Here is a 55727-nt window from a genome sequence, read left to right as displayed (position 1 = left end):
GGTCGATCTGATCCTGTCGCCGACCACGCTCGCTCCCGCCCCGCTCATCGGGGAGTTCGCCGCCGGCGCGGCGGACGAGGACGGAGAGGCCTGGCTCCGGCGCTCGCTCGAGGCCGCCCCGCTCGCGGCCCCGGTCAATGCCACCGGCACACCGGCGGTCAGCGTGCCGGCCGGCCTCGACCCGGAGACCGGCATCCCCGTGGGCGTCCAGCTCTGGGGCCCGGCCGCCTCCGATCGGATGCTCCTCGACGTCGCCGCCGAGATCGAGGAGCGACTCCCCTGGGGCTCCCGCCGCCCTGCGATCTGGGCGGGGGACCGATGATGGGCGACCTCGTCGTCGACATCCACGCGCACCTGTGGAGCGTGGCGTATCTGGATCTCCTCGCCGCAGCCGGTGTGACCGACCTGGAGATGTACCGGCACCTCGCCGCCTCGGACAGCCAGGAGGACCTCGACACCCGCTTCGCGCTCATGGACATGGCGGGGATCGACGTCCAGGTGCTCTCCGCCACACCTCTCGTCCCCCATCTCGAGGACCGAGAGGCCGCGATCGCCACCGCCGCCCACGTCAACGACGAGTATGCGAGCCTCGTCGACCGGTTTCCCACCCGACTGCGCGCCTTCCTCTCCCTGCCGCTCCCCCATGTCGCCGACGCCGTCGCCGCGCTCGATCGGCTCGACGACGAACGCTTCGTCGGAGTGGCGCTCACCACCGACATCCTCGGAACGCCGCTCACCGACCCGCGGTTCGACGACCTCTTCGCGGCGCTGGACCGGCGCGGCGCGGTCGTTCTGGTCCATCCGGTCGGCGCCGACGCCCGGTCGCCGCTGATCGCAGCACGCCCGATGCGCTGGGCCGTCGGCGCGCCGATCGAGGACACGATCGCCATGGCCGACCTGCTCCTCGCCGGACACCTCTCGCGCTTCCCGGAGGTACGGATCGTCAGCACCCACCTCGGCGGTGCGCTTCCGATGCTGCTCCCGAGGATGCAGGCCCAGCAGCCCTGGGAGGCGCCGGACGCCCCGGAGTCCCCCCTGACCGCCGCCCGTCGAGCGTGGTTCGACACGGTCACCCACGTGAACCCGGCTGCGCTGCGCGCAGCGTCCGACGTCCTCGGCAGCGACCATCTGCTGCTGGGGACCGACTACCCGTTCCAGGCGCAGGACGAGCTCCCGGCGGACGTCGCGCTCCTCGACACGGTCCTCGCCCCTGCCGCCGCCGTGGCGGTACGCTCCCGGAACGCGACCTCACTGTTCTCAAGAACCCCATGGATCATCACTGGAGGTGCGGCATGAGCCTGCACATCGTCCTCGGCGGGAACGGCGCCATCGGGCGCGAGACCGTCCACGCATTGCACGAGGCCCAGCTGGACGTCGTGTCCGTCGGACGTCGTCCACCCGCCACGGACTCCGGTTCGTTCCGCCAGGCCGACCTTCTCGACGCCGACCAGACCCTCCGCGCGGTCTCGGGCGCGGAGACCGTCTACCTCACCGCGGGCCTGCCGTACTCCTCCCGCATCTGGGCGAGGGACTGGCCGGTCATCGTGCGGAACGCCGCGGACGCGGCCGCGCGCAGCGGGGCACGTCTGGTCTACTTCGACAACGTCTACGCCTACGGGCTCGTCAACGGCCCGATGACCGAGGAGACCCCGCTCCGACCGGTCAGCAGGAAGGGGCGCGTGCGCGCCGACGTCCGCGAGTCCCTGGCCTCGTTCCCGGACGTCGTCACTGCCGTCGCCGCCGACTTCTACGGGCCCCGCGCCTCGACGAGCGTCTTCAACCGCTTCGCCGTCGATGCGATCCGTCGTGGGCGACGAGGAGGCTGGCTCTTCAACGCCGATCTCCCCCACTCGATGACGTTCACCCCGGACATCGGCCGGGCCCTGGCCGTGCTCGGCACGACCGTCGATCTGCCGAGGCGGACCTGGCACCTTCCGACGGCCCCGCCGCTGCGCGGCTCCGACTACGTCGAGCTCGCCGGCGGTGCGCACGGGCGCACCCGAGTGATCACCCGTGGCCAGCTCCGGCTGGCAGGGCTCGTGAACACGGACGCACGGGACACCCTGGAGATGGGGTACCAGTACGAGAGCCCTTACCTGTTCGACTCCTCAGCGTTCGAGGACCGCTTCGCCATCGAGCCGACGTCCTACGCCGAGGGGATCGCGCAGACGGTCAGGGCCGCGAGCGGAGCCTAGATCCGGCCGGGGGCGGATGCACGCCGAAGGGTGCGCGAGACGAGCTCGACACGGTTGCGCACGCCGAGCTTCCGCAGGAGCCCGCTGATGTGGACCTCGACGGTGCGCGGAGAGATCCCGAGGAGTGCTCCGACCTCCCGGTTCTTGCGCCCGTCCAGCAGCAGCTCGAGGATCTGACGCTGCCGGGCGCTGAGACGCGGCTCGGGAGCGCCCTGCGGCGATGCCGGATCGGCGGCGTCCGTGGCACCCTCCCATCGCGCGGCGATCGACGACCACGGCGCGACGCGGGGCACCTCGAGATGCAGGAGAGGACGAGCGGAGAGGACAGCGCCCGGAAGCGTTCCGATGGAGTCGTCTCGTCCGATGTCCATCCGCCGGATCAGTCCGATGATCGCCTCCGCGGCGGCGCCACGGACCGCCTGTGCCAGCGGAAGCCGGCCGATGCCGGCGCGGAGCGTCGAGGCGGCTCCCTCGTCGTCGCCTCGGCGCGCCTGCGTCGCGATGTGCTGACCATGCACGAACGCCTCGATGAGCGGGGAGAGCGGACCAGGGCTCAGGCGCCACGGCCACTCCGGACGCGACCGGATCGACGCGAGGTAGACCCCGGCCTGGACGGCGTCGGCCTCGACGGGGTCGCGGTCCCAGAGCTCCGGCACACGGCTCGCCGCATCCATCGTCCAGGCGTCGCTCATCCCGACGGCCGCAGCCTTCACCGCCTGAACATAGGTCATCGAGCGCATCGAGGACTCCGCCGACCCCTCGGCGGCGTTCAGCCGCTGCACGCTCTTCCGCAGCGTCGCCGCCAGCGGCCCCTGAACCGCCCCTCCGTGCACCGAAGCCTGCTCCAGCAGCTCATCGGCCTCGTCGAGACAGCCTGAGGCGAACGCCGCACGCCCGGCGATCAGCAGCGCGGCAGCGTGGGCATCTCCCGTGGTCTGCTCGGCGATCCGCCCAGCGACCGTGTAGGCGCCGCGCAGGTCGCCGCAGACGAGCAGCCGATCCGCGAGGCCGAGAAGCGCGCCGGCCACAGGGGCGTTCTTCGCCTCCCCCACCAGGGCGTGCCAGGCCGCGGCCCTCGGGTCCGAGCACTCCGCGGCCGCCCGCGCGAGCGAGCGGTGCACCTCTCGCCCCTGCGCGGCGTCGAGGCCGTGCACGAGGATCGCCCGAAGACGCTCATCGGCGAACCGGAACCGCCCGTCCTCCAGGATCAGGACGTCGGCGACCTCGTCCCGCAAGACGGTGGAGATGTCCACCGCAGCGGCGGTGAGGAGGATGTCCACGCGATCGAGCACCGCGTGCGCCGCCGTGATCAGCAGCCGGCGCGATGCCGGCGCGAGCGCATCCACAACCGGCGCAAGGATCTCTCGGATCGAGGCCGGCACGGGGAGCGGGTCCGGCAGCATCGCCATGCCCGCGAGCTGTGCTCCGGAGAGCGACGCCGCCACGTCGTGGGCCGCTGCGGCATCGTGACGCGCGAACCGGGTCAGGCGCGCGGCGACGACCGGATCGGTACGGTGCTCCGTCGTCATCGCGAACGTGCGCAACGCCACCTCGAGCTCTTCCACGCCCCACCCCCTCTTCCGCATCGAATCCGCCAAACGATGCCCTTTCCGACACGTTAGGGCTACGGCTTTGACACGCCACTGCGCATTGTGAACGCTCGGTCCCAGCGACTTCACAGAAAAAGTGCACATCAGCAAGCTTGCACTCGCTGTAATGTTGCAGAGCTGCAAAAACATTGTCGCCAACGTCGGCGCTCGAGCCGATCAGATCGACGACGAGCGCATCGGCGCTGCCCGCCCGCTTCCGCCAGAAGGACTCGAATGTCCAGCGCTACCGCCGCTCCCGTGACCGCACCGGTCTCGGGCGGATCGTCGCCGATCATGACGCATCGGCAGATCCTCTTCGTCATCTACGGCCTCATGGCCGGCATGTTCCTCTCCTCGCTCGACCAGACGATCGTCGGCACCGCGATCCGCACGATCGGGGACGATCTGCACGGGCTCGACCAGCAGGCCTGGGTGACCACGGCGTACCTGATCACCTCCACGATCACCGTGCCGATCTACGGGAAGCTGTCCGACATCTTCGGCCGCCGACCGCTCTTCCTCTTCGGCATCACGGTGTTCATCCTCGGATCGCTCCTGTCGACCTTCTCGACCTCGATGCTGATGCTCGCCGGCTTCCGCGCCTTCCAGGGCATCGGTGCGGGCGCACTGATGTCGCTGCCCCTGGCGATCATGGGAGACATCCTGGCGCCGCGTGAGCGCGCGAAGTACCAGGGCTACTTCTTCGCCGTCTTCGGCGTCTCCACGGTCATCGGCCCGCTCGTGGGCGGTCTGTTCGCGGGCGCTGATCAGATCCTCTGGATCGAGGGCTGGCGCTGGGTCTTCCTGATCAACGTCCCCGTCGGCCTCATCGCCCTCGCGATGGTGATCGTCTTCCTGCACCTGCCGAAGGTCGCCAAGCATCAGAACCCCCGGATCGACTGGTGGGGCGCGACGGCCGTGATCGTCGCCCTCGTCCCCCTGCTGCTCGTGGCTGAGCAGGGACGCATCTGGGGCTGGACCTCCGTCGCCGCCATCTCCTGCTATGTGATCGGCGCGGTCGGCGCGGTGGCCTTCGTGCTGATCGAGATCGCCATGAAGGACGATGCGATCATCCCGATCAAGCTCTTCCGCTCCGGCACCTTCTCGATGGCGACGGTCATCGGCGTGCTCGTCGGCTTCGGCATGTTCGGCGCGATGATGACCATCCCGCTCTACCTGCAGATCGTCGTCGGCCTCAGTCCGACCGAGTCCGGCTTCGCATCGATCCCGATGGTGATCGGTCTCATGATCGCCGCCATGGGGTCGGGAACGATCACCGCACGGACCGGCCACTACCGGATCTTCCCCGTCACCGGAACCCTGCTCACCGCGGTCGGCTTCCTGATCCTTACCTTCATGACCCTCGACAAGCCGCTGTGGTTCATGATGATCGGGATGTTCGTCGTCGGCCTCGGCCTCGGCCAGCTCATGCAGACGCTGGTCCTGGCCAGCCAGAACTCGGTGGCTCCCACCGAGATGGGCGTTGCGTCGAGCGCTGCGACCTTCTTCCGTCAGATCGGTGGAACCCTGGGCACGGCGATCATGCTGTCCGTCCTCTTCACCGTGCTGCCGACGAACATCGTGCACAGCATGGCCGACAAGCCCACGCTGACCGCGGCGCTCGACGCAGCGCTCGACCCGGCCGTCGCCGAGGCGCCGGCGAACACCGCGATCATGAAGCAGCTCTGGAACCCGGTCGTGGAGCCCATCCAGTCGAACATCCAGAAGCAGCTCGACGACGGGACGGCGCAGGCCAAGACCGCCGCCGCCCAGGCTGTGACCGAGAAGGTCACCTCCGCCGTGCAGACTCAGGTCTCCGCGGGAACGATCCCTGCGGCGGCAGCACAGACCGTGATCGATCAGCAGGTGGCGGCGGCGACGCCCGCCGCCGAGGCCGCGGCGCTCCAGGCCGTCGCCGACAAGGCGCATGCGAGCGTCGTCGACGGCGCGGTGCGGGTCGACTGGTCCGATGAGGCGCAGCGCTCCTCCTGGGTCGATCAGCTCGCGCCGGAGCTGACCAAGCAGGTCCAGGACGGCGATTCGCAGAGCTCGGGCGTCTCCAGCGATGCGACGAGCGACACGTCCTTCCTCACCGGCGCCGACACCAGGCTGTCCAAGCCGTTCATGCTCGGATTCACCTCGTCGGCGACGACGATCTACTGGATCGGCTTCGGCGTGATCCTGATCGCCTTCGTCCTGAGCTGGTTCTTCAAGGTTCCGCCGCTGCGCCGCACCTCGGCGCTCCAGGAGCAGGCGGACAGCGCGGGCATCAGCGAGACCGGTACGATCCGTACCCAGCAGGCCTAAACCGGTGTCGGGGCGGGTGCGCCCGCCCCGACACCCCAGAGGAGACCGATGAGCAGCATCGAGCCGGACGATCCCCCTCGCCCTGGCCGCAATGAAGGACGCCGCGAGCGCAAGAAGACGCTCACCCGGCGGGCGATCCACGAGGCGGCCCTGCGCTTCGTCGAGCAGCAGGGCCTGGACGGCACCACCGTGGAGCAGATCTGCGAGGCGGTGGACATCTCACCGCGCACCTTCTTCAACTACTTCCCCTCGAAGTCGGCGGCGGCACTGAACCTGCCGGAGTCCGTGGTGTCGGAGGAGGGCTCCGCCGTATTCCACGCGGCTCAGGGGGACCTCGTCCCCGCGCTGTGCGAGCTGATCGGCTCCTCGATGGACTACGGCACCGAGCGGCGGCGCATGAAGGAGCTCCTAATGCGTCGCCCCGAGCTGCTGCCGGCCTTCGCGCAGTGGATGGGAGCCGTCCGCGGGCAGTACGTCACCCTCGCCGAGGAGCGGACCGACACCGCTGACGCCGAGGCCGCGGTCGCTCTCACGATGGCCGCGATGAGCATGGTCGTGCACGATCCGATCGAGGTCGAGCACCCGGGCGCGGAACGCCTGCTCGACGCCGTCGACCGGCTCGTCGCCGCTCGGCAGACGCCGATGCGCACCGTCGTCGAGAACCGACCGGCCACATGACGAGCAGCCCCCTTCGCCCCGCCCCGTCCGGACGGGCAGCGATGGGCGGACGGAGACGGCCGTGGCGGGATCACCTCCCCCTCGCATTCCTGAGCGTCGCCGCCGGAGCAGTCGCCAACTCGTACGTGCTCAACACGGTTCCCGCCTCCGTCTCCACGGAGGCGGGACTCCACGACGTCAGCTTCGGTTGGCCGCTCCCCTGGGTCGCACAGGATCACTCCGGCACCGGCTACATGGACTTTCCCGTCACGATCGGCTTCGTCTCGTACAAGTACGGGCCTGAGATCCCGACGAGCTACGACTGGCTCGCCTTCACCGCAGACGCCGCAGCCATCGCTCTGATCGCTTTCCCCGTGCTGACGGTCTTGCTCCGATTGATCGTCCGCAGGCGTGCCGCGCGTCTCAAGGAACGGTCGTGACCGCCGCGCGGTAGTAGACGCCACGGACGAACGCGAGCGGCTCCGCGAGCCGAAGCCCGCTGGTTCGCAGGGCGCCTTCGACAGCCCGCGCGACGTCGAGAGACCCCTGCGCGTCGTGGACCGTGAGCGCAGCGACACTGTCCGGGCGCTGCGCCCCCTGCCGATAGAGGTGCAGCTCGTAGGCGCCGGGTTTTCGCGAGGCGATCGCCGCCTGGGGCGGTCGTACGACGAACACCTCGTCGATCTCCTCCACGTCCTGCGATGTCGTCAGAAATTCCATCTCGTCACCTCCGCTGATCTCAGCCCGCCCTCCTATGTCGAAGAGCAGTGCATGTTCGCGAGCGTACGCCTCGCACTCGGCTCCCGACCGCCGATGGGCACAAGAGCCAGGTGATGCACACGGGCCGGAAACACGGACGACATGCGGGTGACCGCCTATGTAGAAAGTCATAGGCGCTGGTGACGCCGGGAACCGCGTGATTCCGCGGCTCAGCGCAGATCGGCGTCCACCCTCCGCCTCAGCCCCGCACCATCTGGAATCCGGTTCGATCGAGTACGAGGCGATGCTGGACGACGTCGTCCCCCTGGACGAGGAGCTGGCCGCGGCCTTGCGCGCCCCGGGTCCCCGCAGGTCCACGCTCAGGACCATCGTCGACGTCGCCGGTACAGGCGCGTCCGCACCGGCCTCGGCTCCTTGACCGCACACACCGTGTTCCCGTCCCCCAAACGACCTACAGACAGCAACGGTTCTAGGGCGCACAGTCGAAGAGCGGGCTGAATCCGAGTCGGCGCTCAGAGATTCTGTCTGGATCCGGTGGTGCGCATTGGGTCAGGTCGTCAATTCTGCTTCTCGTGTTACGGGTGTTGCAGATCATGGAGATATCCCTCACGGGACGAAAGGGCGGATCATGACGAAGGTGTCGAAGATCGTAGGTCTCAGCATTGCGGTCGCGTCGCTCGCGGCGCTGGCGTCCTGTTCAGCTTCGGAACCGTTTGGAGATGTTCCGCAAGCAGCCCTTCCCTCATCGGTGGGCAGCGACTGGGAAGCCCCTGTCAAGGATTCGCTGCGCCTCTTGGGAGAGGATTCGTCTGGAGTGTCCTACTACGTCGGGCGATGGGGGGAAAGTCAGGCGGAGAAGTTCTGCTTGGTGATCGTGAAGACAAATGACTTCAGTCGCTCATGCAGTGAGACTCTCCCCATCACCGGAGAACTCACGGGCACTCGGGCAACGCTGAGCAGTGGGGACGTCGCCTCTCCGACACCGGACGGGTCTGAACTGGTGGGGAAGTACCTCGTGGTGGCGCGCGTCTAGCGGTGAACTGTGATGGCAGTGCCGCTCGTTCCGATGTGGTGAGCGCTTGCAGTCCGTAGTCGTCAGCGGATGGGACGTCCTCCGCTGTTGCGACGCTAGACAGCCCGATCCCTGCAGTTCCAACAGCGGCCAGAACAGCGGCCACGCTGAGAGCTCGACGACCTGATTCGCCGCGCTTGGCGATACCGCGAGTATTCTTCTGCCACCCTTGGCGATACCGCGAGTATTCTTCTGCCACCAGAAGCAATCAAGGACGCTAACTTGCTTGTCCTCAACTCACCCTTGTGAAACGCATAACCTCGGTCGCGCCATCCTCTGCGCGCTCGCGGTCACGGTAATCGCGCAGGTCGATGTCAGGCACCTGTGCTGTCTGCAGGCGCCAGCACAAGATGTGAGCAAGATGCTCCACTTCGGCAACTCGCCCCCTTCAAGTGCATCCTGCGGGCCGCATTGGTCTGCCCGATCATGCGTACAAGCTCTCGGGGCAGAGGAGACAGGAACGGGGTCATTGGCGGCATGCGTACCCGCCCCGCCACAAGACCGCCCGCGATAAGCGCTGTCCCGAGAATGCCGGTGAGATAGCGCTCCGCGCCTATCCCTCATCGCCGCTCTACCGCATCACAGTGATAGCCACACGATGCCAGTCTGACCAGCTCCGCCCGACCTCTAAGTCGACACCTCTGGGAGCCCGGGCGGATTCCGGACCGCCCTCGCCGCACTCCGACTCGGGGGACGGTGCTGACGGTCTCGATGACACAGGAGCCGTTCCCGCTCCTTCTTCGCGATCTGATCACCCGGGAGCAGACGATCCGCGCCTCGGTCGCCCGACAGGATCTCACCATAGCCAGAGACTTTCTGGAGTCCGGATCGATCGAGCACGAGGCGATGCTGGATATCACCGCCCCGCAGACCGGAGCACTGACGTCTCCTCAGCGCATCACCGGGATTGAAGGACGACTTCACCGCCCTCGTCGAGACGCACCGGTATGCCGTCGATCAGCAGGATCCGAGCCTTGTCGCCAGCGCTGAGCGTGTCCGATGTGAACACCGTCAGCCCGTCCGCCGTGGCATGCACCTCCACGCTGTTGATCGTCTCGACCCCGAGGGCGACCCGCGCATCCGCGCCGGCCTCGGAGAGCTCCTGCGCAAGCGTGTTCAGCCTCTGCGGATCGACGTTCTCCGGGACAGCCTGGGCCCGATGCACAGCCTTCGACAAGACCTCAGGAGCAGGAGAGGCAGGTACGGGGTCATCGGCGGCATACGCGCCCGACGCCGCCACAAGACCACCCGCGATCAACGCCGCACTGAGAGCGCCGATCAGATAGCGCTCGTGCCTCTTCTTCATCGCCGCTCTCCCGCCCCACAGTGATAGCCACACGATACCAGTCGGACCACCGCGCTGCGGTTTCCTGACCCACGCTGCGGTTCCCTGACCCACGCTGCGTTTTCCTGATCCACCATCGCGCTCGCGCTGCTGATCCCCGCTCACGCTGTCGAAAACTGTGCAGCGCAGGCGAACTACAGCAGCGCGACAGGAAAGGACAGCGCCAGAAAGAGCAGCGCGAGCGGAGCGGAGCAGCGGCGCGCAACGCAAGCGCAACGCAAACGCAGCGCGAGCAGCGCGAGCGACGCCCGCTCTCCCAACCCCGAACGGGAATACCCCCCTGGGGTATCTGTTACCTTCTCTTCAGAGGGATGTCGACCGCGACGTCCCCGATCGAGAGGATGACCGTGTCCACCCAGATCCGCAGCGACCGCGCCGAAGGGCGCGAGCGCGCACCCCGTAAGGGGCTGGCACTCGCATTGATCGCCGCCGCCCAGTTCGTCGTCATCATGGACACGTCGATCATCGGCGTGGCCCTGCCGGACATCCGGCAGGACGTCGGCTTCAGCGCCGACGCTCTCTCCTGGGTGTTCAACGCCTACGTCATCGCCTTCGGCGGCCTCCTCCTGCTCGGCGGGCGGCTCGCCGACCTCTTCGGTGCACGACGGATGTTCGTGACCGGATGGATCATCCTGCTCGTGGGATCCGTCGCGGCCGGCCTCGCGACGACGCCGGGCGTGGAGATCGCCGCCCGCGCATTCCAGGGCGCCGGCGCCGCGCTCATCGCCCCGGCGGCGCTCACCCTCCTGATGTCGACCTTCGGCGGGACCGCCTCGCTCCCCCGCGCCTTCGCCGTCTACGGCGCCGCCGCACCGATCGGTGGCACCGCCGGCGTCTTCCTCGGCGGAGTCCTCACCGAGTACCTCGGCTGGCCCTGGGTGTTCTACGTCACGGTGCCGATCGCGATCGTGATCCTCGCGCTGGTGCCCCGCGCATTCTCCGAGACCCCGCGCGCGACCGGACGCATCGACGTCTTCGGCGCGGTCACGGGGACGGCCGGCCTGGCACTCGCCGTCTTCGGGATCGTGCGGGCACCGGAAGCGGGCTGGCTCGACCCGAGCACGCTCCTCCCCCTCGCGCTGGGCCTGGTTCTCGTGATCGCCTTCGTCGTTCGCCAGTTCCGTGCGGCCGAGCCGCTGCTGCGCCCCGGCCTCCTGCGCACCCCGCTCCTCGGCGGCGCGAACATCGCCCAGCTGCTCCTCGGGGCGGCCTGGATCCCGATGTGGTTCTTCCTGAACCTCTACCTGCAGAACGTGCTCGGCGCCTCGGCGTTCGCGGCGGGCGCGGCCCTGATCCCGATGACCGCGTTGATCGTCTTCGGCATGACCGCGATCGCCCCTCGCCTTGCCGCGCGATGGGGAACGCTCCCGATGGTCGCGATCGGATTCACGCTGCTGGCCGGCGGGATGCTGTGGCTCTCCTTCGCCCGCCCCGGCGGCACCTACGTGGTCGACGTCCTGCCCGCGACCCTCGTCGCCGCGACCGGCATGGCGTTCGCGTTCGTCCCGTCGCTGAGCACCGCGATCGCCAGCGCGCCGATCGCGGAATCGGGTGTCGCCTCGGGGCTGGTCAACACCAGCTACCAGGTCGGCTCGGCCCTCGGTCTCGCCGCCCTCACGGCCGTCTCCTCGACGATCGGCGCTGCAGGCGGGGACGCCGCCGGGTATGCGTCGGCGTTCCTCGGAGCGGCGGGAGTCGCCGTCGTGGGCGCGGTCGTCGCCGTGCTCACACTCCGCACCCGACGCGCCTGACCCGCACGCCGCATGCCGGGGCCGCTCGTTCGAGAGAGCGGCCCCGGCGTAGACCCGGCGTACACATCCGCACCGGTGTCACCCGCTCCGGGGCGATCGTCCATCCACGGCGTGCAAGGATCACCCAAGACCAAGACCGGACACCCGAGGAGGCCCGATGCCGGAGCGAAGCCGTCACCGTCGCGCGTTCGCCGTGACGCTGATCGTCGGCGCACCCGTTGCCGTGCTCCTCGTGTGGCCTCAGGCCTTCGGCGCTCAGACGATGCCGGGGATCGCCCAGGCGGTCGCGTTCCGCGCGGGCCTGGCCATCGCGCTCTTCGTCGTCGCGGTGCTCTGGGCGGCCATCGCCCTCATCGGGAGAAGGCGGCATGTCCTCTCCGGGATCGCCGCCGGACTCGCCGTCATGCTCGGCGCGGCGAGCATCGGCAACGGGGCGACCCTGTTCATTCGCGGCGCCGCGGGCTCGACGCCGGAGGGCGAACTCGTCGTGGCCGCCTGGAACACTCTTGGCGGGGCGGCATCACCCGAGTCGATCGCGCGTCTCGTCCTCGAGAGCGGCGCCGATGTGGTGAGCCTTCCCGAGACCGATGCGGCGGCTACCGCCGAGGTCGTGCGGCTGCTGTCCCTGGAAGGGCGTGAGATGGCACCGGGGACAGTCGGCTCCTCGATTCCGACCTCGGTCCTCATCTCCGAGCGGCTCGGCGAGTACCGGCTGGACCGGGATGCCGGCTCGACACCCGGACTGCCGAGCGCGGTCTGGCGACCGGTCGACGGCACGGGGCCGGCCATCGTCACCGCGCACCCGCTGCCCCCGCTCCCCGACTCGATGGCCGAATGGCGCACGGGACTGCGGTGGTCCGTCGCGCAGTGCGATGACCCTGAGACGATCGTCGCGGGCGACCTGAACGCGACCGTCGATCATCTGTCCGCGCTCCTCGGCGGTTGCCGAGACGCGGCGAGCGAGGTGGGGACCGCCGCGGTAGGAACCTGGCCGACGTCTGCCCCGACCTGGCTCTCCTCACCGATCGATCACGTCCTGGTCGGCTCCGCATGGACCGTGCGCGGCGTCGAGGTCCTCACATCCTTCGACGACGCGGGAAGCGATCACCGCCCTGTCGTCGCCGTCCTCGAGTCACGCTGACGAGAACGAAAGGTCGTCGATGGCCGGTATGCGCCGACCAGCACCAGCGACAGGATGGACGTGATCAGCGCGCATGCGGCGAGCACGAGATGCAGGCCGTAGGCGGTGATCGCCAGGATCGGCAGGACGAACAGGATCACGGCGAGCGCCGTCGTCCCCCGGGACGGCTGCCGCCCCATCCTCGGGGCCTTCTCGAACCGCACCAGCCACAGCGAGAGCACCCACACCGCGGCGAGGACGACGAGCAGGAACGGCACCCTTGTCCACCACCAGACCGCGCTTCCCGGAGCCGGCATCGGAATCGGCAGGAGGAGCTGCACACCGATCAGCACCATGATCATCGGCAGGTGCCACAGGTAGACGGTCATCAGCCGCGACCCGATCAGCAGCACCGCGCCCTGGGCCGCGCGGGTCCGCATGAGTGCGGTGAGCGGACGGTGCAGCAGCGTCAGCGCGGCGGCCTGCACCACGGCGAGGATCGCCAGCGGCGTCGTCGGCGGCCACTGGTTGCTCAGCATGTTCCAGGAGTATCCCCCGAGCGACACGAGCCCCCAGATGACCAGGTAACCGGCGACGATCAGACCGAGCAGCTGCCACGCGCGGCGACGGGAGAACCAACCATCGAACAGGAAGAAGCCGATCTGCTGCGCGAACAGCCAGACGAACGCCACATTCGGGATCCCGAACAGCTCGCTGCCGAATCCATAGGTCCCCGGCGGGACGTGCCCGATGCCCAGCAGCCCGTCGGCGACGAGGAAGCGCAGGGCATCCGTGGCGAGGGCGCCGGCCAGCAGCACCGCGGGAACCCAGGCTCCGTATCGGGCGTGCAGGCCGATCATCCAGGGCGCGAACGCCTGGACGAGCAGGTAGGCGGCGAGGAACCACAGCGGTGACCCGACGCCGATCGCGATGGTGTCGACCAGGGCGGGATCGATCCCGAGCAGCCGCGTGGCCCCCAGGGCGACGGTGAAGAACACGAACACCGGGATGGCCGGCCGGGCGAGCCGCGCGAGCCGGAGACGGACGAAGCCGACCGCGTTCTCCCCACGACGCTCCGCGGAGCGCCAGCCCGCCCTGGCCGCGAACCCGCCGACGACGAAGAACAGCGGCATGATGTTCAGGATCCAGCTCACCGCGTCGAACCAGCTCTGGCCTTCCACGGTGCGCTCGATGAGGAGACTGCCGTCGGGACGACGTCCGACACCGGTGAACAGGATGTGCACGAACACGACCAGGACCACGCAGGCGACCCTGGTCAGATCGAGCGTCAGGTCCCGCCCTTCGGGGACGACGCGGGCGGGTGCGGCAGCGCTGCTCATGACGTCGAGATTAGCGGTGATGGCGTCGACGGCGCGGGATGCCGGAGGCAGGGGGCCACGCCTCCCCATTGAATGCCGGCCCCTCATCGGTTAACCTACAACCTATTGGTTGCATAAACAGCGCTGAGAGGACGACGCACATGACCGAGGACACCACCGCACCCGCCGTCATCACCCGTACCGTGGGAGAGGGAGACGACGCGATCACCTACGACGTCCGCGGAGACCTCGCTGCGGCAACGCCGGATCGTCCGGCGCTGTTCCTCTTCGGCGCCCCGATGGATGCGAGCGGTTTCGAGATCCTCGCCGGGCACTTCACCGACCGCCCCGTGGTGACCTATGACCCGCGCGGCGCCGGCCGCAACCCGGTGGGGACGAGCCCCATCAGCGCCGAGCAGCACGCCGATGACCTGCACCGGGTCATCGCGGCCCTCGACGCCGGCCCCGTCGATGCGTTCGGCAGCAGCGGTGGCGGCGTGAGCCTCCTCGCCCTCCTCGCCGCGCATCCGGGCGAGGTGCGGCACGCCGTCGTGCACGAGCCGGCGACCGCGGCGCTGCTCCCCGACCGGGATCGGGTGCTCGCCGTCGTCGATGACATGAAGCGAACCTATGCCGAGAAGGGACAGGGGCCGGCGTTGGCCGCCTTCATCCAGTTCGTGATGCTCGACGGCCCGGTCCCGGACGGCTACCTCGACGGCCCCGCCCCGGATCCGGCGATGTTCGGGCTTCCTACCGAGGATGACGGAAGCCGCACCGACCCGCTGTTCCGCAACATGCCCGGCATCCTCGCCTACGCACCCGACGTCGATGCGCTCCGGGCACTCGGCGGGCGGCTCTCGATCGCCGCCGGGGTGGAGTCCGGCGACACGATGCCGGCACGGGCGGCTCGCGCGGTCGCCGCCGCCGTCGGGATCCCGGCGACGGAGTTCCCCAGCAACCACGGCGGCTTCACCGAGCAGCCCGGCTACCCCAGCGACCCGGCCGGCATCGCCCACCGTCTCCGTGAGCTCCTCTCCGACTGAGCGCCTCACCGGCCGTCACGGAGCGCTCGCACGGTACCGGTATGCTCGGAGACCCGGGGCGGTGGCCAAGCTGGTGAAGGCAGTGGGCTCATAACCCAACGATCGCGGGTTCAAGTCCCGCCCGCCCCACCGAGACACGGCGACCCAGGGAAACGGGTCAGCGAGCTTCGGCGTCGCGATGCGTCTGCGTGTGACGGCGGTAGACCTGGGCGTTCTCGCGGAGGCCGGCCCGTTCCTCGTCGGCCAGCGGACGACGCACCTTCGCAGGCACCCCGGCGACGAGCGAGCCGTCGGGGACCACGGTACCCGACAGCACCACCGCTCCCCCGGCGACGAGGCACTCCGATCCGATGATCGCGCCGGACAGCACCACGGCGCCCATTCCGATCAGCGAGCCGTCGCCGATCGTGCAGCCGTGCACGACGGCGTTATGGCCGATCGAGACGTCGTCCCCGATCACCACCGGATGTCCGCGATCGACGTGGACGGACACGTTGTCCTGCACATTGCTGCCCGCGCCTATCGTGATCGCGTCGGAGTCCGCGCGCAGCACCGCGTTGTACCAGACGCTGCTGCCCTCGCCGAGGGAGACCGCACCGACGATGCGCGCGCCTGCGGCGAGGAAGGCGGAAGGGTCGACACTCGGCACGAGACCGGGAAGGGACAGGATCGAGGCGTCGTCGCTCATGCTCCGACCCTATCCGCGCACGCCCTTGGCCATCGCCTCTTCCAGCGCCGCGGTGTACTGCGGCGCGAGCGAGTCGGCGAAGGTGACGGTGAGGTGGTCCTGGTCGCGGTAGATGTTCGCACCGCCGACGACGCTGCGGCACACCTCCTCGTCGCAGAAGACGTTCGTGAAGTCGAGGAGCGTGACGCCGTCCTGCCCCTCCGCCGCAGCCCGCAGCGGATCGTTCTCGGTCAGCAGGTCCGCACGCGGACCGTCGCACGAGCTCGCGTCCCTCGTCCGCAGGCACTTGTTCGGATCCGTCTCCCAGACCGGGTTGTCGACGACGGTCACGACCGGAGTCCCCTTGGCCGTCATCGTGCTCCACGCCTCGCGGTAGCCGGAGACGGCGGCGTCATGGACGGAGTCGAAGCCCGATCCGTCGAAAGGGGTCGTGGAGAGCGCCGCGGTGAAGACGACGTCGAAGTCCTGTGCCGCGATCTTCTCCGACACCCCGGCGCGCCAGTCCGCACAGGCCGCGCCGAACGCCCCGCCCGTGGACAGCGGCGTCGTGCTCCACGGACAGGCGCCCTTGAAGTAGGTGGTGAGATGCCACCCCTCGCGCTCCGCGATGCCCTGGAACGTCGTGAGCAGCTGATAGGCGTGGCTGTCGCCGATCAACGCGACCCGGGGGGCGTCCTTCTCGGTGGAGCCGAACTCGCACGACTCCGGGCGCGCGTCGTTCAGCTGCACGAAGCACTGCGGCTCCTCGGGTCGGTCGACGCCGGCGAATCCCGGAGCGGGCAGGATCGTGTCGGCTTCCTTCCCCGCACAGGAGGAGTCCAGGACCGCTGCCGCGCCGAAGCACGACGGCGGATTCTCACGGAGCTCCTGGATCGCCTGAACGCCCTGCTGATAGGCCGGGGCGTTCACGGCCCAGCCCGCACCTGCCGTGCCGGCGACGATCGCCATCGCACCGAGGGCTGCCCAGAGCGAGACCCGGGGGCGACGAGCGGTCAACGGCTTCCACGTCCGGATTGGATCCTCCACGAAGCGCTTCGTCAGCCAGGCGAGGACGAAGCAGATGGCCAGCAGCGCGACCCGGTGGTAGATCGACAGCCCCCAGAACGGCACGGAGGGCGCGATGATGATCAGCGGCCAGTGCCAGAGGTACAGGCTGTAGGAGATGTCGCCCGTGAAGCGCATCGGACGGATCGCGAGGATCCGCGTGGGGTACCACCAGCGGTCCGTGTTGGACGCGGCGATCACCGCCGCGGCGCCGAGGGTGGGGATCGCCGCCATGTATCCCGGGAAGGGCGTCTGCCCGTCGAAGCGGAAGGCGGTGTACAGCAGCGCGATGATGCCGCCCCATCCGAGGATGAAGCTGACGACCGCGTTGCGCACGCGGAGCACCGGGACCAACGCGATCAGCGCACCGACGCCGAACTGCCACATCCGGCCGAACGTGACGAAGTAGGCGGGCGCGGGGTTTGTGATCGTGAAGACCACGCAGAAGACGAAGGATGCGACCGACACGACGCCGATGGCGATGGCAGCCGCCCGCAGCCGCGCACCGCGGAACCACTTCACGGCGATCCATGCCGCCAGCAGCATGATCAATGGCCAGAGGACGTAGAACTGCTCCTCCAGCGACAGCGACCAGTAGTGCTGGACCGTGGTCGGGCTGCCGGAGTGCCCGAGATAGTCGGCGGAGTTCAGGGCGAGGAACCAGTTCTCGACATAGAAGGTCGATGCCACGATCTCGCGCAGCTCGTTCGGCAGCGCCGAGGTCGGCATGAGATAGGGGGACGCCGCCACGATCGCGCAGAACAGGAGGACGAGGAGCGAGGCGGGTAGCAGACGCCGCGCACGCCGCGCCCAGAACTGTCCGAGACGAACCGTGCCTGTCGAGACGAGCTCACGAGCGAGGTGCGAGGTGATCAGGAAGCCGGAGATGACGAAGAAGACGTCGACGCCGACGTAGCCGCCGGAGAGCCGGCCCGGCCAGAAGTGGTAGAGGACGACCAGGAGGACGGCGATCGCGCGCAGCCCCTGGACGTGCGGGATGAACCGCGACGATGCCGCGTGCTCGGGGGGACGGGAACGGGATCGCCGGAGGTCGACGCGGGGGGATTCACCTGCTGTGGCCACCTGACGACGGTAGCGTGGATCGCCTCCGAGACCGTCCCGGCGCGCAGCACTGTCCGCGATCGGAGTGAGGCGAGCCTTCCCGAAGTGGCTTCTGATCAGCGACTTAGCAATGCCTCAGCTTGCTTGCGGAAGATCCTGGGCTGAGTAGCGTTGTACCTGTCAGACGCAGAGACCGATCGAGGAGAACCATGAGCAAGGCAGAGACCATCACCACCACCGCCAGTGACCCGACCGTCGCCGCGGCAGCCGCCCAGTTCCTCACGCCCGTCGTCCTGGGCCTGCAGGCGCTCACCGTGAACGGCAAGCAGGCGCACTGGCACGTTCGCGGCGCCAACTTCGTCGGAGTCCACGAGCTGCTCGACACGATCGTGGACCACGCCGGCGACTTCGCCGACACCGCCGCGGAGCGCATCGTCGCCCTCGGCCTCCCCATCGACGCCCGCGTCTCGGCCGTCGCCGAGAAGGCCGGCACCACCAACGTCCCCGCGGGCTTCACGAAGTCGGACGAGCTCGTCCGCGACGTGATCGCCGACATCGACGCGATCCTCGTTGACGTGAAGGCCGCTGTCGACGGCCTCGACGAGATCGACCTCACCAGCCAGGACGTCGCGATCGAGATCGCCCGGGGTCTTGAGAAGGACCGCTGGTTCCTCGTCTCGCACGTCGCCGCCTGACACTCGGCACAGCACGGCGCCCGCACCTGATCAGGTGCGGGCGCCGTGCTGCAGATAGGCGAGGACGGCGAGCACCCGACGGTGATCGGTGCCCGAGTCCTCCAGCCCGAGCTTCGCGAAGATCGCGCTGACGTTCTTCTCCACCGCGCCGACGCCGATGAAGAGGCGTTCGGCGATCGATCCGTTGCTGCGCCCCTCGGCCATCGCCTCGAGCACGTCACGCTCGCGAGGCGTGAGCGTCCCGACCGGATCGGGCCCGGCCGAGACGAGCTGTTGCACGACGAGCGGATCCAACACGGTCCCGCCCTCGTCGATCCGGCGCACCGCCTCGGAGAGCTCCGCGAGCGAGGTCACCCGATCCTTGAGCAGGTAGCCCGCCTTGCCCGTCCCCGCCCCGAGCAGCTCGCGTGCGTAGACGCCCTCCACATACTGGCTGAGCACGAGGATGCCGACGTCCGGCAGTTCCGCCCGGATCCGGAGCGCCGCACGAACGCCCTCGTCGCGGAACGCCGGCGGCATCCGCACGTCCAGGACCGCGACCTGCGCACGCGAGTCGCGCACACGCGCCACGACATCCTCGACGTCCCCGTGCGCGCCGACGGTCTCGAACCCGGCCTCGTCGAACAGCCGGATTAGCCCTTCACGGAGGAGCAGGGAGTCCTCGAACAGGATCACGCGCAGCGGCACAGCGGGGACGGTCACCTATTCAGGATAAAGCGGTTCGTACGCCGGAGAAGGACGGGGAACCGTAGATACTGGTCGAAGATCCTTATCCCGTTGGCGCGCAACCTACAGGATGACCTACTCGGATAGCCGTTCGATACTGAAAGCAACGATTGCAGAGTCCGTCGCGCAAGGCGCGGGGGTAACCCCCAGAGATCCGAACCTGTCGATACGCACCATATCGCCCGCGGAGAGGAGAACACCTTGAAGATCAATCTTCCCATCGGGCTTAAGAGTGCTGCCGTAGGGAAGGACTATGATCTCCGGCTCTTCGAGACGCGCTTCCAACCCGAGGCAGCCATCGTCAAGAACTGTAAGCTCGCCCTCGAGAGGACCCACCTGCGACCAGAACGTCGGCTCGAAGGTCAAAGAGAAAAACGTGAGCCGATCAGTCTGCTGCAATTTCATGCGATCGACGGTCGAGACTCTTACTTCTGGGTCCCCTGGTGACGAATCTGCCGAACCAGTAGTACATCCGGTGCTGACGAGCACCGAGCCAAGAACGACGGCCAGGATAGCGTGACGAGCTTTGTTCGCGCGTTGCATTTACGAAACCGTAAGTCCGCCAGGAAACTCATCCGAGCGATCGGGCAGACTCGCTGGGTTCTGCGCCTGTGCGATGCTACCTATGGGCATCATAAAAACGGCAAACAAAGCCGCTGCCCCCATCGCCATCCGACCCACTGACCTCATACGACCCGCCCCAGTCCTGAACGATCTTTTTTAATTAGTACCACGGCTTCCCGTCTTCAGCGCCGTCTCGTACGAGGGAACCCGTAGGAGGAGAACTGGCCGACCGGCTCGGATGAACGCCTCCGCCCCTCAGGCGGCGGCGGGCACCCGCACCGTGATCGCCGTCGGACCGCCCTCCGGGCTGTCGATCCGGATGCTCCCCCGCAGCCCCTGGACGCGGCCGCGAAGACCTTCCAACCCGTGGCCGGCCTGGAATCCCGCACCGCCGCGGCCGTCGTCGTGCACCGTCACCAGCACATCCGCCCCCGCCCTGGCCGCAGTGAGCGAGACGGCGCCCGCACCGGAGTGCTTCGCGGCGTTGGTGAGCAGCTCCGCGACGATGAAGTACAGGTTGCGCGCGGTCTCGGGTGAGAGGGTGGCGCCGATCTCCGGATCGACGGATGCCGACACCGGCAGCGGGCTGGCCGCTCCCAGCGCCCGCAGGGACTCGACGATCCCGCGATCCTGCAGAAGGGGCGGTGCGACGCCTCCGGCCAGAGCCCGCAACTCGTCCAACGCGGCCTGCGCGTGCCCTCGTGACTCCTGGGCGAGCTGGGTCGCGGCCTCGAGGTCGCCGGCGGCGGCGCGGCGCTCGATCGTGGCGAGATCCATCTGCAACCGGACCAGGCGCTGCTGGGGTCCGTCGTGGATGTCGCGCTCGAGCCGCCGCAGCGCGGCGTCCTCGGCGCGGATCGCCGCTCCGCGAGAGGCGTCCAGCTCGGCGACCTGGGCACCGAGATCATCGGCCTCCCAGCGCCCGAGCATTCCTGCCGCCGCCGCGTGGTGGAGGAACAGGAGACCTCGAAGGACCAGTGGGAGCGTCAGCAGGAACACGATCCCCACGGCGAGGTAGAGCATCGACGCCCACAGGTACGGGTCGGGATCGGGATCGATGCCGCCGAACACGTGCTCCACGGCCCAGTCGACCCAGATCTGCTCCGACCGGGAGTTCGGGATGAATCGCGACCAGAACCAGTACGTCGGCCCGCCGAGTGCGAGCACGATCCAGGAGGTGGAGACCCCGAACGTGAAGATCGCGATCACCGGACGCACGATCGTCCCCGAGAGGAGCGCCATCCAGTAGTGGCCGTTGCGCATGGGGCGGGTGAGCCGGGACCAGCGTCCCTCCCCCACGCTCCCGCGCTCCCAGTCCGGCGCAGGGAAGGACGGAACCCCACCGAGACGCTGCAGGGCGATGTCCGCGACCGCGAAGCCGCGGGCGATGAAGAGCGCGGCGACGATGAGCGGCACGCCGACCACCAGCACGAGAGAGCCGACGCCGACGAGGAACACCGACCAGGTCAACGCCATCCCGAGGATCGCGGTCGGGATCGAGAGGAGGACGAGGTAGAGCGCCGTCCCCGGCGCCCAGCGCCAGGCCTGTGCGTAGCCACGGCGCCGCGGGGTCGCGTCGCCCTCCGTGCGGGTGGGTCGGGAAACGGCGCCGAAGGACGTGCTCGACGAGGACAAAGGGGCCTCCTGGGGTGAGGGCGGGACGGACGCATGCTCCCGCGTCCAGGATTCCACGATGCCCGGTGCGACCGCCCGAGGACAGACGGCAGGCAACCGGTCCGGATCGGGGGTTATCCCCCGTACCCGACCCCGTCGTGGGTGATCCGTCCGCCCACGATCGTCGCCGCCACCGGCATGGACCGCAGCCGCGACGGCCCCGCGGTCGCCGGGTCCTCCGCGCACAGGACGAGGTCGGCGACGGCACCGGGACGGATCGCCGCCTCGCCTCCGGTCCCCCGGTGCGCGCTCGCGGCGAGTGCGGTCTCCACGTCCAGCCGCTCCTCGTCGTGCCAGGACGGGCGGTCATCGTCCGTCCTGTGCATGGCCGCGGAGATCGCAAGCCACGGGTCCAACGGCGCGACCGGCGCATCCGATCCGAAGCGGAGCGGGATGCCCGCACGATGCAGGCTCCCCAGCGGATAGACGATCGCATGCTGCCCCGCCCAGAGCGCGTCCGCCGCGTCGCGGTCATCGATCGCATGCTGGGGCTGCACGCTCGCCGCGATCCCGAGCCTGGCGAAGCGGGCGAGGTCCGTCTGCCGGACGAGCTGTGCGTGCTCGATGCTCCCCTGCGCCCCCGTCTCGCCGAACACGTCGAGCGCGGAGGAGAGGGCGACATCGCCGATCGCGTGCACCGCGGCGGCGATCCCCGCACCCGTCGCCGTCGTCAGCAGCTCCCGCAGCGCTGCCGGCGGCACGGTGAGGAGACCGTGGTTCTCCGGATCGTCCGCATAGCCGTGCGAGCATGCGGCCGTCCTGGTTCCCAGCGAGCCGTCGGAGATCACCTTCAACGCCCCCATCCGCACGAGCCCGTACGGATCGAGGGCGGGGTCGTCGCTGAGCGCCTCGCCCGTCACGAGCCCCTCGGCGATCGCGCGATCGAGGTCGTCGGGGTAGACGGCGAACTCCACCCGGTGCCCGTCGAAGCCGGCGCTCAACCGCCTCGTCCATGCCTCCCGGTTCCAGGACATGTCGAAGTCCACCATGCCGACGACGCCGCGCGCGGCCGCGCGTGCCGCCGCTGCCGCGACGGCGGCGTCGGCCACGATCGGGTCCGCCGCGTTGAGCCTCCGCGAGATCTCGAACGCCTCCTGCTCGCGCAGCAGCCCGTCGGCCACCGGCGCGAAGCCCTCCCGCCGGAAGGCCGCAGAGTTCAGCCAGACGCTGTGCACATCGGCGTTGATGAGGTAGGTGGGGATCTCCCCCGTGGCCTGGTCGAGCAGCGCAAGGGACGGCTCATCCGCCCAACGGACCGCCCGATAGCCGGTCCCGACACGGCGTCCGTCGCCGAGCGTGCCGGCGTCCGCCATCCGTCGTGCGGCATCGGCCGCCGACCCGGAGTCGGCGAGCGGGACGCGTTGCGCGGCCAGCGCCCACTGGACCGTGTGGACGTGATGGTCCCACAGTCCGGGGACGAGCCACGCCCCTCCTCCGTCGAGGACCTCGCCCGCGAACCGGAGCGCACCCGTCGGCGCGATGTCGGCGATCCTGCCGTCCTCGATCAGGACGTCCACCGGATCATCGGTCGCGAGCAGCCGACGATCGGCGGACGCGATCCGCACGGCCCGAAGGGCGGAGACGAAGGTCATTCCAGACCCGCCGTCGCTCGGGCGGCGAGCCGGGCCTCATGCGCACGACGCATCTCGGCGGCGAGCGCCGGGTTCGCGTGGGCGCCGTCCGCGGACAGCTCCAGGATGACGTTCTCGATCACGTCGTCCGGCTTGTTCTGGCTGAGCTTCCGTTTCGCCGTGACGCGGGTCGGCGTGAGCCGGAAGCCGACGGTTCCCGCCTCCAGCCGACGGACGAAGGACTCCTCGTTCGGCGGCGCCCACATGCCGCGAGGCTGGGGAAGGTCCCGCTCGAAGTGGTCGACGAGTCCTTCCAGGACACGGAGGTTCTCCTCCGTGGAGAGGATCTCCGGGACACCGGCGAGGTGAACGGCGACGTAGTTCCAGGTCGGCACGGACGCGACGTCGCCGTACCAACCGGGCGAGACGTAGCCGTGCGGACCCTGGAAGACGAGCAGCAGCTCGCGGTCGCCGAGACCGAGGACGCGGTCGTCCGGGCGCCCGACGTGTCCGATGACGGTGAGGTCGTCACGCTCCGGATCCAGCAGCACCGCATAGTGCGAGGCGGTGAGCCCTTCCCCGTCGCCGCCGACGAGGGTGGCCCACGGGTTCGCCGCGATCACGCGACGGAGCTCGGCGACGTCGGTCATGGCGAAGCTCGGATTCTGACGCATGCGACAAGCCTATTGCCGCCGCGGCGACCCTCCTCCGAGAGCCAGGATCACGCTTGGCAGGACGGGCACCAGTAGAGCTTCCGCGCCCCGATCTCCTCCAGCGCGATCTCCGTGCCGCACACCCGGCAGGGCAGGCCCGCGCGGTGATACACCCAGTGCCGGTCGTCCCGGTGCGCCATCGCGGCGCGGTACCCCTCGGGCGACAGGTCGTCCATCGTCATCATCTGTCCGGTCTCCACGCCGACCGCGAGCAGACGCACCCAGTCCCGCCAGAGCTCGCGCACGATCTCCTCCGGGACGTCCCGTCCCGGAGTGTGCGGGTTCAGCCGCGCCCGGAACAGCATCTCGGCGCGGTACACGTTCCCGATCCCGCTGACCACGGCCTGGTCCATGAGGAGCAGGGCGATCGGCGTCCCCTTCCGGCGCACGGCCTGCACGAAGCGCTCCTCGCCCTCCTCCGGGTCGCCGACCAGCGGGTCGGGCCCCAAGCGGGCGATCGTCGCGAGCATCTCGTCCGGAGTCTGCAGCGCGCAGGCGGTTGGCCCGCGGAGATCGGCGCAGGTCGAGTCGGTCAGCAGCCGAAGCCGCACCTGGCCGACCACCGGCGGCGGCCATGCGTCGTCCTCGGCGAGTCCGGTGGTCTGCTCGGACATCCGCACGTGGACGCGGGTCTTCCGCGGGGCGCCGATGGAGGACAGCGAGTTCTCCCCCGCGCTGTCGAGCACCGCGTCGTCCAGCGTCGTCCCCCGCTGATTCGTCTGACCCATCCGTCCGTTCGCCGCGGCGATGGTCGGGTCTACGAGGATCTCCCCGGCGAAGTCCCATGCGCCGTAGAGCCCGAGGTGCACCCGCAGCCAGAGGTCGCCCTCGGCCTCCAGGAACATCTGCTTTCCGACCGCCTGGGCGCGCTCGATCGTGCGACCGTCGAGCACGGCGGCGCCTTCCGCGAACCGCCCCTGGGGGCTCGAGGCCGCGACCTGCCTGCCGACGAAGTTGCGCGCGAACTGGCGGGCGATGCGATGGACGGAGTGACCCTCGGGCATCAGGCGCGCGGATCCGGGAGCAGGGCGCCGGAGGTCTCGAAGTCCGCGATCTGCCCGATCCGGCGGACGTGCCGCTCCTCGCCGCTGAACGGCGTGGCGATGAACCGGTCGATGAAGGCCGCGACCTCCGTGAAGGTGTGCTGGCGGGCGCCGATCGCGATGACGTTGGCGTCGTTGTGCTCGCGTGCCAGCTCGGCCGTCGCGATGCTCCAGACCAGGGCCGCGCGGATGCCCTCGACCTTGTTCGCCGCGATCTGCTCGCCGTTGCCCGAGCCGCCGAACACGACGCCGAGCGCGGTGACGCCGGCGCGCTGATCGGCGATCACCGCCTGTGCCGCACGGATGCAGAACGCCGGGTAGTCGTCCACGGCGTCGTACTCGATCGGCCCGTGGTCGATCACCTGGTGGCCGGCCTCGGCCAGATGATGCTGCAGCTGGGTGGAGAACTCGAGCCCCGCATGGTCGGTGGCGATGTGGATGCGCATGCGGCCAATCCTAGGGATTCGCGGCCCTACGGGGCGATGCCGGCCGCGGCGGGCCGGAATCCGAGCCTGACGTTCTCGCAGTCGCCGGCCCTGGCCACGTCGTACCAGGGACCGAGGTCGGTGAGATGCGGTCGCTCCGCGGCGGGCGTACCGTGCACTCGCTCCAGGACGAGGTCGACGAGCCCCGCGACGAAGGCAGGGTGCGTGCCGGGCGTCGGGGTCCGGAGCATGCGCAGGCCGGCCTCCGCCGCCGTCTCCTGCGCTTCCGTGTCCAGATCCCAGAGCACCTCCATGTGATCGCTCACGAAGCCGAGCGGCACCACGACCACCGCCTTGACGCCGCGGCCGGGGAGCTCGGCGATCACGTCGTTGACGTCGGGCTCCAGCCACGGCTGGCTCGGCGGGCCGGAGCGGGACTGGAACACCAGCTCCCAGGGCACGACGCCCGCGCCGGGAACGGCCGCTCCGAGCTCGGTCATGATGTGCGCGGCGACCGCCCGGTGCTGGGCCTCGTAGGCGCCGCCGTCCCCCCAGTCGCGGTCCCGCGGACCGGAGCGCCGGGCGTCGTCGACGGGGATGCTGTGCGTGGAGAAGAGGACCGTGATCTCGGTCGCCGCGACTCCCTCCTCAAGCAGCGTCCGGACGGCCGCATCCACCCCCTCCTGGAACGGCGCGACGAATCCCGGGTGGTCGAAGAAGAGCCGCACCTTGTCGGCCGTCAGGCGGCCCCCCAGGCCGGACTCGTCCATGGCCAGGGCGATGTCCTCCCGGTACTGCCGATCGCTCGAATAGGAGCTGTAGGCGCTCGTGGCAAGCACCAGGAGCGTCCGGTGCCCGTCCGCGGCCGCCTCCGCGAAGGCCTCGGGCAGGTACGGCGCCCAGTTCCGGTTGCCCCAGTAGACCGGGAGGTCGAGGCCGCGCCTCGCGATCTCGGCCTCCAATGCCGCTTTCAGCGCACGGTTCTGCTCGTTGATCGGGCTCACGCCGCCGAAGTGGCGGTAGTGGTGGGCGACCTCCTCCAGCCGCTCGTCGGGGATGCCCCGCCCGCGCGTCACGTTGCGCAGGAACGGGATCACGTCGTCCTGTCCCTCGGGACCCCCGAAGCTCGCGAGGACGACGGCGTCGTAGTCGACCGGCACCTCGACGTGCGGCGGGCCGGATCGCGCGGGCTCCGAGGCATGGAGGACGGACACGGATGACGAGATCGTTGCTTCGCTGGTCACCCCTCCATCGTCGCACTCACACCTTTCCTTCAGCCGAAGGTGGCATGGCCGTGCCGCTGGCGTAGGCTGTCAGGGTTGCCGCCGGCGCCAGCAGCGCGAGATCCGTGGCTACCCCTCACCCCCTGGGAGACCTAGCAGTGCCTGGAGAGAACCTCACCCGAATCGAGGCGCAGGAGCGCCGCGCGATCGTGGACACCGAGTCCTATGAGATCGCGCTGGACCTGACGAAGGGCCAGGAGGTCTTCGGCTCCCGGAGCGTCGTGCGGTTCACCGCGACGCCGGGCGGATCCACCTTCATCGACCTGATCGCGCACGAGGTGCGCGAGATCACGCTGAACGGCGAGCCGATCGACCCCGTCGCGGCCTTCTCCGACTCGCGCATCGCGCTCGAGGGACTTGCCGCCGAGAACGTGCTCGTCGTGGACGCCGACTGCCTCTACACGAACACCGGAGAGGGACTGCACCGGTTCGTCGACCCGGTCGACGACGAGGTCTACCTCTACTCGCAGTTCGAGGTGCCCGACTCCCGCCGCGTGTTCGCGGTGTTCGAGCAGCCCGACCTCAAGGCGACGTTCCAGTTCACGATCACGGCCCCCGCGGCGTGGAAGGTCGTGTCGAACTCCCCGACGCCCGAGCCGATCCTCCACGATCCGTCCTCCGGTGCCGGTGCGGTCGCCACCTGGGGTTTCGAGCCCACCCCGCGCATCTCCTCGTACATCACCGCGATCGTCGCCGGCCCGTACGAGTCCGTCTTCTCGGAGCTCACCAGCGCGTCCGGCCGCGTCATCCCCCTCGGCGTCTACGGTCGCCGGAGCCTGTGGGAGCACCTGGACGCCGACTACATCTTCGACAAGACGCGTGAGGGCTTCGCCTACTACGAGGAGAAGTTCGGGGTCCCCTACCCCTTCGCCAAGTACGACCAGCTCTTCGTCCCGGAGTTCAACGCCGGGGCCATGGAGAACGCGGGCGCGGTGACCTTCACCGAGACCTACGTGTTCCGCAGCAAGGTGACCGACGCCGTCAAGGAGCGTCGGGTCGTCACGATCCTGCACGAGCTGGCCCACATGTGGTTCGGCGACCTGGTCACCATGAAGTGGTGGAACGACCTGTGGCTGAACGAGTCGTTCGCCGAGTGGGCGTCGACCATCGCGACCGCCGAGGCCACCGAGTGGACCGAGGCGTGGACGACCTTCAACGCGATGGAGAAGACCTGGGCCTACCGACAGGACCAGCTGCCCTCCACGCATCCGATCGTCGCCGAGATCAACGACCTCGACGATGTGCAGGTGAACTTCGACGGCATCACCTACGCGAAGGGCGGCTCCGTGCTCAAGCAGCTCGCCGCCTGGGTGGGCATCGAGGCCTTCTTCGCCGGCGTCTCGGAGTACTTCGCGAAGCACTCCTGGGAGAACACCGAGCTCAGCGACCTGCTCGTCGAGCTCGAGCGGACGAGCGGCCGGGACCTGTCGACGTGGTCGAGGAAGTGGCTGGAGACGGCGGGCGTCAACACGCTGTCCCCCGTGATCGCCGAGGCCGGCAACGGCACCATCTCCCGGTTCGCCGTGACCCAGACCGCACCCGCCGACTACCCGACCATCCGCCCGCACCGGCTCGGCATCGGCTTCTACTCCCTGAACGGGAGCGGCGCGCTGGTGCGCACGCACCACATCGAGGCGGACGTCGACGGCGACCGCACCGAGATCCCCGAGCTGCAGGGACTCCCCCGACCCGACCTCGTCCTGTTGAACGACGAGGACCTCGCCTATGCGAAGATCCGCCTCGACGAGCGCTCGCTGGAGACGGCCATCGCCCACCTCGCGGACATCAGCGACCCGCTCGCGCGCTCCCTCGTCTGGGGCGCCGCCTGGGATCAGACCCGTGACGCCGAGAGCGCCGCATCCGAGTACATCTCCCTCGTCCTCGGCAACATCGGCCGCGAGACCGAGTCGACGACGGTGCGCACGACGCTCGGCCAGCTCCAGACCGCGGCCGCCCTGTACGTGACCCCGGAGGATCGTCTCGACGCCCGCATCCGCGTCGCCGACGGACTCTGGACCCTTGCTCAGGGCGCCGAGGCCGGCAGCGACAGCCAGCTGCAGTTCGTGACGGCGTTCGCGAACTCCGTCGTGACCCCCGAGCAGACCGAGGTGCTGCGCGGCCTGCGCGACGGCACGACGGTCCTCGACGGCCTCACCGTCGACACCGACCTCTCCTGGCAGCTGTTGGCCGGCCTCGCCGCAGCGGGCGCCGTCGAGGGCGACGCCGTGGACGCCGCGCTCGCCGCCGACAACACGGCGAAGGGCGCCGAGTTCGCCGCACAGGCGCGGGCAGCGCTTCCGACCGCCGAGGCGAAGCAGGAGGCCTGGACCTCGCTGGTCGGGAACGAGGACCTGTCCAACACCCTGATCCGCTCCGCCGCCCTCGGGTTCACCCACCCGGCCGGCGCCGCGCTCCTGGACGCCTTCGTGCCGGCGTACTTCGACGCGCTCCTCCCCCTCTGGGAGAAGCGGACCTACCAGATCGCGAACTACCTGATCGTCGGGCTCTACCCGAAGGCCCTCGCGAGCGTGGAGCTCCGCGACGCGACGCGCGCGTGGCTCTCGGCGAACACGGACGCCGCCCCCGCGCTCCGCCGCCTCGTGCACGAGAACCTCGCCGACGTGGAGCGTGCGCTCGCCGCACAGGCCCGCGACGCCGATCGGGGCTGACGGGACTGACCGCGGTATCACGAGGGAGGGGCGGAGCGCAGGCTCCGCCCCTCCCTCGTGATACCCGGAGAACGTGGAGACCGTTCCGAGGTGCCCGCCTCTAGGATCGAGAGCGATGCACATCCTCCCCATCGAAGAGACGCCTCCCCCGGTAGAACCCCCTGTCGTGGCGACCCCCGATCTCTGGACCCAGATCCTGACGTTCCTCGGCGAAGCCGGGATGAATCTGCTCTACTGCGTCGCCGTGGTCGCCGGCGCCGTCGCCATCGCCGCGCTGCTGCGCCTCCTGATCCGTCGTGTGGTCCACCGGATCGTCGACGGCGCCAAGTCCAGGGCGCGCGTCGATGACACGCAGGCGCTGGAGCGCTCCCCGCTGGCGGACATGCGGCTCGTGCAGCGCACCCGCACCCTCGGCACGATCCTGCAGAACATCGTCAACGTCATCCTCGGGATCGTCGGCATCGTCCTCATCATCAACACCCTCGCACCCTCGCTCCTCGGATCCCTCACCCTGCTCACCGCGGCGATCGGCGCCGGACTCGGCTTCGGCGCGCAGAACATCGTCAAGGACGTCCTGAACGGCATCTTCATCGTCGCCGAGGATCAGGTCGGCATCGGCGACGTCGTCGACCTCGGCCTCGCGACGGGCGTCGTGGAGTACGTGAGCGTCCGCATCACGCAGGTCAGGGACGTCAACGGCACCCTCTGGTACGTCCGCAACGGCGAGGTGACCCGGATCGGGAACATGTCCCAGGGCTGGGCCAGGGCCATCGTCGATCTCGGCGTCCCGCCCGACGCCGACGTCCCCGCCGTCGAGGAGTCCCTGCTCGCGGCCGCGCAGGCCCTCGCGAAGGACCCGAAGTGGCGCACCCGCATCGTCGAGAAGCCCGAGGTCTGGGGGCTGGAGACGGTGACCGGCGAGGCGCTGGTCATCCGCGTCGTGATCAAGACCAGGGCCAACGCGATGGACGACGTGGCCCGCGAGCTGCGCATGCGCCTGCGCGCCGCGATCGGCGAGCTCGGGCTGTCGGTCCCCTCCCTCAACTCGGTCACGCTCACCGGCCCCGAAGGCGCACGACGGGTCCGCGGCGCCAATCCTCCCCGGACGAGGCCGACGGCCGTCACCGGGGTGCCCACGGTGGCGGAGCGGGGCTTCTGGCGCCGCCGCAAGTCGGACGGGACGACGACCCCGGTGACGCCGCCGACGACGGCGAAGCCCGCAAAGCCGGCGGGCGCTCCCAGGACGACGGGAACGCCGAAGCCCCCGACCACGCCGCCACAGCCGCAGACGCCGTCCTCGGAGGACGGTCCCGAGCAGGAGAAGCCATGACGTTCTACGACGAGGTCGGCGGACGCGAGACCTTCCGCGCGATCGTGGACGTGTTCTACCGCGAGGTCGCGCTCGACCCGGTCCTCAAGCCGATGTACCCCGAGGAGGACCTCGGCCCGGCCGCGGAACGGCTCACGATGTTCCTGGAGCAGTACTGGGGCGGACCGGCGACCTACGGCGAGCGTCGAGGCCACCCCCGGCTCCGGATGCGGCATATCCCCTTCCACGTCGACCCAGATGCCCGGGACCGCTGGCTCCGCTGCATGAGGGTCGGTGTGGACGAGGCGCACCTCTCGCCGATGCACGAGGCGACGCTCTGGGACTACCTGGAACGCGCGGCATATGCGATGGTGAACACGTTCGAGCCTTCGGGGATCGGCCCCGAAGCCGCCGGCCGGACCCCGCTGGAGGCCGGTGCGGCGAAGGATCCGGTGCAGAGAACGACGGAGACCCCATGACCACGACGCCCGCCACCCGTTCCACCGACGTCCTCGTGATCGGCTGGGGGCTGGCGGGCCTCGTCGCCGCGGCGGAGGCCGTCACGGCAGGACGACGGGTCATCGTCGTCGATCAGGAGCCGCGCACCAACATCGGCGGGCAGGCGTGGTGGTCCTTCGGCGGGCTCTTCCTCATCGACTCCCCCGAGCAGCGCCGCATGGGCATCCGGGACTCCCTGGAGCTTGCCCGCCAGGACTGGCTCGGGACCGCGGGCTTCGACCGTGAGGAGGACGCCTGGCCCCGCCGCTGGGCCGAGGCCTATCTGGAGTTCGCCGCGGGCGAGAAGCGGGCCTGGCTGCGCGAGCGCGGCGTCGGGTTCTTCCCGGTCGTCGGCTGGGCGGAGCGCGGCGGATACGACGCCCTGGGACCGGGCAACTCCGTCCCTCGGTTCCACATCACCTGGGGAACCGGCCCCGGGATCGTCGCACCCTTCCTCGCCATCGTCGAGGCGGCGGAGAAGCAGGGGCACCTCGTGGTCCTCGCGCGGCACCGCGTCACGGACCTCATCGTGCGGGACGGTGCGGTCGCCGGCGCGCACGGCGAGATCCTGGAGAGCAGCGCGGCGGAGCGTGGTCAGGAGTCCTCGCGCTCCGTCATCAGCGAGTTCCAGATCGAGGCCGGCGCGACGATCGTCGCCTCGGGCGGGATCGGCGGCAACCACGAGCTGGTCCGACGGATGTGGCCGGAGCGCCTGGGCACCCCGCCCGCCGACATGCTCACCGGTGTGCCCGCATACGTCGACGGGTCGATGCAGGCCGTCTCCGAGACGGCAGGCGCGCGCCTCATCAACGGCGATCGGATGTGGCACTACGTCGAGGGGATCCGCAACTGGAACCCGGTGTGGCCGGGTCACGGCATCCGTATCCTCCCCGGCCCGTCCTCGCTGTGGTTGGACGCGACGGGAGCGCGGCTGCCCGTCCCCTTGTATCCGGGGTTCGACACGCTCGGCACGCTCGCCCATCTGCGGGGCACCGGCCACGACCACTCCTGGTTCATCACGTCGCGGCAGATCGTGGAGAAGGAGTTCGCGCTCTCGGGCAGCGAGCAGAACCCGGATCTGACCGGCAAGGACGTGTCGCTCCTCCTGAAGTCCCGTCTCGCCAAGGGGCCGACCGGCCCTGTGCAGGCCTTCCTGGATCGCGGAGAGGACTTCCTCGTCGACGACGATCTCGGCCGCCTCGTCGATCGCATGCGGGAGCTTCCCGGCGGGGAAGCGCTGGATCCGGACCGTGTGCGCCGCGAGGTCGAGGCCAGGGATCGCGAGATGGAGAACGAGTTCACCAAGGACGCGCAGATCGCGATGCTCCGCTCGGCGCGCGCGTACCGCGGGGACAGGCTCATCCGCACCGCCACTCCCCATCGTCTGCAGGACCCGGCGGCGGGCCCCATGATCGCCGTGCGTCTGCGGGTCATCACCCGCAAGTCGCTCGGCGGCATCGAGACCGACCTCGAGGGACGCGCCCTGTCCGCCACGGGTGATCCCGTTCCGGGTCTCTTCGCCGCAGGCGAGGCCAGCGGCTTCGGCGGCGGCGGCGTGCACGGCTATCGCGCACTGGAGGGGACCTTCCTCGGCGGCTGCCTGTTCTCCGGCCGTCAGGCCGGGCGCGCAGCCTCCCGATGAACGTCCGTCCGCGGCGGCTCGGGCTCTCCCTCAGAGGTTCTTCGGGCCTCCCCTGAGACCTTTTCGGGTTCCCCCGAATTCGCGATCGGACGGGCTTTCCCACGACCGCCGGCTCCCTACGCTGGCCGCATGCGCTCCCTCCTCCTCACCGCGGTGCTCGCCGTGCCGCTCGCCATCGGTCTCGCCCTCGGCCCGGAGGCCGCGACCGCAACCGCGTCCGCGGGACCCGACCGACTCGTCCAGGAGTACGCCGACGTCTATGCGACCCCGGGAATCGCCGCCGCAGTGATCGAGGACGGGACGGTGACGACCACGGTCCGCGGCACGGACGGCTCGGGATCCCCGGTGACCGCGGACACCCGCTTCCGGATCGCCTCCATGAGCAAGTCCATGACGGCGACGGCGATCATGCTCCTCGTCCAGGACCGTGCGCTGTCCCTGGACGACAGGGTCGTCGACCTGCTCCCGGAGTTCCGCATGGCCGATCCCCGCCACCGCGAGATCACCGTCCGCGAGCTCCTGGAGCACACGTCGGGGCTCTCCCTCCGCACGAACGACGAGTACGCGCTCCCGATCCCTCCGACGATGGCGGACGCGGTCGCCGAGCTCCGCGGACGATCCCTCGCCGCGGACCCCGGGACCCGTTTCGAGTACCACAACACCAACTACACCCTCGCGGCGCGCATCGTGGAGGAGGTGTCCGGCCAGGACTTCGGCGTCTTCCTCCGCGAGCGGCTCTTCCATCCGCTCGGGATGGACGACACGACCTCGACGGTCCGGTGCACGGACGGCGCACCAGGGCTCGCCCCCGGTCATTCGGTGCTGCTGCGCATCGCGCTCGTCGTCCCGGAGATGCCCGGGAGGTGCGGAGGCAACGGCGGTGTCGTCTCGACCCTCGACGACATGGTGCAGTGGATACGCTTCACCGCGGGTGACATCGGCACCGACGTCCTCGCACCGGGTCTGCGCGTCCAGATGCAGGGGCCCCGAGGCGTGGCCGCGCCCTACGCGCTGGGATGGGAGTCCCATCCCGCGGGCGACGGCTTCCCTTCGCCCCTGCTGACGCATGGAGGCACCCTCGCGACCTATGCCGGGAGCATGGCGATCGCGCTCGACACCGGCACGTCCGCCATCGTGCTCGCCAATGGCTCTGGCGACCCGGGGACGCTGGCGAGGAACCTCATCGCCGACATCGATGGCCATCCCCTCGCGCCCTTCGAGGATCCGCTCACGACGTTCAACGCGATCCTCCTCGGCATCGCGATCGCCCTGCTCCTGCTCTTCACGGTCCTCTTCGCCCGCGCCAAGCGGTGGGCGGTCCGGCGCAACACCGCAACGCGCCCGATGGTGGCGCTGCGGCTCCTCCCGCTCGTGCTCGCGGTCATCGTCGGCGTCTTCGTCCCGCTCCTCCCCGGCCTCCTCGGCGGCATGATCGCCTGGGAGTACTGGATCGTCGACCTGTGGCTGTATCCGATGCTCGTCCTGATCGCGCTCGTCCTCATCGCCGGAGCGGGCGCCGTGCTCCTGCTCCGGCTCGTCCTCCTGCGGAAGGGCCGACCCGCCGTCCGCCGGATCGGCCGGGAGACGATCTGAGGACGTCGGGCCGGGCGGGGAGCGCCTCGGTCAGCTCGCGGTGCCGGTGCTCCGCACCGCGGTCAGACCCACCGCCGCGGGCCCCCGACTGAGCACGTGGCCACGAGCGAAGCCGAGGCGGGTCCACCGGCCGGAGGTCGTGATCGGGACGGCCTCGGAACCCGAGATGAAGCCGAAGGCGTGAGCGGCGAAGGCGACGCCGCGCGGTAGCCCACGAAGATCCTCGTCCGGCTCGCCCCAGATCCGGGCCCGCAACGATCGGACCGCATCCTCCCCCGCTCCCGGGGGCGACCCGTGGGCGACCGCGGAGATGCCCCACTGCGCTCGCCGCGCGATGACGTCGGCTCCCAGCACGCCGGCGGCGACCCACCCGTCGCGAGGCGGGGAAACGCCCGCCCACGCAGGGCTGCGCCCCGTCTCCGGGAGGCCGAGAGCGCGGGGGTCCTCGGTCTCGGTCAGCTCGTCGATCACGATGTCGCAGCGGAGCTCCGGATCGGAGCGGCCGATGCGGAGGGCGAGGATCGTGGGCGTCGCATCGAACAGCCCCTGCGGGGCGAGCGCGGCCGCGGTCATGACGAGCACCCCCGCTGCGGCTTGCAGGCGTACGCCGTCGTCGGAGGCCCGAGCGGCCCTGGACACGAAAGTGAGGACGTCGCGGGCGGTATCGGGGTCGGCGAGAATCAGCGGTGTGGACACTCCCCCTAAAATAGCAAGCGGTGACAGCCAGGGACGGGTGTCCGACCGCCCATCGGAGAGGATTCCCGCATGATCTCGGAAGACCACGCCCGCCGATCGGTCGACACGCTGCTGGAGGTCCTCAATCTCGACGCCTCCGAGGCGCGGACGACGGAGGACATCTTCACCGGCGTCTCGCACCCGATGCCCACGGGACGCATCTATGGCGGGCAGGTGCTCGGACAGTCCCTCGTCGCCGCCGAGCGGACGCTGCCGGAGGGGCGGGTCGCGCACTCGATGCACGGCTACTTCCTTCGTCCGGGCGACGCCTCGCAAGGGCTGACCTTCGCCGTCGACCGCATCCACGACGGGCGTTCGTTCTCCACCCGCCGCTGCCAGGCGTATCAGAATGGAGAGCCGATCTTCTCGATGATCGCCTCGTTCCAGGATGACAATCCCGGCGTCGAGCACGCCTATCCGATGCCGGAGGGCGTCCCCTCCCCCGAGGATCTGCGGAGCGACGACGAGCTGGTCGATGCGCTCCCGTCGATCGCGCGACGCCTCCTCACGGATCGGCCAGCAGACGTGCGGCACGTGGAGTCGCCCCTCTTCCTCGCCGTCGAGGGCGAGCACCGTGCCCACCAGGCGGTATGGATGCGCATGCGCGCCCCGTTCCCCGACGACCCTGCCCTGCATCGTGCGGCGCTCGCATATCTGAGCGACATGACGATCCAGGAGTCGATCCTGCGGGCACACGGTGTGACCTGGCAGACCCGCGACCTGAAGGTCGCGAGTCTCGACCACGCGATGTGGTGGCACCGGCCCGGCCGGGTCGATGACTGGCTGCTGTACGTGCAGGAGTCCCCGAACGCGCGCGGCGGGCGCGGCCTCGCGAGCGGACGCATCTATTCCAGGGACGGCACGCTGATCGCGAGCGTCATGCAGGAGATCACGATCCGGGTTCCGGGAACCTGACCGACCCGTCTGACTGGCCTGTCCGGCTGTCCCGTCCGACCCCGGTCCGGTGCGACCCGTCAGGGCGAAGGCTGATCCCGGGCGTCAGCGCCGAACGTACGCGATCGGCTCGCCGGTGTAGGGCGTCCACGCGTCTCGCATCTCGGCGGTGATCCGGGTCGGCCGCCCCGTGCCGGCGTCGACGAGCACGATGACCGCGGTCGAGCGCGCATACAGGACCCGCTCCTCGAACGCCGGGTCGTTGTAGACCTCGTAGCAGACCTCGACGCTGGAGCCGCCGAGCTTGCCGAACCACATCTGCACCTCGAGCGGATGGCGCTGGTAGGGCACCGGCGCCAGGTACTCGATCTCCTGTCGGGCGATCAGGGTGAGGACGCCTTGATCGATGCCGGAGTCGAGCACCGCCGTCGTGGGGCCGTGCTCGCCCTCGCCCGGCCGCCAGAACGCGCGGACTCGCGCCTCCTCCAGCAGCTTCAGCATCGAGGTGTTGTTGACGTGGTTGAAGGCGTCCAGATCCCCCCAGCGCAGGTGGATCGGGATGTGCAGCCGCCCTCCCGCGGCCTCGCCCGCGGGGAGGGTCGGTCCGTCGTGCTCAGTCACGCGTGAGCCTGCGGTGCGTGGAGCGGTGAGGGTTCGCCGCGTCGGCGCCGAGACGCTCGATCTTGTTCGCCTCATAGGACTCGAAGTTGCCCTCGAACCAGTACCACTGGTCCGGCTTCTCGTCGGTGCCCTCGTACGCGAGGATGTGCGTCGCGATCCGGTCCAGGAACCACCGGTCGTGTGTGATGACCACAGCACAGCCGGGGAACTCCAGCAGGGCGTTCTCGAGCGAGCCGAGGGTCTCGACGTCGAGGTCGTTGGTCGGCTCGTCGAGCAGCAGCAGGTTGCCGCCCTCCTTCAGCGTCAGCGCGAGGTTCAGCCGGTTGCGCTCACCGCCGGACAGCACGCCCGCCTTCTTCTGCTGGTCCGGGCCCTTGAAGCCGAACTTCGAGACGTAGGCGCGGGACGGGATCTCGGTCTTGCCCACCATCATGATGTCCAGGCCGTCCGAGACGACCTCCCACAGCGTCTTGTCCGGGTCGATGCTGGCACGCGACTGGTCGACATAGCTGATCTTGACCGTCTCGCCGATCTTCAGGTCGCCGCCGTCCAGGGGCTCAAGGCCGACGATCGTCTTGAACAGCGTGGTCTTCCCGACGCCGTTCGGCCCGATCACGCCGACGATGCCGTTCGGCGGCAGGCTGAAGCTCAGACCTTCGATGAGCGAGCGCCCGTCGAAGCCCTTCTGCAGCTTCTTCGCCTCGATCACGACGCTGCCGAGGCGCGGGCCCGCGGGGATCTGGATCTCCTCGAAGTCGAGCTTCCTCGTCCGCTCCGCCTCGGCCGCCATCTCCTCGTACCGTGCCAGACGCGCCTTCGACTTGGTCTGCCGGCCCTTCGCGCTGGAACGGACCCACTCGAGCTCGTCCTTGAGGCGCTTGGCGAGCTTGGCGTCCTTCTTGCCCTGGACGTCCAGGCGCTCGGCCTTCTTCTCCAGGTACGTCGAGTAGTTGCCCTCGTAGCCGATCAGGCGACCGCGATCGACCTCCGCGATCCACTCCGCCATGTTGTCGAGGAAGTACCGGTCGTGGGTGATCGCGATCACCGCGCCCTTGTAGGCCTGCAGGTGCTTCTCCAGCCACAGCACGCTCTCGGCGTCGAGGTGGTTGGTGGGCTCGTCCAGGAGCAGCAGGTCCGGCTTCTGCAGCAGCAGCTTCGCGAGCGCCACGCGGCGCTTCTCACCACCGGAGAGATTCTGCACGCTGGCGTCCCCCGGAGGCGTGCGCAGCGCGTCCATGGCCTGATCGAGCTGGGAGTCGAGGTCCCAGCCGTCGGCGGCGTCGATCTCCTCCTGCAGCACGCCCATCTCTGCCAGCAGCGAGTCGAAATCCGCATCCGGATCGGCCATCAGCGCCGAGATCTCGTTGAAGCGGTCGACCTTCGCCTTGATCGCGACGCCCTCCTGGATGTTCTCCAGGACTGTCTTGTCCTCGTCGAGCTCCGGCTCCTGCATCAGGATGCCGACGGTGAAGCCCGGGCTGAGCTTGGCCTCGCCGTTGGACGGCGTGTCCAGGCCCGCCATGATCTTCAGGATCGTCGACTTGCCCGCGCCGTTCGGGCCGACCATGCCGATCTTCGCACCGGGGAGGAAGGCCATGGTGACGTCGTCGAGGATGAGCTTCTCGCCCACCGCCTTGCGGGCTCGGACCATGGAGTAGATGTATTCGGCCACGGAAGAGGCTCCTTCGTATCGACGGTCGTGATTTTCTGAACGGCGGCGCATCCACGAGGAGGCCGGTGATGCGGGCCACCGCCCGATGCCGCGACGGACGCGGTGCCGGGCACGACTCTCCAGCCTACCGGCGGATCGCTATCCGTCGAGCGGCATGGTGCCGCCGATGAGGCAACGGCCCTCCGCGAGCTGCGGCATGACCGTGGCGACCGGTTCGCCGGTCGATGGACCGACCTGCCCGATGAGGCACTTGTCCGTGCCCCACCGCACCGAGAACTGCATGCTCTCGGCGGGGTTGTCCACGGTCGAGACGTCGTAGGTCGCCTGCATGTCCGCCCGGGCGAACCCGGCCGTCGTGAGGGCGTCGACGTAGGCGAGGCTCGACGTGCGCTGCTCCGTCGCCCAGACCTGGGCGACCACCGCGCTGAAGAAGGGGAGGTTGTCCTCGGCCGTGCCCTCCGGCTTCAGGGCCGGCGCCTCGACCACTTCGCCCGCGGTCGGCGTCGGCGTGGGCGTCTTGGTCCCGCCCCCTCCTGGCGTGCACCCCGCGAGGAGCAGCATCGCCGCCGCGAAGGCCATGCCAGCCGTGAGACGCACGGGGCGGCCGGGAGCCGAGGGACGGTTCGAGCGCAGCACACCCCGAGTCTATGCGGCGGACCGCCCCGACACACCAGCTCGCGCGGCCCCGCACGCGTGGCCCCTGATCGCCGACGCGGCCTCAGAACGGCGTCTCCCCCAGCGTGAGCGGAGCCCACGCGCTCGCATCGTTCCTCGCTTCATGGTCGCGTCGGACGTCCTCAGGGCTGGGCACCGCCTGATCGACCTCCGCGCGCCGCCCGTCCCGATCGGGCTCTCCTCCCGCCCCGCCCACGGGATCGGTCCTCTCCGTCCGAGCGTCCTCGGCACGGACCGGTCGTTGCGCCCTGGTGAACCGGCTCGTCCCCCAGCGCAGGTCCGGACCGAGGGACTCGGCGTCGATCTCCGCGCTCATGCCGCGGCGCCCGTTCGACTCCCATTCCCTGAGCCGCAGCCGCCCGGTGACGATCACACTGTCCCCTTTCCCGAGAGACGTGCGTGCGTTCTCGGCCAGCCGCCGATAGGCCGAGACCGTGTACCAGTTGGTCCCGGCGTCCACCCAGTCCCCCGTCTTCGCATCGAACCGGCGGTTGTTGGTCGCGAGCCGGAACGTGAGCACCTCGACGCCGGAGTGCGTCTGCGTGCTCTCCGGGGTCGAGGCGATGTTCCCCACGAGGGTGATGATGTCGGTCATGCCGGTCTCCTCTGCGTCCTCCGGGCCATGGCATCGGCCCGGAGAACCCAGCGTGCACCGATGCTCAGCGCAACGGTGGGCCGTCGTCCGCAACGGTGGACAAGAGGGCCCGAAACCCTTCTGTGGAGGAACGGCGCGACGGAGGAACGGCGCGACGGAGGAGCGCGGCGGATCAGACCTGGAGGTACTCGGCGAACCGTGCGCGCACCTTGTTCACCTTCGGCAAAGCGACCGCCAGGCAGTATCCCTGCGTCGGGTTCTTCGCGAAGAAGTCCTGGTGGTACTCCTCAGCGCGGTAGAACGTCCCGAGCGGCTCGATCGTCGTCACCGGCTCGCCGTCCCAGATGCCCGCCGCCCGCTCCTTCGCCGCCTCGAAGATCGCGCGCTGCCGCTCATCGGCGGGGAACATCGCACTGCGGTACTGCGTGCCCACATCGTTGCCCTGACGGTTCAGCTGCCGCGGGTCGTGCATCGTGAAGAAGGCGTCCAGGATCACGTCCGCTGGGATCTCGGCGGGATCGAAGGTCACCGCGACCGCCTCGGCGTGCCCTGTCGTGCCGGTGCAGACCAGCTCATAGCTCGGGTTCGGGACCGTACCGCCGATATAGCCCGAGACGACGTCCGAGACGCCCTTCAGCGGACGGTATGCGGCGTCCAGGCACCAGAAGCAGCCACCGGCGAGCACGAAGGTCTCCATGAAATTTCCTCTCTTGGTGTGCGTGGTCCCACGCTACGCCCGGGTGGGGCGAGGCGATGTCAGTGGACGACCAGCAGCAGCGCCGCGACGGCCACGAACAGCACACCGAACACCGTGTTCAACACACGGCGCCCCCGTTCCGTTCCCGTGACCCGACGGAACGGCCCGGCGGCCGCTGCGAAGAAGAACCACATCACGGCGACGTCGACGAGGACCACCGTTCCGATGAGGATCAGATACTGCGGGAGCGGCTCGTGGTCGAGCCGGATGAACTGCGGCACGAAGGCGAGGAAGAAGACGATCGCCTTCGGATTCAGCAGGTTCACCCAGAATCCGCGCCGGAACATCGGCCATGCGCCCTCGCGTCGGCGCTCGAGGGAGTCATCCGTCCCGTCCGGATCCGGGCGCGCGAGGATCAGCCGCACCCCGAGGAAGACGAGGTAGGCGGCGCCGAGATAGCGGATGACCTCGAACAGGACAGGCACCCGGGAGACGAGCAGGCCCACCCCCGCCGCGACGATCGCGACGTGCACGATCAGCGCGAGCTGCTGGCCGAGGATCCCCCAGAGCGAGCGACGCCAGCCCTCTTTGAGCGCGTTGGTCATGGTGTTGATCGCCCCGGCGCCCGGCGTCAGGCTGATCACCGCGCAGGCGGCCAGCAGGGAGAGCCAGATCGTCCACGTCACCAACACAGTGTAGGGATCTCCAGGAGCACGCGAGTTCCCGCTCCGAACTGCGATGTCGGTGGTCGTCCGTATGTTCGAACCCGAGAGGAGAACTCATGAGCACCGACATCGACCGCCGCCCCCTCGAAGGGCTTCCCGCGATCCGCTGGGCGACACCACGCCTGGAGAAATCACGGGAGACGCTGGTTCCCGCCGGCGAGCGCCTCTGGCGGGTCATCGACGAGCGCGGGAGCATCCGTGGCCACCTGCGCGCCGTCCCCGATCCGCTCGGCGTCCGCTACCGAGCCGAGCGTCTCCACCTCGCGACGGGCGGGTTCCTGCTCGTCGGCGACTTCTGGCGACCGGACGATGCGGTGGCCGCACTGCGATCCTGACGGACCCGCCCTCAGGAGCGGGCGAGCGAGGGGGCCGCGACCCGGATGAACTCTTCCGCCTGCTCGCGCGGATCGAGGACCGCTTCTCGCCCGCTGAGGATCCAGAAGAAGATCGGCCCGACCAGGAGCGCTGTGGCCCTCGGCATCGGGATCGCGAGGGCATCACCCGGGAGCGCACGGGCGATGACGACTGCCGCGCTCTCCCCGATCGGGTCAGTGCCGCTCAGCAGGTCTCCGACGGACCTGTCGTGCTGGGCCTCCCCGACGAGGGCGCGGTACGCGGCCCCCGCATCCGAGGTCGTGAGGAAGACGATCAATGCGCCGAGGTACGCGCTGAGATCGTCGACCGGATCCGTGTGAGCCGGCACGTCCAGTTCCTGGCGGGCATCGATCGCACTGGCCTCCAGCAGGATCTCCGCCTTGGTAGACCACCAGCGGTAGACCGTCTGGCGCGAGACACCGGCGCGCTCCGCGATCGCCTTGAGCGTGACGGCGCCGTATCCCCGCTCGACGACGAGGTCGTCGACGGCGTGCAGGACCGCCGCACGGGCCTCCGCGCTGCGTGGGCGACCGATCCTGCTCTGCTCGCTCATCATCGGGACTCCCTCCGGCACAGCTGACGTCTCTCCACGATCGTAGATTACGAGACGCGATGTACATAAACGATCGCCCCGACGCCGCCACGCGCTCTCTACGCCCACCCAGGTGCTCCGCTCGCGTTTCTGGACACTATGTACCGTTATCTGTTACCGTTTCGGAACACCATGACTCGTATGTCGGCCGAGCCGACTCTGTGCCCTTCGGGGCGGAAGGAGGTCGCGCGATGCGCGTCTTCGTGACAGGTTCCACCGGGTGGATCGGATCGGCCACCGTCGATGAGCTGCTCCGATCCGGCCACGAGGTGCTCGGACTCGCCCGCTCCGAGGCCTCAGCCGCCGCGCTCAATGCCAAGGGGGCGGAGGCGCTGCGCGGCGACCTCGACGCTCCCGACTCGTTGCGGGCGGGCGCGGAGGCCGCTGACGCGGTCGTGCACCTCGCCAACAAGCACGACTGGGCGGACCCCGACGGCAACGATCGCGTCGAGCGCGCAGCCGTCGAGGCGATGCTCGACGCGCTGGAGGGCTCGACGAAGCCCTTCATGATCGCCAATGGACTCTCCGGCATCCGCGACGGCGGCCTCATCCTCGAGACCGACCCGTCCCCCGCCGTCGGCCCCACCTCAGATCGCGGCGGCTCGGAGAACCTCGCCCTCGACGCGGTGCCCCGCGGCATCCGCGCGATCGCCATGCGGTTCGCCCCGAGCGTGCACGGACGGAACGACTGGGGCTTCGTGAACTGGCTCACCGCCGCCGCGCGCAGGCAGGGCGTCTCCGGATACATCGGTGACGGCAGCGATGCCTGGTCGGCCGTGCATGTCACGGACGCCGCCCGACTCATTCGACTCGGACTGGAGGGAGCCCCGGCCGGCACTCGCCTGCACGCCGTCGCCGAGCAGGCCGTCCCCACGAAGATGATCGCGGAGGCCCTCGGCGAGGTGCTCAGCCTCCCCGTGCGCTCCATCGATCCGGCGGACGCCGTGGGGCACTTCGGCATCGTCGGGCATTTCTTCGCCCAGACGATGATCGCCTCCAGCGCCCTCAGCCGTCAGCTGCTCGCGTGGGAGCCGACCGGACCAGGCCTCATCGAGGACATCCGGTCCGGCGCCTACACCGCCGGGTGACCCTCGGTCGGCCCGGACGGATCGGGCCGGCCGAACGGCCATGTCCTCGGCGGCGGTGCCCCCGGCAGGATTCGAACCTGCGACCGGCGGATTAGAAGGCCGCTGCTCTATCCAGCTGAGCTACGAGGGCGCGTCAGCAAGGGTATCGCGATCGGCGTCCTGTCGCGGGCGATCGATAGGATGACGATATGGTTTCCGCCTCTGAGAACGACCGGCTCGTCTGGATCGACTGCGAGATGACCGGGCTCGACCTCGAGGTCGACGAACTGGTCGAGATCGCCGTCGTCATCACCGACTTCGAGCTCCGGCCGGTCGATCCCGGGTTCCAGGTTGTGATCGCGGCGAGCGAGGCGGCCATGGCGAACATGGGCGACTTCGTCACCGCCATGCACCAGGCCTCCGGCCTCCTGGACGAGATCCCCTCGGGGATCCCGCTCGCCGAGGCTCAGGAACGCACGCTCGAGTACATCCGCCGCTTCGTCCCCGTCGAGCGCAAGGCGCCGCTGGCCGGGAACACGATCGGCACGGATCGGATGTTCCTCGCCAAGTACATGCCGGAGGTCGACCACTACCTCCACTACCGCAACGTGGACGTGTCCAGCATCAAGGAGCTGTCCCGCCGCTGGTTCCCGCGTGTCTTCTTCCAAGCCCCTTCCAAGGACGGCGGGCATCGCGCGCTCGCCGACATCCTGGAGTCGATCCGCGAGCTGCAGTACTACCGCCGCGCCGTCTTCGTCGACGAGCCCGGTCCCAGCAGCGAGGATGCGAAAGCGCTCTCGGAGACCGTCGTGTCGGAGTTCGACGCCAACATGTAATAGACTTTCCTGGTTGCCTGCTCCGGCCGGCACATGGTGGGTATAGCTCAGTTGGTAGAGCGCTGGCTTGTGGTGCCGGATGTCGCGGGTTCGAGTCCCGTTACTCACCCTGATGTGGTGAGGCTCACGCTTCGGCCAGAGGATGACTCTGGCCAGGGCGGGAGCCTCACCACTTTTTCGTTGCCTTCAGGTCCCGCTCACGACCGACCGATTGCCGACTTCGCCGCCCCGCGATGAGCGCGACTGCGGCCAGGAGGACGAGATCGATGATCAGTGTCCACGCCATCGCCTGCTGATCCCCGGCACCGGCGGCGAGTGAGAAGTAGAGGGCGCCGAGAATCGCGACGCCTGCCGAAGCGGCGAACTGCTGGGCGGCGGTGACGATGCCCGAAGCCACCCCCGCTCGCTGAGGCGGGATGTCCGAGAGCGCATAGCCGATGAGGGTCGGCAGGACGAGGCCGTTGCCGAATCCGGTGAGACAGACGGCGGCCACCAGCAACGGGACCGTCGGGAGCGCCTCCGAGAACAGTCCGGCCATCGCGACGAGCAGGCCGACGCCGGTGACGAGCACGCCGGTGCGGATGGCGCGTTCCCGGTTCCTGGCGACCCAGCCGCGCATGAGCAGAGAGCTGGTGACGAAGGTGATGCCGGAGGGCACGAAGACGAGGCCGGCCTGCAACGGGGCGAGATGTTCGCCGCGTTGGAGGACGAGCGTGAGACGGAACATGAAGCTGGCGAAGAACAGCATGAACGCCACGGATGCCAGCGATCCGCGTGCGAGCGAGGGCAGGGTGAGCAGACGCGTGTCGATGATCGGCTCCTCCCCGCGGGCGGCACGCCTGTTCTCCGCGCGCAGCACCAGCCACAACAGCCCTGCCCCCGCCACCGCGAACGCCCAGAGCCACCACGGCCAGCCCTGCTCACGGCCGAGGACGAAGGGAGCCAGGATCAGCGCAAGGCCCAGACCGAGACCGAACGCCGCGGGAGCGTCCAGGCGGGACCCGTTCGAGCGGCGGGTCTGCAGCACGAGGATGAGAGCGGCGACCACGGTGATCGCGGCGATCGGGACGTTGATGAGGAAGATCGCCCGCCAGCCCAGGCCCAGGAGATCGACATCGATGAACCATCCGCCGAGGATCTGCCCGGCGATCGAGCCGGTCCCGGTCGCGGCGCCGTACCAGCCCATCGCCCACCCGCGCCGCTGGCCGGGCAGAGCGGTGTTGATGATGGCGAGGACCTGCGGGATCATCACCGCAGCGGCGAACCCCTGCAGCACCCGGGCGATCACGAGCCAGAGCGCAGTCGGCGCCAGACCGCACAGAGCCGACGTGACGGCGAACAGGATCAGCCCGAGGACGTAGATGCGGCGATGCCCATAGTGGTCGCCGAGCCTGCCGCCGATGATGAGACCGCTGGCGTAGGCGAAGGCGTACCCGCCGACCACGAGCTCGAGCTCCACCTCGGACGCGTGCAGGGACTCCCCGATCGCGGGGACGGCGACGTTGACGACGAAGAAGTCAAACTGCCCCATAAACGCGGCCACCAGCATCACGGCCAGCAGCCCGCCTCCACGTCTCGACAACGTAGATGTCATGTATCCACAATATCCCCGTCAGATAGGATCACGGGCATGCAGGTATCCCAAGGGGTCGAATGGGCGCTCCACATCTGCGGACTGCTCGCCCGCGCACCCGCAGGCAAGGCACTCCCCCGGCGCACGATCGCGGAGTTCTACGCCCTCCCCGAGGCATACCTGGCAAAGGCCCTGCAGCGCCTCGTCGCCGCCGGCGTCCTCCGCTCCTCGGGCGGACCACGCGGCGGTTACCGTCTCGCCCGACCCGCCGAGCAGATCAGCGCCCTGTCGGTCTATGAGGCGATCGAGGGATCGGCTCCGGCGTTCACCTGCACCGACATACGCCGCCAGGGTACCGGCGCAGCAGCTCCGGACGAGTGCCGCCACAAGTGCGCCGTGCACGCGCTCATGGACGATGCGGAAGCCGCCTGGCGCGCCCGCCTCGCCAGGACGAGCATCGCCGAGCTCATCACATTCCTCCCGGCGACCCTCGCAGCCCGCCAGGCGGCGATCCTCGGCTGGCCGGCCGTCGACCGGGCCCCGAGGCCGTAGGCATCCAGACACGAAGTCCCGATGCCCGACCGTCGGTCGCCGCGGGCGGCCCGTCGTGAAGAAGCCGTCCACCCGGTGCGGATCGCCCGAGAGGCTCTATGCTCACCTCATGTTCAGTGCGGAGACCCTGGCGAGCTTCATCGTGGCCGCCTTCATCATGGTCGTGATCCCCGGCCCCGCCGTGCTGTTCACGATCGGCCGGGCGATCGCCCTCGGGCGGCTCGGCGGCTTCCTCAGCATCCTGGGCACCGCGATCGGCTCGCTGCTGCTCGTGGCGGCCGTCGCGCTGGGCGTGGGCACGATCATCGCGCAGTCCGTCATTCTCTTCACCGTGGTCAAGGTGCTCGGGGCGGGGTACCTCGTCTTCCTCGGCATTCAGGCGATCAGACACCGCAAGGACGCGGCCCGTGCCATCACCGGCGCACAACCGCGAAGGTCCGGACCGCGCATGCTCCTCGAGGGATTCGTCGTCGGCGTGAGCAACCCGAAGTCGATCGCGTTCTTCCTCGCGATCCTGCCCCAGTTCGTCGACCTGCACTCCGGGACCGTGCCGCTGCAGCTCTTCGTGCTCGGTGCGATCACGGTGGCCATCGGAACGGTCTGTGATGCGATCTGGGTGCTGCTCGCCAGCGCTGCTCGCGACTGGTTCGGCAGGTCGCCCCGCCGCCTCGCGGGAATGGGAGCCGCCGGTGGAGGGCTCATGGTCGTGCTCGGCGCCTTCCTGCTCATGGGGAACGAGAAGCCCGTCAGCACATGACTCCTTCGGCGACCCAGCCCGGGAGAGCGGCGACGCGCCTACCCTCGTGATCATGGACGACGTGACGGCGAGATTTCGTGACAGGCAGATCGCGCTGCTCAACGACTCCGGGTGGATCGCGAACCCCGTGATTCGCGGACTCCTCGCCGAAGCGGGCCTGCCCTCGCCGGTCGAGCACCTCGCCGCCGCGACCGATGACCAGTGGTGGGGACGAGCGGAAGCGGCGGTGTCCGCTCTGGAACAGCACCTCGCAGGCTTCCGCTTCGCTCCGGACGTCGAGTACGGACTGCTTCTGGTCCCTTCCCCGACGCACCTCGACACCAGAGGTCGCATGCCGATCGAGGTACGGCAGAGCCAGAACCCCGACTTGGGAGAGGACTTCGTCGACGACGCCCTCGGCGCAGGAGCCGATGTGTCCCAGCCGGGTACGTCGTGGTCGGCGTTCGCATCGATCACCGGCCGATACGGGATATCGGCGGGAAGCTACGACGACATCACCGCGGAGGCGAGCCGACTCGTCATCGACGGCATCGACACCCGCACGGCGATGACGCGCCAGCTCTGGGGCGCCCGTCTTCTGCAAGCCGCCAACCGGGGCGTGGTCCCGGACAGCGACATCAACGACACCTGGACCTTCACCCTCTTCCCCGGTGAACCGCTCAATGCAGGACAGGCAGCCTCCGGCACCGTCTTGAAGGGAAGGGTCCGATTCCGACTCGGCAAGACCGATCGCGGCATCGGCAGCGCCAGGGTCGCGCCCGCCATCCCCCTGAATCCGCTCCCTTGAGGCCACCCCTCCGAGACGGTCAGAGCATCGATCCTCCCGTGGCATCGATCCACTGGCCAGTGACCCACCGCGCATCCGCCGAGACGAGGAAAGCCACGATGTCGGCGATGTCCTCGGGCATGGCCACTCTGCCGAGGGGCGACAGCGCGGCGACGGTCGCCCTGCCCTCGGGAGTCGCCAGACGCGCGGCGTTCATGTCCGTGTCCGTCGCACCGGGGCCGACGGCGTTGACCGTGATGCCGCGCGGTCCCAGGTGCTTGGCGAGAGTGGCGGTGAAGGCGTCGAGGGCCGCCTTCGACATGGCATAGGCGATGAGCTCCGACGTGCGCGCACCGTGGGTGAGCCGGGTGGAGAGGTTCACGATCCGACCTCCGTCCCGCATCCGGGAGAGCCCGCGCTGCACAATGAAGAAGGGCGCCCTGGTGTTGACGGCGAATGTGGTGTCGTAGTTCTCCTCGTCCGTGTCCTCGAATCGCCGACGGTCCGCGATGCCCGCGTTGTTGACGAGGATGTCGAGATGGTCCGTATGGCGGTCGACGGCGGCCCAGAGCTCGTCGGCATCGCCGGGCACGCCCAGGACGGCGGGGACGAGGAACGCCGCTCCCCCGGCGGATCGGATGTCGGAGACGACCCTCTCCGCCGCGTCCGTGCGCGTCCCGTAGTGCACGCCGACCCGAGCGCCGTCCGCGGCGAGCCGCAGCGCTATCGCCCGGCCGATCCCGCGGGATGCTCCGGTCACAAGTGCGGTCCTGCCTGCCAGTCGATCCATGATCGATGCCTCCTTTTTGTATCAATCGCTAGAGAAATCGGAGCCTATCAGTTCTGTAGCGATCGATATAAAATCAGGGCATGCACTCCTCTCCCCCGCGCGGCCGCCCCCGCGGCTTCGACCGCGAGGCCGCCCTCACCGACGCGGTTCGGCTGTTCTGGCGCAAGGGCTACGAGGCCGTCTCGGTGCGGGATCTGAGCGCGGCGCTGGGAATCGGCCTTCCCAGCCTGTACAGCGCCTTCGGCGACAAACAGCGCCTGTTCACCGAGTCGGTGGCGTTCTATCAGCGGGAGTACGGAGGGTTCATTGAGGCGGCTCTGGCGGAGGAGCGCACAGCAGCCGACGCGATCCGCAGGATCCTGTCCGAGGCTCCCGCACGGTACACACGCCGGAGCCTCCCACCAGGATGTCTCGTGGTCCACAGCGCCGTGAGCTCGGACGCCCCCGAGATTCGAGCGATGCTGAATCGGCTCCGAGCGCAGAAGATCGAGCTCATCTGCGCCAAGATGGCGGACGACATGGCCGCGGGACGGTTGCCTCCGACGACGGACTCCGTCGCGATCGCGTCATTCGTGATGACGGTGGTGGAAGGACTGGCGGAACGCGCACGCGACGGCTCGGACCAGCATGAGCTCGCACGGATCGCGGACATCGCCGCGGTCGCCTGCCCCTGAGCCGCAGCCTCGCAGCGGCGCGTAGAGTCGCATTGAGCCTGATCGGACTCCTGAGACCCGAGACCGATCTCCACGGCGTCGAGCAGAAGGGTGGAGAGTCGATGGCAATGCGGTACTGGTTGGTGGACGTCTTCGCGGAGCGTCCTCTTGCGGGCAACGGCCTGACCGTGTTCCCCGATGCATCGGGGATGTCGACCGAGCTCATGCAGTCGCTGACCAGGGAGTTGCGTCAGTTCGAGACCGCTTTCCTCCAGCCGTCCGCAGACCCGGCCCGGTTCGACCTCCGGGTGTTCACCATGGAGGAGGAGCTGCCGTTCGCGGGTCACCCAGTCCTCGGAGCTGCCGCGCTGCTCCACCACCTCCGCGCCGGCGAGACCCCGGCGCGTTGGCGACTCCGATTGCCCGCCAAGGAAGTGGTCGTCGACACCTCTCGGCTCGGCGATGCGATCCAGGCCCGGATGGATCAGGGCGCGCCCTCGTTCATCGGTGAGCTCGCACCGGAGGACACGCGATGGTTCGCCGACCGGTTCTCCGCGGAACGGGACGAGCGATACCCCGCCCAGGTGATCAGCACCGGACTGCCGTACCTGATCCTGCCCGTCACCGCGGCGGGACTCGCCGCTGCCCGACAGCGCCAGTCCCTCGAACCCCGCCTCTCGGCGATCGGCGCGTCCTTCGTCTATCTGCTGGATGTCGATGCACGGGAGGGCCGCACCTGGGATCCCGACGGGGTCGTCGAGGACATCGCCACGGGCAGCGCTGCGGGCCCCGTCGCCGCGTACCTTCATCGCACGCGTCACACGCCCGTCGACGAGACCGTGACCGTCCACCAGGGACGATTCGCGGGGAGGCCGAGTCGCATGTCCACGCGGGTCTCGGCCGACGGCCGTATCGAGGTCGGCGGCGATGTGCAGATCATCGCCGCCGCAGATCTGCTCGCCGAGCTGCCATAAAGACGCCTCTCCCGCCGGCGGCCGGCCCGATGTCGACGAGGCGTCAGAGCACCGGCTCCTAGTCCGCTTTTCGCGCGCCGGCCTCCAGAACGTCTCCCACCGGACGCTCGACGTGCCCGCCGAACTGCTGGCGCATCGCGGAGAGCACCTGGTTGGCGAAGCGGTCCTCATCGCGCGATGCGAAGCGCTCGAACAGCGACGCGGCGAGCACGGGAACGGGGACGCCGATGTCGACGGCGGCCTTGACGGTCCAGCGCCCCTCGCCGGAGTCGGAGACCCGCCCGGCGAGGCCGTCCAGCGCGGGGTTCGCATGCAGGGCGGCGGCGGTGAGGTCGAGCAGCCAGGACGAGATGACCGAGCCGCGCCTCCACAGCTCCGAGACCTTCGCCGTGTCGATGTCGAACTGGTAGAACTCGGCCTCCTCCAGCGGGGCGACCTCGGCGGAGTGCTCGGCCTCGCGGATCCCGGCATCCGCGTTCTCCAGGATGTTGAGCCCTTCGGCGAACGCGGCCATGACGCCGTACTCGATGCCGTTGTGCACCATCTTCACGAAGTGTCCCGCACCGGACGGCCCGCAGTGCAGGTAGCCGCGCTCCTCCGGCGCCAGCTCGCCGTCCCGGCCCGGCGTCCGGGCGACGTCCCCCTCGCCCGGAGCGATGGCCTGCAGGATCGGCTCGATCGCAGCGACGGCCTCGTCCGGCCCTCCCACCATGAGGCAGTATCCGCGCTCGAGTCCGAACACGCCCCCGCTGGTGCCGATGTCCACGTAGTGGATGCCACGGTCTTTGAGCGATGCGGCACGGCGGACGTCATCGCGATAGTTCGAGTTGCCGCCGTCGATGAGGATGTCACCGGGGGCGAGGAGGCCGGCGAGCTCCTCGACGACGCCACCGGTGAGACCGGCGGGGATCATCAGCCAGATCGCGCGGGGCGAGCTCATCGTGCTGACGAGCTCCGCGAGGCTCCCCGCGCCCGTTGCGCCGTCCTCGACGAGTGCCTCCACCGAAGCGGGGTTGACGTCGTAGACCACGCAGTCATGGCCCGCGCGCATGATGCGCCGCGCGATGTTCGCGCCCATCCGGCCGAGGCCGACCATTCCGATTTCCATGAGTGCCCTTCGTGTCAGTCGGCCAACAGGCCGTCTTCGGTGTATTCGGGTGCCGGCATCGCCGCCAGGCGGAGGCGGCGCATGATCTCCTTGACCTCGTCCTTGGGCCGCTGGCCGAGCTGGACGACGACACCATTCTCCTCGGGACCGAGGGGCTCGAGCGTGGAGAACTGCGAACCGAGCAGGCTCTGCGGCATGAAGTGGTCGAGCCGGTTGCTCAGCCGTGTCGCGATCGCCTCGCGCGTGCCGTCGAGGTGTACGAACGCGACCCCGGGCCCGCTGAGCCGGTCGCGGTAGACGCGCCGCAGCGCCGAGCAGGTGATGATGCCGGGCGTCCCCGATGCGGTGTGCAGCTGGATCCAGGCCGCGATCCGATCGAGCCACGGCCACCGGTCCTCATCGGTGAGCGGCTCTCCGGCAGCCATCTTCGCGACGTTGGCCGCCGGGTGGAGGTCGTCGCCCTCCTCGAGATCCCAGCCCAGGCGTCCGGCGAGCATGCCCGCGACAGTGGACTTGCCGGAGCCCGACACCCCCATCACGACAAGCACGACCGGCGGGTCGGCCTCTGTCGCACCGGCGGCCGTCGCAGGAGATGTCGGGGTCACCGTCAGACCACCATGTCCAGCAGCAGCACGCCGACGAGGCCGACGACGGAGATCAGGCACTCCAGCACGGTCCAGGTCTTGAACGTCTGCGGGAGGTTCGTGCCGAGATACTGCTTGACGAGCCAGAAGCCGGCGTCGTTGACATGCGAGAGGAACACCGATCCCGAGCCGATCGCGAGCACGAGGAGGGCGACCTCCGGTCCGGGGAGCGTCGCGGCGGCCGAGGTCATCAGACCCGCTGCCGTGATCGTCGCGATCGTGGCGGAGCCGGTGGCGACGCGCACGAGCACGGCGACGATCCACCCGAGCAGCAGCACCGAGATGCCGCTGTCGAGCACGGCCCTGGTGATGACCTCGCCGATACCGGTGTCGATGAGAACCTGCTTGAAGGCGCCGCCCGCACCGACGATGAGAAGGATCCCCGCGATCGGCGGGAGACTGCTCTCGAGTGAGTGCGCGACCGCGGCGCGGTTCATCCTGCCGCCGGCGCCCAGCACGAAGATGCCGAAGATCAGGGTGATCAGCAGCGCGATCGTCGGGGTGCCGAGGAAGTCGACGACGACCTTCCACGCGTCCGTCGACTCGGGCGCGCCGACCGCCGCCAGCGCCTTGCCCATCATCAGGATGACTGGCAGGAGGATGCTGGCGAGCGCCGCGCCGAACGAGGGGCGCGGACGCTTCGTGACGTCCTCGCCCTTGTCCTCCGCCGTGAGGAACATGTCCGGAACCGCGACCGGCGCCCACCGGGCGGCGAAGCCACTGAAGACGGGACCGGCGATGATGATGGTCGGGATCGCGATGATCACGCCGAACGCGAGCGTGAGGCCGAGATTCGCGCCGAGCGCGTCGATGGCGATGAGCGGGCCGGGGTGCGGAGGCACGAGGCCGTGCATCGCGGAGAGACCGGCGAGGGTAGGGATCGCGATCTTCATGAGCGCGACGCCCGAACGACGTGCCACCAGGATGATCACGGGGATCAGCAGGACGAGGCCGATCTCGAAGAACATCGGCAGGCCGATCACCGCACCGACGACGCCCATCGTCCAGGGCAGGGCGCGAGCGCTGGACCGGGCGACCAGGGTGTCGACGACCCGGTCGGCGCCGCCGGAGTCGGCGAGCAGCTTGCCGAACATCGCGCCGAGCGCGATGAGCACGCCGACGCCGCCCATCGTCGAGCCGAAACCGGTGGAGAAGCTGGTGAGCGCCTGCCCCGTGGCCATCCCCGCGCCGATGCCGACGCCGAGGGCGCCGATCGTGAGGGCGAGGAAGGGGTGGACCTTCAGCCAGGTGATCAGCACGATGATCACGGCGAAGCCGATGATCGCGGCGATGATCAGCTGCACATCAGGGCCGACCGGGACGATCGGCGCGGGAGCAGCCATCGGCGGAAGCGTCAAGGGAACCATCATTGTTCCTCCCGGGAGGGAAGCACTGCACGAGAGCCACGGTGCTTCGTCTGATATTTGAAAGTACAGTAACCGTATAATCCTATTATTGCAATCATGAGGGTTGAAATCATCATATTTTGATGCCCCGGCGGCGCAAACATCGGTCTTTCCTCGTACTCTGGGCTCATGTCCCAGAACGCGCTGCACGACGTGATCGTCGAGCGATGGGGCGCCGACATCGGCGCCGGCCGTCGCGCGCCCGGCAGCCGGATCGTCATGGACGAAGCGGTCTCCGAGTTCGATGCCTCCCGCGGCGCGATCCGCGAGGCGGTCCGCGTGCTCGAGTCGCTCGGCCTTGTGGTCTCGCGTCAGCGCGTCGGCATCCTGGTGCAGCCGCCGGAGGCCTGGAGCCCCTACGACGAGAGGGTGCTGCGCTGGCGTCTCGACGGGCCAGGACGTGCGGACCTGCTGCAGAGCCTGAGCGAGTTGCGCGCCGCGGTCGAACCGGTCGCGGCACGCCTCGCCGCGAAGCACGCGACCCCCGAGCAGTGCGGTGCGCTCACTGCGTCCGTGATCGGGATGGCCTCGACCTCACGCTCCGCCGACACCGATGAGTACCTCGCGCACGACATCGCCTTCCATACGACGCTGCTCCAGGCATCGCGCAACGTCATGCTCAGCAGCCTCTCGCCGATCGTCGTGGCCGTGCTCGAAGGACGCACTCACCACGCGCTGATGCCGGGTGTCGCCGATCCGGAGGCATTGCGCCTGCACGGCGAGGTCGCCGCGGGCGTGCAAGCCGGCGATGCCGAGCTCGCGGAGAGCGCGATGCGGGCGATCGTCGCCGAGTCGTCCGAGGCGATGGAGTCCATCCACGGCGGCCGCTCGGAGCCCGCTCCCGAGTGATCGGCTCCGCTCCGCGGCCCGGCAACAGGCCGCAGCGGCAGGGTTCCAACCGTTCGGACGACGGCGAACCATGCGCGCGGGAGGGTGGATGCATGCACATCACCCAGGAGACCGCGCTCCCCGTCCTGTACTTCGGAACCCCCGTGGTGCTCCTCACCACGGTCAACCCGGACGGGACATCCAACATCAGCCCTCTCTCCTCCGCCTGGGCACTGGATGACCGCTACCTTCTCGGACTCGGCACGGACGGCCAGGCGTACGCGAATCTGCAGCGCCTTCCCGAGCTCGTCATCAATCTGCCCTCTGCGCAGCTCGTCGCCGCGGTCGAGGCCATCGCGCCCACGACCGGCCGATCCCCCGTGCCCGCGCACAAGACGCCCCACTACCGTCACATCGCCGACAAGTGGACGCTCGGAAGCCTCACCGCCGTCGAGTCGCGGGATGTGACGCCTCCTCGGATCATGGAGTGCCCTGCGCAGATGGAGGCACGCGTCGTGCAGTGCGTCCCGATCGCCGGCGGAGCAGCCGTCGCGGTCGAGGCCGAGGTCCTGCGGGTGCACGTCCACGAGACGATCCTCGACCCGGCACGACCGCATCGCATCGACACCGACAGATGGCAGCCGCTCTACTACACGTTCCGTCGCTACTTCGCGCAGGGGGAGCACCTCGGGGCCAACTTCCGCGAGCCCCTGCTCGACTCGTCTACCGTGAACCCGTGAGCATCGATCCGCACTCCGTCGCGCAGCTGGGCTCCGCCATCGGCAACCCGGCGCGCGTCGCCATGTGCCTGGCGATGCTCGACGGACGCGCATGGACCGCCGGCGAGCTGGCCCGCGTGGCCGGCGTCGCGAAGTCGACGGCGTCGGAACACCTCACCGCGCTCCTGGAGGCGGATCTGGTGACCATCCGGAAGCAGAGACGCCACGCCTACGTCTGCCTCGCATCGCCCGAGGCTGCGCACCTCATCGAGGCCGCGGCCTCCTACGCCGGGACGCCGGCGCCCGTGAACTCGATGCGGACAGCGACCGCGCGGGACGATCTGGCCGCCGCCCGCACCTGCTACGACCACCTCGCCGGTGCGCTCGGGGTCGCGCTGTTCGACGCCCTCGTCGACCGAGACCTCCTCTCCGTCGACGACGGCCTGACCGTGACCGCCGAAGGCCGCTCCTTCTTCGCCGAGCTCGGCGGCCCCGGAGCACTCGTGTCCCCCACGCGTCGCCCCCTGGTGAAGACCTGCCTCGACTGGACCGAACGCCGCTCGCACCTCGCCGGCCATCTGGGCGGCGCACTGCTGCGCACCTTCGTCGACCGCGCCTGGGTCGCACCGAGGTCCACACCGCGCGCGCTGACGGTGACAGCGGCCGGACTCGACGCGCTCCGGACGATCTTCGGCGTGGAGACCGACGTCTGGCCCCCTCACCGTCTCGACGAACACGGGGGCAACGCCGTCGGCGCTCGGTAGCATCGAAGCATGCCCTCCTTCGTCCGTACCCCGACCGAGGCGGACCTGGATCGCCTGGCCGGCATCGAGCGCGCCGCGGACGAGGTGTTCGCCGCGTCGTTCGGCGACGTCGACTGGGGAACCCCTCCGAGCGGACATGAGCGCGCGGCCGATCGGGGCTTCCTCCTCGTCGCCGCCGAAGAGGAGGGCGGCGAGGCCGTCGGGTTCGTCCACGTCCTCGAGCCCACGGGCTTCGCGCACCTCGAGCAGCTGTCCGTCGATCCGGCGCATTCCCGCCGCGGTCACGGCCGGGAGCTGGTCGAGGCGGCGCTCGACGAGGCCGCCGAACGGGGACACACGACCGTGACCCTCCGGACCTATGCGGATGTCCCCTGGAACGCTCCGTTCTACCG

Annotated in this window: 56 protein-coding genes, 3 tRNA genes and 1 pseudogene (2 of these 60 running past the window's edge); 33 read left to right on the top strand and 27 right to left on the bottom strand. The window is 69.4% G+C overall.

The window, feature by feature from the left end; genetic code table 11:
- The 3 genes in view from J2Y69_RS03415 to J2Y69_RS03405 are tightly spaced (each overlapping or abutting the next) and all read left to right on the top strand, a layout consistent with a single transcriptional unit that may run on beyond the window.
- Window positions 1–322, top strand: the end of a protein-coding gene (locus J2Y69_RS03415; protein ID WP_310017549.1) for an amidase. 1064 nt of this gene lie to the left of the window's left edge; 322 of the gene's 1386 nt are visible here — the last part of the coding sequence; its start codon lies beyond the left edge, outside the window; its stop codon occupies window positions 320–322.
- Window positions 319–1296, top strand: a complete 978-nt coding sequence (locus tag J2Y69_RS03410; RefSeq protein ID WP_310017548.1) for an amidohydrolase family protein — start codon at window positions 319–321, stop codon at window positions 1294–1296. Before J2Y69_RS03415 ends, J2Y69_RS03410 begins: the two co-directional genes overlap by 4 nt.
- Entirely contained in the window at window positions 1293–2195 is a 903-nt protein-coding gene (locus tag J2Y69_RS03405) for an NAD-dependent epimerase/dehydratase family protein (RefSeq protein ID WP_310017546.1), read from the top strand. The genes J2Y69_RS03410 and J2Y69_RS03405 overlap by 4 nt, the downstream gene beginning before the upstream one ends.
- Here J2Y69_RS03405 and J2Y69_RS03400 read toward each other — a convergent pair.
- Window positions 2192–3760 (bottom strand): helix-turn-helix transcriptional regulator, encoded by a 1569-nt coding sequence (locus J2Y69_RS03400; RefSeq protein WP_310017544.1) that lies wholly within the window; start codon window positions 3758–3760, stop codon window positions 2192–2194. The genes J2Y69_RS03405 and J2Y69_RS03400 overlap by 4 nt on opposite strands.
- Window positions 3761–4018: 258 nt before the next feature.
- Here J2Y69_RS03400 and J2Y69_RS03395 point away from each other — a divergent pair, with 258 nt between their 5' ends.
- The 3 genes from J2Y69_RS03395 to J2Y69_RS03385 are packed head-to-tail and all read left to right on the top strand — an operon-like array spanning window position 4019 to window position 7188.
- Window positions 4019–6091: an MDR family MFS transporter gene (locus J2Y69_RS03395; RefSeq protein WP_310017542.1), complete on the top strand. Its 2073-nt coding sequence runs from the start codon at window positions 4019–4021 to the stop codon at window positions 6089–6091.
- Window positions 6092–6139: 48 nt separating this feature from the next.
- Window positions 6140–6769: a TetR/AcrR family transcriptional regulator gene (locus J2Y69_RS03390; protein WP_310017540.1), complete on the top strand. Its 630-nt coding sequence runs from the start codon at window positions 6140–6142 to the stop codon at window positions 6767–6769.
- Window positions 6766–7188, top strand: coding sequence for a hypothetical protein (locus tag J2Y69_RS03385; protein WP_310017538.1), 423 nt, complete (start codon window positions 6766–6768; stop codon window positions 7186–7188). The genes J2Y69_RS03390 and J2Y69_RS03385 overlap by 4 nt, the downstream gene beginning before the upstream one ends.
- Here the strand turns inward: J2Y69_RS03385 and J2Y69_RS03380 are convergent.
- A complete protein-coding gene (locus J2Y69_RS03380) occupies window positions 7172–7468 on the bottom strand; it encodes a hypothetical protein (protein WP_310017536.1) in 297 nt (98 codons plus the stop codon). The genes J2Y69_RS03385 and J2Y69_RS03380 overlap by 17 nt on opposite strands.
- 283 nt (window positions 7469–7751) lie before the next feature.
- Here J2Y69_RS03380 and J2Y69_RS03375 point away from each other — a divergent pair, with 283 nt between their 5' ends.
- On the top strand, window positions 7752–7886 hold the full coding sequence (locus J2Y69_RS03375; protein ID WP_310017533.1) for a hypothetical protein: 135 nt from the start codon (window positions 7752–7754) through the stop codon (window positions 7884–7886).
- Between the two features lie 210 nt (window positions 7887–8096).
- Complete coding sequence (locus J2Y69_RS03370) at window positions 8097–8501, top strand: hypothetical protein (protein WP_310017531.1); 405 nt, start codon at window positions 8097–8099, stop codon at window positions 8499–8501.
- A 937-nt stretch (window positions 8502–9438) separates the two neighbouring features.
- Here the strand turns inward: J2Y69_RS03370 and J2Y69_RS03365 are convergent.
- Window positions 9439–9846: a hypothetical protein gene (locus J2Y69_RS03365; protein WP_310017529.1), complete on the bottom strand. Its 408-nt coding sequence runs from the start codon at window positions 9844–9846 to the stop codon at window positions 9439–9441.
- A gap of 386 nt (window positions 9847–10232) precedes the next feature.
- Here J2Y69_RS03365 and J2Y69_RS03360 point away from each other — a divergent pair, with 386 nt between their 5' ends.
- Together J2Y69_RS03360 and J2Y69_RS03355 are read left to right on the top strand one after the other, a co-directional pair.
- Window positions 10233–11636 (top strand): MFS transporter, encoded by a 1404-nt coding sequence (locus J2Y69_RS03360; protein WP_310017527.1) that lies wholly within the window; start codon window positions 10233–10235, stop codon window positions 11634–11636.
- Window positions 11637–11793: 157 nt separating this feature from the next.
- Window positions 11794–12777, top strand: coding sequence for an endonuclease/exonuclease/phosphatase family protein (locus tag J2Y69_RS03355; RefSeq protein WP_310017525.1), 984 nt, complete (start codon window positions 11794–11796; stop codon window positions 12775–12777).
- Here J2Y69_RS03355 and J2Y69_RS03350 read toward each other — a convergent pair.
- A complete protein-coding gene (locus tag J2Y69_RS03350; protein WP_310017523.1) occupies window positions 12741–14096 on the bottom strand; it encodes an acyltransferase family protein in 1356 nt (451 codons plus the stop codon). The genes J2Y69_RS03355 and J2Y69_RS03350 overlap by 37 nt on opposite strands.
- Before the next feature lie 140 nt (window positions 14097–14236).
- Here J2Y69_RS03350 and J2Y69_RS03345 point away from each other — a divergent pair, with 140 nt between their 5' ends.
- Together J2Y69_RS03345 and J2Y69_RS03340 are read left to right on the top strand one after the other, a co-directional pair.
- Window positions 14237–15118 (top strand): alpha/beta fold hydrolase, encoded by an 882-nt coding sequence (locus tag J2Y69_RS03345; protein WP_310017521.1) that lies wholly within the window; start codon window positions 14237–14239, stop codon window positions 15116–15118.
- Between the two features lie 55 nt (window positions 15119–15173).
- Window positions 15174–15247, top strand: a tRNA-Ile gene (locus tag J2Y69_RS03340).
- A gap of 28 nt (window positions 15248–15275) precedes the next feature.
- Here the strand turns inward: J2Y69_RS03340 and J2Y69_RS03335 are convergent.
- The gene (locus tag J2Y69_RS03335) at window positions 15276–15806 is read right to left on the bottom strand and encodes a gamma carbonic anhydrase family protein (protein ID WP_310017519.1); all 531 of its coding nucleotides are present in this window, start codon (window positions 15804–15806) and stop codon (window positions 15276–15278) included.
- Between the two features lie 9 nt (window positions 15807–15815).
- Window positions 15816–17933 carry an acyltransferase family protein gene (locus J2Y69_RS03330; protein ID WP_310017517.1) on the bottom strand — a complete coding sequence of 706 codons (2118 nt, stop codon included), beginning with the start codon at window positions 17931–17933 and terminating at the stop codon, window positions 15816–15818.
- A 188-nt stretch (window positions 17934–18121) separates the two neighbouring features.
- On the opposite strand from J2Y69_RS03330, the gene J2Y69_RS03325 reads away from it, so the two are divergent.
- Window positions 18122–18607 (top strand): Dps family protein, encoded by a 486-nt coding sequence (locus J2Y69_RS03325; protein ID WP_310017515.1) that lies wholly within the window; start codon window positions 18122–18124, stop codon window positions 18605–18607.
- A gap of 30 nt (window positions 18608–18637) precedes the next feature.
- On the opposite strand, the gene J2Y69_RS03320 is transcribed toward J2Y69_RS03325, so the two are convergent.
- Window positions 18638–19309, bottom strand: a complete 672-nt coding sequence (locus tag J2Y69_RS03320; protein ID WP_310017513.1) for a response regulator transcription factor — start codon at window positions 19307–19309, stop codon at window positions 18638–18640.
- A 225-nt stretch (window positions 19310–19534) separates the two neighbouring features.
- Between J2Y69_RS03320 and J2Y69_RS03315 the strand changes: the two genes are divergently transcribed.
- On the top strand, window positions 19535–19780 hold the full coding sequence (locus tag J2Y69_RS03315; RefSeq protein ID WP_310017511.1) for a hypothetical protein: 246 nt from the start codon (window positions 19535–19537) through the stop codon (window positions 19778–19780).
- 372 nt (window positions 19781–20152) lie between these two features.
- Here the strand turns inward: J2Y69_RS03315 and J2Y69_RS03310 are convergent, their stop codons facing one another.
- The 6 genes from J2Y69_RS03310 to J2Y69_RS03285 form a co-directional block, all read right to left on the bottom strand.
- The gene (locus tag J2Y69_RS03310) at window positions 20153–21532 is read right to left on the bottom strand and encodes a sensor histidine kinase (protein ID WP_310017509.1); all 1380 of its coding nucleotides are present in this window, start codon (window positions 21530–21532) and stop codon (window positions 20153–20155) included.
- Between the two features lie 113 nt (window positions 21533–21645).
- Window positions 21646–23163: an amidohydrolase gene (locus J2Y69_RS03305; protein ID WP_310017507.1), complete on the bottom strand. Its 1518-nt coding sequence runs from the start codon at window positions 23161–23163 to the stop codon at window positions 21646–21648.
- Window positions 23160–23816 (bottom strand): FMN-binding negative transcriptional regulator, encoded by a 657-nt coding sequence (locus J2Y69_RS03300; protein WP_310017505.1) that lies wholly within the window; start codon window positions 23814–23816, stop codon window positions 23160–23162. Before J2Y69_RS03300 ends, J2Y69_RS03305 begins: the two co-directional genes overlap by 4 nt.
- A 47-nt stretch (window positions 23817–23863) precedes the next feature.
- Window positions 23864–24859 carry an Fpg/Nei family DNA glycosylase gene (locus tag J2Y69_RS03295; RefSeq protein ID WP_310017503.1) on the bottom strand — a complete coding sequence of 332 codons (996 nt, stop codon included), beginning with the start codon at window positions 24857–24859 and terminating at the stop codon, window positions 23864–23866.
- On the bottom strand, window positions 24859–25344 hold the full coding sequence (locus J2Y69_RS03290; protein WP_310017501.1) for a ribose-5-phosphate isomerase: 486 nt from the start codon (window positions 25342–25344) through the stop codon (window positions 24859–24861). Before J2Y69_RS03290 ends, J2Y69_RS03295 begins: the two co-directional genes overlap by 1 nt.
- Window positions 25345–25370: 26 nt before the next feature.
- Window positions 25371–26567 carry a ferrochelatase gene (locus J2Y69_RS03285; protein WP_310017499.1) on the bottom strand — a complete coding sequence of 399 codons (1197 nt, stop codon included), beginning with the start codon at window positions 26565–26567 and terminating at the stop codon, window positions 25371–25373.
- 137 nt (window positions 26568–26704) lie between these two features.
- Between J2Y69_RS03285 and pepN the strand changes: the two genes are divergently transcribed.
- From pepN to J2Y69_RS03260, 5 genes are all read left to right on the top strand, one after another.
- On the top strand, window positions 26705–29275 hold the full coding sequence (pepN, locus tag J2Y69_RS03280; protein WP_310017497.1) for an aminopeptidase N: 2571 nt from the start codon (window positions 26705–26707) through the stop codon (window positions 29273–29275).
- Window positions 29276–29390: 115 nt separating this feature from the next.
- Window positions 29391–30605, top strand: a complete 1215-nt coding sequence (locus tag J2Y69_RS03275) for a mechanosensitive ion channel family protein (RefSeq protein ID WP_310017495.1) — start codon at window positions 29391–29393, stop codon at window positions 30603–30605.
- Window positions 30602–31063, top strand: coding sequence for a globin (locus J2Y69_RS03270; RefSeq protein WP_310017494.1), 462 nt, complete (start codon window positions 30602–30604; stop codon window positions 31061–31063). The genes J2Y69_RS03275 and J2Y69_RS03270 overlap by 4 nt, the downstream gene beginning before the upstream one ends.
- Window positions 31060–32724, top strand: a complete 1665-nt coding sequence (locus J2Y69_RS03265; RefSeq protein ID WP_310017492.1) for an FAD-binding dehydrogenase — start codon at window positions 31060–31062, stop codon at window positions 32722–32724. The genes J2Y69_RS03270 and J2Y69_RS03265 overlap by 4 nt, the downstream gene beginning before the upstream one ends.
- Before the next feature lie 129 nt (window positions 32725–32853).
- The gene (locus J2Y69_RS03260; RefSeq protein WP_310017490.1) at window positions 32854–34317 is read left to right on the top strand and encodes a serine hydrolase domain-containing protein; all 1464 of its coding nucleotides are present in this window, start codon (window positions 32854–32856) and stop codon (window positions 34315–34317) included.
- 30 nt (window positions 34318–34347) lie between these two features.
- On the opposite strand, the gene J2Y69_RS03255 is transcribed toward J2Y69_RS03260, so the two are convergent.
- Window positions 34348–35013, bottom strand: a complete 666-nt coding sequence (locus J2Y69_RS03255) for a hypothetical protein (RefSeq protein ID WP_310017488.1) — start codon at window positions 35011–35013, stop codon at window positions 34348–34350.
- A 69-nt stretch (window positions 35014–35082) separates the two neighbouring features.
- Between J2Y69_RS03255 and J2Y69_RS03250 the strand changes: the two genes are divergently transcribed.
- A complete protein-coding gene (locus J2Y69_RS03250) occupies window positions 35083–35967 on the top strand; it encodes an acyl-CoA thioesterase (protein ID WP_310017486.1) in 885 nt (294 codons plus the stop codon).
- An 84-nt stretch (window positions 35968–36051) separates the two neighbouring features.
- On the opposite strand, the gene J2Y69_RS03245 is transcribed toward J2Y69_RS03250, so the two are convergent.
- From J2Y69_RS03245 to J2Y69_RS03220, 6 genes are all read right to left on the bottom strand, one after another.
- Window positions 36052–36567 carry an acyl-CoA thioesterase gene (locus J2Y69_RS03245; protein ID WP_310017484.1) on the bottom strand — a complete coding sequence of 172 codons (516 nt, stop codon included), beginning with the start codon at window positions 36565–36567 and terminating at the stop codon, window positions 36052–36054.
- Window positions 36560–38239, bottom strand: coding sequence for an energy-dependent translational throttle protein EttA (gene ettA / locus J2Y69_RS03240; RefSeq protein ID WP_310017482.1), 1680 nt, complete (start codon window positions 38237–38239; stop codon window positions 36560–36562). Before ettA ends, J2Y69_RS03245 begins: the two co-directional genes overlap by 8 nt.
- 138 nt (window positions 38240–38377) lie before the next feature.
- Window positions 38378–38875, bottom strand: a complete 498-nt coding sequence (locus tag J2Y69_RS03235; RefSeq protein WP_310017480.1) for a DUF6993 domain-containing protein — start codon at window positions 38873–38875, stop codon at window positions 38378–38380.
- A gap of 82 nt (window positions 38876–38957) precedes the next feature.
- A complete protein-coding gene (locus J2Y69_RS03230) occupies window positions 38958–39509 on the bottom strand; it encodes a single-stranded DNA-binding protein (RefSeq protein ID WP_310017478.1) in 552 nt (183 codons plus the stop codon).
- Window positions 39510–39681: 172 nt separating this feature from the next.
- A complete protein-coding gene (gene msrA / locus J2Y69_RS03225; RefSeq protein ID WP_310017477.1) occupies window positions 39682–40206 on the bottom strand; it encodes a peptide-methionine (S)-S-oxide reductase MsrA in 525 nt (174 codons plus the stop codon).
- Between the two features lie 59 nt (window positions 40207–40265).
- A complete protein-coding gene (locus tag J2Y69_RS03220; protein ID WP_310017475.1) occupies window positions 40266–40892 on the bottom strand; it encodes a LysE family translocator in 627 nt (208 codons plus the stop codon).
- A gap of 95 nt (window positions 40893–40987) precedes the next feature.
- Between J2Y69_RS03220 and J2Y69_RS03215 the strand changes: the two genes are divergently transcribed.
- Window positions 40988–41266 (top strand): hypothetical protein, encoded by a 279-nt coding sequence (locus J2Y69_RS03215; protein ID WP_310017473.1) that lies wholly within the window; start codon window positions 40988–40990, stop codon window positions 41264–41266.
- An 11-nt stretch (window positions 41267–41277) separates the two neighbouring features.
- On the opposite strand, the gene J2Y69_RS03210 is transcribed toward J2Y69_RS03215, so the two are convergent.
- Window positions 41278–41862, bottom strand: coding sequence for a TetR/AcrR family transcriptional regulator (locus J2Y69_RS03210; RefSeq protein WP_310017471.1), 585 nt, complete (start codon window positions 41860–41862; stop codon window positions 41278–41280).
- Between the two features lie 227 nt (window positions 41863–42089).
- Here J2Y69_RS03210 and J2Y69_RS03205 point away from each other — a divergent pair, with 227 nt between their 5' ends.
- Window positions 42090–42986: an SDR family oxidoreductase gene (locus J2Y69_RS03205; RefSeq protein WP_310017469.1), complete on the top strand. Its 897-nt coding sequence runs from the start codon at window positions 42090–42092 to the stop codon at window positions 42984–42986.
- 56 nt (window positions 42987–43042) lie between these two features.
- On the opposite strand, the gene J2Y69_RS03200 is transcribed toward J2Y69_RS03205, so the two are convergent.
- Window positions 43043–43116: transfer RNA gene (locus J2Y69_RS03200), tRNA-Arg, on the bottom strand.
- 58 nt (window positions 43117–43174) lie between these two features.
- Between J2Y69_RS03200 and orn the strand changes: the two genes are divergently transcribed.
- Window positions 43175–43801 (top strand): oligoribonuclease, encoded by a 627-nt coding sequence (orn, locus tag J2Y69_RS03195; RefSeq protein ID WP_310017467.1) that lies wholly within the window; start codon window positions 43175–43177, stop codon window positions 43799–43801.
- A gap of 36 nt (window positions 43802–43837) precedes the next feature.
- A tRNA-His gene (locus J2Y69_RS03190) sits at window positions 43838–43910 on the top strand.
- Between the two features lie 57 nt (window positions 43911–43967).
- Here the strand turns inward: J2Y69_RS03190 and J2Y69_RS03185 are convergent.
- Entirely contained in the window at window positions 43968–45395 is a 1428-nt protein-coding gene (locus J2Y69_RS03185; protein ID WP_310017465.1) for an MFS transporter, read from the bottom strand.
- 36 nt (window positions 45396–45431) lie between these two features.
- Here J2Y69_RS03185 and J2Y69_RS03180 point away from each other — a divergent pair, with 36 nt between their 5' ends.
- From J2Y69_RS03180 to J2Y69_RS03170, 3 genes are all read left to right on the top strand, one after another.
- Window positions 45432–45926 (top strand): RrF2 family transcriptional regulator, encoded by a 495-nt coding sequence (locus J2Y69_RS03180; RefSeq protein WP_310017463.1) that lies wholly within the window; start codon window positions 45432–45434, stop codon window positions 45924–45926.
- 109 nt (window positions 45927–46035) lie between these two features.
- Complete coding sequence (locus tag J2Y69_RS03175; protein ID WP_310017462.1) at window positions 46036–46683, top strand: LysE family translocator; 648 nt, start codon at window positions 46036–46038, stop codon at window positions 46681–46683.
- Window positions 46684–46735: 52 nt separating this feature from the next.
- Entirely contained in the window at window positions 46736–47470 is a 735-nt protein-coding gene (locus tag J2Y69_RS03170; protein ID WP_310017460.1) for a hypothetical protein, read from the top strand.
- Window positions 47471–47489: 19 nt separating this feature from the next.
- On the opposite strand, the gene J2Y69_RS03165 is transcribed toward J2Y69_RS03170, so the two are convergent.
- Window positions 47490–48239 (bottom strand): SDR family oxidoreductase, encoded by a 750-nt coding sequence (locus J2Y69_RS03165; RefSeq protein ID WP_310017458.1) that lies wholly within the window; start codon window positions 48237–48239, stop codon window positions 47490–47492.
- 80 nt (window positions 48240–48319) lie between these two features.
- Here J2Y69_RS03165 and J2Y69_RS03160 point away from each other — a divergent pair, with 80 nt between their 5' ends.
- Window positions 48320–48913 (top strand): TetR/AcrR family transcriptional regulator, encoded by a 594-nt coding sequence (locus J2Y69_RS03160; RefSeq protein ID WP_310017456.1) that lies wholly within the window; start codon window positions 48320–48322, stop codon window positions 48911–48913.
- Window positions 48914–49014: 101 nt separating this feature from the next.
- Window positions 49015–49866 carry a PhzF family phenazine biosynthesis protein gene (locus tag J2Y69_RS03155; RefSeq protein WP_310017454.1) on the top strand — a complete coding sequence of 284 codons (852 nt, stop codon included), beginning with the start codon at window positions 49015–49017 and terminating at the stop codon, window positions 49864–49866.
- Between the two features lie 58 nt (window positions 49867–49924).
- On the opposite strand, the gene gnd is transcribed toward J2Y69_RS03155, so the two are convergent.
- Genes gnd through J2Y69_RS03140 form a run of 3 tightly spaced genes read right to left on the bottom strand, consistent with a single transcriptional unit; the run spans window position 49925 to window position 52961 of the window.
- Entirely contained in the window at window positions 49925–50974 is a 1050-nt protein-coding gene (gnd, locus tag J2Y69_RS03150; RefSeq protein WP_310017452.1) for a phosphogluconate dehydrogenase (NAD(+)-dependent, decarboxylating), read from the bottom strand.
- Window positions 50975–50988: 14 nt separating this feature from the next.
- Window positions 50989–51579 carry a gluconokinase gene (locus tag J2Y69_RS03145; RefSeq protein ID WP_310017450.1) on the bottom strand — a complete coding sequence of 197 codons (591 nt, stop codon included), beginning with the start codon at window positions 51577–51579 and terminating at the stop codon, window positions 50989–50991.
- 2 nt (window positions 51580–51581) lie between these two features.
- A complete protein-coding gene (locus tag J2Y69_RS03140) occupies window positions 51582–52961 on the bottom strand; it encodes a GntP family permease (protein ID WP_310017448.1) in 1380 nt (459 codons plus the stop codon).
- Between the two features lie 192 nt (window positions 52962–53153).
- Between J2Y69_RS03140 and J2Y69_RS03135 the strand changes: the two genes are divergently transcribed.
- From J2Y69_RS03135 to J2Y69_RS03120, 4 genes and pseudogenes are all read left to right on the top strand, one after another.
- Window positions 53154–53873 carry a FadR/GntR family transcriptional regulator gene (locus tag J2Y69_RS03135; protein ID WP_310017446.1) on the top strand — a complete coding sequence of 240 codons (720 nt, stop codon included), beginning with the start codon at window positions 53154–53156 and terminating at the stop codon, window positions 53871–53873.
- A 92-nt stretch (window positions 53874–53965) separates the two neighbouring features.
- Window positions 53966–54592 (top strand): flavin reductase family protein, encoded by a 627-nt coding sequence (locus tag J2Y69_RS03130; RefSeq protein ID WP_310017444.1) that lies wholly within the window; start codon window positions 53966–53968, stop codon window positions 54590–54592.
- Window positions 54589–55335: an ArsR/SmtB family transcription factor gene (locus tag J2Y69_RS03125; protein ID WP_310017441.1), complete on the top strand. Its 747-nt coding sequence runs from the start codon at window positions 54589–54591 to the stop codon at window positions 55333–55335. Before J2Y69_RS03130 ends, J2Y69_RS03125 begins: the two co-directional genes overlap by 4 nt.
- A gap of 9 nt (window positions 55336–55344) precedes the next feature.
- Window positions 55345–55727, top strand: a pseudogene (locus J2Y69_RS03120) (GNAT family N-acetyltransferase) (its annotated part continues 10 nt past the right edge of the window); the annotation flags it as partial.

The sequence above is a fragment of the Microbacterium resistens genome (assembly GCF_031456305.1).
GTDB lineage: Bacteria > Actinomycetota > Actinomycetes > Actinomycetales > Microbacteriaceae > Microbacterium > Microbacterium resistens_A.
The sequence above is the reverse complement of the archived record's forward strand: the minus strand, read 5'-3'. Positions and strand labels throughout refer to the sequence as shown.

Bases quoted from the DNA above. Each gene is read 5' to 3' on its own strand.
- J2Y69_RS03410 (WP_310017548.1), top strand. From the start codon at position 319: ATGATGGGCGACCTCGTCGTCGACATCCACGCGCACCTGTGGAGCGTG.
- J2Y69_RS03405 (WP_310017546.1), top strand. From the start codon at position 1,293: ATGAGCCTGCACATCGTCCTCGGCGGGAACGGCGCCATCGGGCGCGAG.
- J2Y69_RS03395 (WP_310017542.1), top strand. From the start codon at position 4,019: ATGTCCAGCGCTACCGCCGCTCCCGTGACCGCACCGGTCTCGGGCGGA.
- J2Y69_RS03390 (WP_310017540.1), top strand. From the start codon at position 6,140: ATGAGCAGCATCGAGCCGGACGATCCCCCTCGCCCTGGCCGCAATGAA.
- J2Y69_RS03385 (WP_310017538.1), top strand. From the start codon at position 6,766: ATGACGAGCAGCCCCCTTCGCCCCGCCCCGTCCGGACGGGCAGCGATG.
- J2Y69_RS03380 (WP_310017536.1), bottom strand. From the start codon at position 7,468: ATGGAATTTCTGACGACATCGCAGGACGTGGAGGAGATCGACGAGGTG.
- J2Y69_RS03375 (WP_310017533.1), top strand. From the start codon at position 7,752: ATGCTGGACGACGTCGTCCCCCTGGACGAGGAGCTGGCCGCGGCCTTG.
- J2Y69_RS03370 (WP_310017531.1), top strand. From the start codon at position 8,097: ATGACGAAGGTGTCGAAGATCGTAGGTCTCAGCATTGCGGTCGCGTCG.
- J2Y69_RS03365 (WP_310017529.1), bottom strand. From the start codon at position 9,846: ATGAAGAAGAGGCACGAGCGCTATCTGATCGGCGCTCTCAGTGCGGCG.
- J2Y69_RS03355 (WP_310017525.1), top strand. From the start codon at position 11,794: ATGCCGGAGCGAAGCCGTCACCGTCGCGCGTTCGCCGTGACGCTGATC.
- J2Y69_RS03350 (WP_310017523.1), bottom strand. From the start codon at position 14,096: ATGAGCAGCGCTGCCGCACCCGCCCGCGTCGTCCCCGAAGGGCGGGAC.
- J2Y69_RS03345 (WP_310017521.1), top strand. From the start codon at position 14,237: ATGACCGAGGACACCACCGCACCCGCCGTCATCACCCGTACCGTGGGA.
- J2Y69_RS03335 (WP_310017519.1), bottom strand. From the start codon at position 15,806: ATGAGCGACGACGCCTCGATCCTGTCCCTTCCCGGTCTCGTGCCGAGT.
- J2Y69_RS03325 (WP_310017515.1), top strand. From the start codon at position 18,122: ATGAGCAAGGCAGAGACCATCACCACCACCGCCAGTGACCCGACCGTC.
- J2Y69_RS03305 (WP_310017507.1), bottom strand. From the start codon at position 23,163: ATGACCTTCGTCTCCGCCCTTCGGGCCGTGCGGATCGCGTCCGCCGAT.
- J2Y69_RS03300 (WP_310017505.1), bottom strand. From the start codon at position 23,816: ATGCGTCAGAATCCGAGCTTCGCCATGACCGACGTCGCCGAGCTCCGT.
- J2Y69_RS03295 (WP_310017503.1), bottom strand. From the start codon at position 24,859: ATGCCCGAGGGTCACTCCGTCCATCGCATCGCCCGCCAGTTCGCGCGC.
- J2Y69_RS03290 (WP_310017501.1), bottom strand. From the start codon at position 25,344: ATGCGCATCCACATCGCCACCGACCATGCGGGGCTCGAGTTCTCCACC.
- J2Y69_RS03275 (WP_310017495.1), top strand. From the start codon at position 29,391: ATGCACATCCTCCCCATCGAAGAGACGCCTCCCCCGGTAGAACCCCCT.
- J2Y69_RS03270 (WP_310017494.1), top strand. From the start codon at position 30,602: ATGACGTTCTACGACGAGGTCGGCGGACGCGAGACCTTCCGCGCGATC.
- J2Y69_RS03265 (WP_310017492.1), top strand. From the start codon at position 31,060: ATGACCACGACGCCCGCCACCCGTTCCACCGACGTCCTCGTGATCGGC.
- J2Y69_RS03260 (WP_310017490.1), top strand. From the start codon at position 32,854: ATGCGCTCCCTCCTCCTCACCGCGGTGCTCGCCGTGCCGCTCGCCATC.
- J2Y69_RS03250 (WP_310017486.1), top strand. From the start codon at position 35,083: ATGATCTCGGAAGACCACGCCCGCCGATCGGTCGACACGCTGCTGGAG.
- J2Y69_RS03230 (WP_310017478.1), bottom strand. From the start codon at position 39,509: ATGACCGACATCATCACCCTCGTGGGGAACATCGCCTCGACCCCGGAG.
- msrA (WP_310017477.1), bottom strand. From the start codon at position 40,206: ATGGAGACCTTCGTGCTCGCCGGTGGCTGCTTCTGGTGCCTGGACGCC.
- J2Y69_RS03215 (WP_310017473.1), top strand. From the start codon at position 40,988: ATGAGCACCGACATCGACCGCCGCCCCCTCGAAGGGCTTCCCGCGATC.
- J2Y69_RS03210 (WP_310017471.1), bottom strand. From the start codon at position 41,862: ATGATGAGCGAGCAGAGCAGGATCGGTCGCCCACGCAGCGCGGAGGCC.
- J2Y69_RS03205 (WP_310017469.1), top strand. From the start codon at position 42,090: ATGCGCGTCTTCGTGACAGGTTCCACCGGGTGGATCGGATCGGCCACC.
- orn (WP_310017467.1), top strand. From the start codon at position 43,175: ATGGTTTCCGCCTCTGAGAACGACCGGCTCGTCTGGATCGACTGCGAG.
- J2Y69_RS03185 (WP_310017465.1), bottom strand. From the start codon at position 45,395: ATGACATCTACGTTGTCGAGACGTGGAGGCGGGCTGCTGGCCGTGATG.
- J2Y69_RS03180 (WP_310017463.1), top strand. From the start codon at position 45,432: ATGCAGGTATCCCAAGGGGTCGAATGGGCGCTCCACATCTGCGGACTG.
- J2Y69_RS03175 (WP_310017462.1), top strand. From the start codon at position 46,036: ATGTTCAGTGCGGAGACCCTGGCGAGCTTCATCGTGGCCGCCTTCATC.
- J2Y69_RS03170 (WP_310017460.1), top strand. From the start codon at position 46,736: ATGGACGACGTGACGGCGAGATTTCGTGACAGGCAGATCGCGCTGCTC.
- J2Y69_RS03165 (WP_310017458.1), bottom strand. From the start codon at position 48,239: ATGGATCGACTGGCAGGCAGGACCGCACTTGTGACCGGAGCATCCCGC.
- J2Y69_RS03160 (WP_310017456.1), top strand. From the start codon at position 48,320: ATGCACTCCTCTCCCCCGCGCGGCCGCCCCCGCGGCTTCGACCGCGAG.
- J2Y69_RS03155 (WP_310017454.1), top strand. From the start codon at position 49,015: ATGGCAATGCGGTACTGGTTGGTGGACGTCTTCGCGGAGCGTCCTCTT.
- gnd (WP_310017452.1), bottom strand. From the start codon at position 50,974: ATGGAAATCGGAATGGTCGGCCTCGGCCGGATGGGCGCGAACATCGCG.
- J2Y69_RS03140 (WP_310017448.1), bottom strand. From the start codon at position 52,961: ATGGCTGCTCCCGCGCCGATCGTCCCGGTCGGCCCTGATGTGCAGCTG.
- J2Y69_RS03135 (WP_310017446.1), top strand. From the start codon at position 53,154: ATGTCCCAGAACGCGCTGCACGACGTGATCGTCGAGCGATGGGGCGCC.
- J2Y69_RS03130 (WP_310017444.1), top strand. From the start codon at position 53,966: ATGCACATCACCCAGGAGACCGCGCTCCCCGTCCTGTACTTCGGAACC.